The organism is Marinilactibacillus kalidii, assembly GCF_017599325.1.
Lineage (GTDB): Bacteria > Bacillota > Bacilli > Lactobacillales > Carnobacteriaceae_A > Marinilactibacillus > Marinilactibacillus kalidii.
On sequence record NZ_JAGFVM010000013.1, the window covers coordinates 1 to 48,172 of the forward strand.

General features: G+C 37.3%; 41 protein-coding genes, 20 tRNA genes, 1 rRNA gene and 1 riboswitch. Of the genes, 5 read left to right on the forward strand and 57 right to left on the reverse strand.

Annotation, left to right across the window (positions count from 1 at the left end; translation table 11 throughout):
- Positions 1-135 precede the first annotated feature (135 nt).
- The 4 genes from murC to pepA all read right to left on the reverse strand — a co-directional run bounded on the left by murC (position 136) and on the right by pepA (position 3,997).
- Positions 136-1,464 (reverse strand): UDP-N-acetylmuramate--L-alanine ligase, encoded by a 1,329-nt coding sequence (gene murC / locus J5J05_RS02435; protein WP_208559102.1) that lies wholly within the window; start codon positions 1,462-1,464, stop codon positions 136-138.
- A gap of 139 nt (positions 1,465-1,603) precedes the next feature.
- Positions 1,604-2,242, reverse strand: a complete 639-nt coding sequence (locus tag J5J05_RS02440; RefSeq protein WP_208559103.1) for a hypothetical protein — start codon at positions 2,240-2,242, stop codon at positions 1,604-1,606.
- Positions 2,243-2,284: 42 nt separating this feature from the next.
- The gene (gene ytpR / locus J5J05_RS02445) at positions 2,285-2,896 is read right to left on the reverse strand and encodes a YtpR family tRNA-binding protein (protein WP_208559104.1); all 612 of its coding nucleotides are present in this window, start codon (positions 2,894-2,896) and stop codon (positions 2,285-2,287) included.
- A 30-nt stretch (positions 2,897-2,926) separates the two neighbouring features.
- Complete coding sequence (gene pepA, locus J5J05_RS02450; RefSeq protein ID WP_208559105.1) at positions 2,927-3,997, reverse strand: glutamyl aminopeptidase; 1,071 nt, start codon at positions 3,995-3,997, stop codon at positions 2,927-2,929.
- A gap of 276 nt (positions 3,998-4,273) precedes the next feature.
- On the opposite strand from pepA, the gene J5J05_RS02455 reads away from it, so the two are divergent.
- On the forward strand, positions 4,274-4,612 hold the full coding sequence (locus J5J05_RS02455) for a hypothetical protein (RefSeq protein ID WP_208559106.1): 339 nt from the start codon (positions 4,274-4,276) through the stop codon (positions 4,610-4,612).
- A gap of 56 nt (positions 4,613-4,668) precedes the next feature.
- Here J5J05_RS02455 and trmB read toward each other — a convergent pair whose 3' ends face one another.
- From trmB to J5J05_RS02480, 5 genes are all read right to left on the reverse strand, one after another.
- Positions 4,669-5,316, reverse strand: a complete 648-nt coding sequence (trmB, locus tag J5J05_RS02460; protein ID WP_208559107.1) for a tRNA (guanosine(46)-N7)-methyltransferase TrmB — start codon at positions 5,314-5,316, stop codon at positions 4,669-4,671.
- 107 nt (positions 5,317-5,423) lie between these two features.
- Positions 5,424-6,200, reverse strand: a complete 777-nt coding sequence (locus J5J05_RS02465) for a phosphotransferase family protein (RefSeq protein WP_208559108.1) — start codon at positions 6,198-6,200, stop codon at positions 5,424-5,426.
- A gap of 213 nt (positions 6,201-6,413) precedes the next feature.
- Entirely contained in the window at positions 6,414-7,268 is an 855-nt protein-coding gene (dat, locus tag J5J05_RS02470) for a D-amino-acid transaminase (RefSeq protein ID WP_208559109.1), read from the reverse strand.
- A 21-nt stretch (positions 7,269-7,289) separates the two neighbouring features.
- Positions 7,290-8,516 (reverse strand): ABC transporter permease, encoded by a 1,227-nt coding sequence (locus J5J05_RS02475; protein ID WP_208559110.1) that lies wholly within the window; start codon positions 8,514-8,516, stop codon positions 7,290-7,292.
- Entirely contained in the window at positions 8,513-9,253 is a 741-nt protein-coding gene (locus J5J05_RS02480) for an ABC transporter ATP-binding protein (protein ID WP_208559111.1), read from the reverse strand. Before J5J05_RS02480 ends, J5J05_RS02475 begins: the two co-directional genes overlap by 4 nt.
- Positions 9,254-9,412: 159 nt before the next feature.
- Here J5J05_RS02480 and J5J05_RS02485 point away from each other — a divergent pair, with 159 nt between their 5' ends.
- Positions 9,413-9,850, forward strand: a complete 438-nt coding sequence (locus J5J05_RS02485) for an HIT family protein (protein ID WP_208559112.1) — start codon at positions 9,413-9,415, stop codon at positions 9,848-9,850.
- Complete coding sequence (locus tag J5J05_RS02490; RefSeq protein ID WP_208559113.1) at positions 9,847-10,206, forward strand: YtxH domain-containing protein; 360 nt, start codon at positions 9,847-9,849, stop codon at positions 10,204-10,206. Before J5J05_RS02485 ends, J5J05_RS02490 begins: the two co-directional genes overlap by 4 nt.
- A gap of 59 nt (positions 10,207-10,265) precedes the next feature.
- Here J5J05_RS02490 and J5J05_RS02495 read toward each other — a convergent pair whose 3' ends face one another.
- The 27 genes from J5J05_RS02495 to metK all read right to left on the reverse strand — a co-directional run bounded on the left by J5J05_RS02495 (position 10,266) and on the right by metK (position 44,492).
- Positions 10,266-11,309 (reverse strand): peptidylprolyl isomerase, encoded by a 1,044-nt coding sequence (locus tag J5J05_RS02495; protein WP_208559114.1) that lies wholly within the window; start codon positions 11,307-11,309, stop codon positions 10,266-10,268.
- A gap of 235 nt (positions 11,310-11,544) precedes the next feature.
- On the reverse strand, positions 11,545-12,501 hold the full coding sequence (locus J5J05_RS02500; RefSeq protein ID WP_208559115.1) for a 3'-5' exoribonuclease YhaM family protein: 957 nt from the start codon (positions 12,499-12,501) through the stop codon (positions 11,545-11,547).
- A gap of 37 nt (positions 12,502-12,538) precedes the next feature.
- The gene (locus J5J05_RS02505) at positions 12,539-15,340 is read right to left on the reverse strand and encodes an ATP-binding protein (RefSeq protein ID WP_208559116.1); all 2,802 of its coding nucleotides are present in this window, start codon (positions 15,338-15,340) and stop codon (positions 12,539-12,541) included.
- The gene (locus tag J5J05_RS02510) at positions 15,330-16,577 is read right to left on the reverse strand and encodes a metallophosphoesterase family protein (protein ID WP_208559117.1); all 1,248 of its coding nucleotides are present in this window, start codon (positions 16,575-16,577) and stop codon (positions 15,330-15,332) included. The genes J5J05_RS02505 and J5J05_RS02510 overlap by 11 nt, the downstream gene beginning before the upstream one ends.
- Positions 16,578-16,690: 113 nt before the next feature.
- Positions 16,691-17,032, reverse strand: a complete 342-nt coding sequence (locus J5J05_RS02515; RefSeq protein ID WP_208559118.1) for a YlbF/YmcA family competence regulator — start codon at positions 17,030-17,032, stop codon at positions 16,691-16,693.
- Positions 17,033-17,157: 125 nt separating this feature from the next.
- A complete protein-coding gene (locus J5J05_RS02520) occupies positions 17,158-19,272 on the reverse strand; it encodes a PBP1A family penicillin-binding protein (protein ID WP_208559119.1) in 2,115 nt (704 codons plus the stop codon).
- Between the two features lie 137 nt (positions 19,273-19,409).
- The gene (locus J5J05_RS02525; protein WP_208559120.1) at positions 19,410-20,402 is read right to left on the reverse strand and encodes a DHH family phosphoesterase; all 993 of its coding nucleotides are present in this window, start codon (positions 20,400-20,402) and stop codon (positions 19,410-19,412) included.
- 27 nt (positions 20,403-20,429) lie between these two features.
- Positions 20,430-21,734 carry a DRTGG domain-containing protein gene (locus J5J05_RS02530; RefSeq protein WP_208559121.1) on the reverse strand — a complete coding sequence of 435 codons (1,305 nt, stop codon included), beginning with the start codon at positions 21,732-21,734 and terminating at the stop codon, positions 20,430-20,432.
- On the reverse strand, positions 21,724-22,884 hold the full coding sequence (dinB, locus tag J5J05_RS02535) for a DNA polymerase IV (protein WP_208559122.1): 1,161 nt from the start codon (positions 22,882-22,884) through the stop codon (positions 21,724-21,726). Before dinB ends, J5J05_RS02530 begins: the two co-directional genes overlap by 11 nt.
- A gap of 218 nt (positions 22,885-23,102) precedes the next feature.
- A complete protein-coding gene (locus J5J05_RS02540; protein ID WP_244244583.1) occupies positions 23,103-23,387 on the reverse strand; it encodes a post-transcriptional regulator in 285 nt (94 codons plus the stop codon).
- Between the two features lie 31 nt (positions 23,388-23,418).
- Complete coding sequence (gene yajC, locus J5J05_RS02545) at positions 23,419-23,769, reverse strand: preprotein translocase subunit YajC (protein WP_208559123.1); 351 nt, start codon at positions 23,767-23,769, stop codon at positions 23,419-23,421.
- Between the two features lie 157 nt (positions 23,770-23,926).
- Entirely contained in the window at positions 23,927-25,072 is a 1,146-nt protein-coding gene (gene tgt, locus J5J05_RS02550) for a tRNA guanosine(34) transglycosylase Tgt (protein WP_208559124.1), read from the reverse strand.
- Between the two features lie 28 nt (positions 25,073-25,100).
- Positions 25,101-26,138 (reverse strand): tRNA preQ1(34) S-adenosylmethionine ribosyltransferase-isomerase QueA, encoded by a 1,038-nt coding sequence (gene queA, locus J5J05_RS02555; RefSeq protein ID WP_208559125.1) that lies wholly within the window; start codon positions 26,136-26,138, stop codon positions 25,101-25,103.
- Positions 26,139-26,165: 27 nt separating this feature from the next.
- On the reverse strand, positions 26,166-27,176 hold the full coding sequence (gene ruvB, locus J5J05_RS02560; RefSeq protein ID WP_208559126.1) for a Holliday junction branch migration DNA helicase RuvB: 1,011 nt from the start codon (positions 27,174-27,176) through the stop codon (positions 26,166-26,168).
- 30 nt (positions 27,177-27,206) lie between these two features.
- Positions 27,207-27,818 (reverse strand): Holliday junction branch migration protein RuvA, encoded by a 612-nt coding sequence (ruvA, locus tag J5J05_RS02565; RefSeq protein ID WP_208559127.1) that lies wholly within the window; start codon positions 27,816-27,818, stop codon positions 27,207-27,209.
- Between the two features lie 90 nt (positions 27,819-27,908).
- On the reverse strand, positions 27,909-28,352 hold the full coding sequence (gene msrB, locus J5J05_RS02570) for a peptide-methionine (R)-S-oxide reductase MsrB (protein WP_208559128.1): 444 nt from the start codon (positions 28,350-28,352) through the stop codon (positions 27,909-27,911).
- A gap of 75 nt (positions 28,353-28,427) precedes the next feature.
- On the reverse strand, positions 28,428-30,362 hold the full coding sequence (gene mutL, locus J5J05_RS02575; protein WP_208559129.1) for a DNA mismatch repair endonuclease MutL: 1,935 nt from the start codon (positions 30,360-30,362) through the stop codon (positions 28,428-28,430).
- Between the two features lie 34 nt (positions 30,363-30,396).
- Positions 30,397-33,033: a DNA mismatch repair protein MutS gene (gene mutS, locus J5J05_RS02580; RefSeq protein WP_208559130.1), complete on the reverse strand. Its 2,637-nt coding sequence runs from the start codon at positions 33,031-33,033 to the stop codon at positions 30,397-30,399.
- A gap of 45 nt (positions 33,034-33,078) precedes the next feature.
- On the reverse strand, positions 33,079-33,882 hold the full coding sequence (locus J5J05_RS02585) for a TIGR00282 family metallophosphoesterase (protein WP_208559131.1): 804 nt from the start codon (positions 33,880-33,882) through the stop codon (positions 33,079-33,081).
- Between the two features lie 181 nt (positions 33,883-34,063).
- Positions 34,064-35,629, reverse strand: coding sequence for a ribonuclease Y (gene rny / locus J5J05_RS02590; protein WP_208559132.1), 1,566 nt, complete (start codon positions 35,627-35,629; stop codon positions 34,064-34,066).
- A 345-nt stretch (positions 35,630-35,974) separates the two neighbouring features.
- Complete coding sequence (gene recA / locus J5J05_RS02595; protein WP_208559133.1) at positions 35,975-37,117, reverse strand: recombinase RecA; 1,143 nt, start codon at positions 37,115-37,117, stop codon at positions 35,975-35,977.
- 250 nt (positions 37,118-37,367) lie between these two features.
- Positions 37,368-38,639: a competence/damage-inducible protein A gene (locus J5J05_RS02600; RefSeq protein WP_208559134.1), complete on the reverse strand. Its 1,272-nt coding sequence runs from the start codon at positions 38,637-38,639 to the stop codon at positions 37,368-37,370.
- 156 nt (positions 38,640-38,795) lie between these two features.
- Positions 38,796-39,383 (reverse strand): CDP-diacylglycerol--glycerol-3-phosphate 3-phosphatidyltransferase, encoded by a 588-nt coding sequence (gene pgsA / locus J5J05_RS02605; protein WP_208559135.1) that lies wholly within the window; start codon positions 39,381-39,383, stop codon positions 38,796-38,798.
- Between the two features lie 77 nt (positions 39,384-39,460).
- Complete coding sequence (locus J5J05_RS02610; RefSeq protein ID WP_341868494.1) at positions 39,461-40,363, reverse strand: RodZ domain-containing protein; 903 nt, start codon at positions 40,361-40,363, stop codon at positions 39,461-39,463.
- 289 nt (positions 40,364-40,652) lie between these two features.
- The gene (yfmH, locus tag J5J05_RS02615; RefSeq protein WP_208559137.1) at positions 40,653-41,960 is read right to left on the reverse strand and encodes an EF-P 5-aminopentanol modification-associated protein YfmH; all 1,308 of its coding nucleotides are present in this window, start codon (positions 41,958-41,960) and stop codon (positions 40,653-40,655) included.
- Between the two features lies 1 nt (position 41,961).
- Positions 41,962-43,221 (reverse strand): EF-P 5-aminopentanol modification-associated protein YfmF, encoded by a 1,260-nt coding sequence (gene yfmF, locus J5J05_RS02620; protein ID WP_208559138.1) that lies wholly within the window; start codon positions 43,219-43,221, stop codon positions 41,962-41,964.
- An 80-nt stretch (positions 43,222-43,301) separates the two neighbouring features.
- Entirely contained in the window at positions 43,302-44,492 is a 1,191-nt protein-coding gene (metK, locus tag J5J05_RS02625; RefSeq protein ID WP_208559141.1) for a methionine adenosyltransferase, read from the reverse strand.
- Positions 44,487-44,574: riboswitch (SMK box riboswitch) on the reverse strand. (Overlaps the previous gene by 6 nt.)
- A 123-nt stretch (positions 44,575-44,697) precedes the next feature.
- On the opposite strand from metK, the gene J5J05_RS02630 reads away from it, so the two are divergent.
- Positions 44,698-45,417, forward strand: coding sequence for a hypothetical protein (locus J5J05_RS02630; protein WP_208559139.1), 720 nt, complete (start codon positions 44,698-44,700; stop codon positions 45,415-45,417).
- A 50-nt stretch (positions 45,418-45,467) separates the two neighbouring features.
- The gene (aac(6'), locus tag J5J05_RS02635; RefSeq protein ID WP_244244586.1) at positions 45,468-45,899 is read left to right on the forward strand and encodes an aminoglycoside 6'-N-acetyltransferase; all 432 of its coding nucleotides are present in this window, start codon (positions 45,468-45,470) and stop codon (positions 45,897-45,899) included.
- Between the two features lie 264 nt (positions 45,900-46,163).
- On the opposite strand, the gene J5J05_RS02640 is transcribed toward aac(6'), so the two are convergent.
- The 21 genes from J5J05_RS02640 to rrf all read right to left on the reverse strand — a co-directional run.
- Positions 46,164-46,234, reverse strand: a tRNA-Gly gene (locus J5J05_RS02640).
- Positions 46,235-46,248: 14 nt separating this feature from the next.
- Positions 46,249-46,321 (reverse strand) — tRNA-Phe (locus J5J05_RS02645).
- A gap of 8 nt (positions 46,322-46,329) precedes the next feature.
- Positions 46,330-46,402, reverse strand: a tRNA-Asp gene (locus J5J05_RS02650).
- 18 nt (positions 46,403-46,420) lie between these two features.
- Positions 46,421-46,510, reverse strand: a tRNA-Ser gene (locus tag J5J05_RS02655).
- A gap of 29 nt (positions 46,511-46,539) precedes the next feature.
- A tRNA-Glu gene (locus J5J05_RS02660) sits at positions 46,540-46,611 on the reverse strand.
- Positions 46,612-46,630: 19 nt separating this feature from the next.
- A tRNA-Ser gene (locus tag J5J05_RS02665) sits at positions 46,631-46,718 on the reverse strand.
- 20 nt (positions 46,719-46,738) lie between these two features.
- Positions 46,739-46,812, reverse strand: a tRNA-Ile gene (locus J5J05_RS02670).
- A gap of 9 nt (positions 46,813-46,821) precedes the next feature.
- Positions 46,822-46,892 (reverse strand) — tRNA-Gly (locus J5J05_RS02675).
- 11 nt (positions 46,893-46,903) lie between these two features.
- Positions 46,904-46,976 (reverse strand) — tRNA-Asp (locus J5J05_RS02680).
- 16 nt (positions 46,977-46,992) lie between these two features.
- A tRNA-Met gene (locus J5J05_RS02685) sits at positions 46,993-47,065 on the reverse strand.
- 17 nt (positions 47,066-47,082) lie between these two features.
- Positions 47,083-47,156, reverse strand: a tRNA-Ile gene (locus J5J05_RS02690).
- An 18-nt stretch (positions 47,157-47,174) separates the two neighbouring features.
- Positions 47,175-47,248 (reverse strand) — tRNA-Met (locus J5J05_RS02695).
- 45 nt (positions 47,249-47,293) lie between these two features.
- Positions 47,294-47,367 (reverse strand) — tRNA-Pro (locus J5J05_RS02700).
- 11 nt (positions 47,368-47,378) lie between these two features.
- Positions 47,379-47,452: transfer RNA gene (locus J5J05_RS02705), tRNA-Arg, on the reverse strand.
- Between the two features lie 13 nt (positions 47,453-47,465).
- A tRNA-Leu gene (locus J5J05_RS02710) sits at positions 47,466-47,551 on the reverse strand.
- A gap of 76 nt (positions 47,552-47,627) precedes the next feature.
- A tRNA-Gly gene (locus J5J05_RS02715) sits at positions 47,628-47,699 on the reverse strand.
- Positions 47,700-47,704: 5 nt separating this feature from the next.
- Positions 47,705-47,777 (reverse strand) — tRNA-Thr (locus J5J05_RS02720).
- A gap of 17 nt (positions 47,778-47,794) precedes the next feature.
- Positions 47,795-47,876, reverse strand: a tRNA-Leu gene (locus J5J05_RS02725).
- Between the two features lie 34 nt (positions 47,877-47,910).
- Positions 47,911-47,983 (reverse strand) — tRNA-Lys (locus tag J5J05_RS02730).
- Between the two features lie 7 nt (positions 47,984-47,990).
- Positions 47,991-48,063: transfer RNA gene (locus J5J05_RS02735), tRNA-Val, on the reverse strand.
- A 23-nt stretch (positions 48,064-48,086) separates the two neighbouring features.
- A 5S ribosomal RNA gene (gene rrf, locus J5J05_RS13005) occupies positions 48,087-48,172 on the reverse strand; the annotation flags it as partial.

The window sequence follows — 48,172 nt, forward strand, 5'->3', positions numbered from 1 at the left end:
CTCACGGCGGACACCCTTGTCATTCGCTAACAGTTCCTACTGCCAAGTCTGTAGTGGACTTTCACCACCAAGTTGTCGCCCATGTCGGGCGCACATAAAAAAAACTATCTCCACGGAGATAGTTTTCTTTAAACCTTAGTATTGCGCTTTAGATTGGCTTAGTAGTGACTCAAAAGCATGTTCAAATTTCTCAACATCCCCTGCGCCCATGAAGACAAATACCGATCCTCTGTGTTTTAAGAGCGGCGACATATCTTCTTCACTTACAACAGCTAATCCTTTTTCAATTTTATTCAAGAGATCATCGATTGTAATATCTCCTGACTGTTCACGTGCAGAAGTAAAAATTTCACATAAATAAACAAAATCTGCAAGATCCAGTGACTCACCAAAATCGCTCAACAATGCAACGGTTCTAGTAAAAGTATGCGGTTGAAATACTGCTACAATTTCCTTGTCAGGATATTTTTGACGAGCAGCATCTAATGTCGCTTTGATTTCTGCGGGGTGATGCGCGTAATCATCAATAATAACCGTGTCCATTACTTGTTTTTCGGTGAATCTTCTTTTGACACCGTTAAACGTTTTTAATCGTTCAGTAACTTTTTCTTGATTAACGCCTTCATAATGGCAAAAAGCAATAACGCCTAATGCATTTTGAATATTGTGGTTTCCGTATGAAGGAATAGAGAATTGCCCGTAAAAGTCTCCTCTCACATAAACATCAAATGAAGAACCTTCTGTAGAACGCACAATATTCTTAGCCTGGAAATCATTATTATCTTCGAAACCATAGAAAACGACCGGTACAGAAACCTGCAAATTTTGCAAACGCTCATCATCACCACACGCAAAAACAGCTTTCTTGATCTGAGAAGCAAAGTTCGTGAAAGCATTCTCTACGTCTTCCACACTAGTATAATAATCAGGGTGGTCATAATCTATATTGGTAATTAACGCATAGTCTGTTTTGTAAGCTAAAAAATGTCTGCGATATTCACAAGCTTCTAATACAAAGTATTCCGCATCTTCTACACCACTACCAGTACCGTCTCCGATAAGATAACTCGTTTTTTCAATACCACTTAATACATGAGCTAACAAGCCTGTAGTACTTGTTTTACCATGTGAGCCTGTAATAGCTACACTTGTAAATTGGTTACTGAATTCACCAAGGAAGTCGTGGTATCTCTCCACCTTTAAACCCATTTCATTCGCACGAACAATTTCTTCGTGTGTGTCTGGGAAGGCATTTCCAGCAATTACTACCATATTTTCTTTAATATTATCTGCATCAAATACATAAATAGGAATTTGTGCAATTTCTAAATTTTCTTGAGTAAAAAAGTACTTATTGACATCTGATCCTTGAACTGTATATCCTTTGTCGTGAAGAATCAATGCTAATGCACTCATACCTGATCCTTTGATACCGACAAAATGATAAATCATCGTTTGATCCATTAAAAGTCCTCCAAAATTCTACTTCACCATTGATTATCGCGCCTTTTACCGCTTTTGAAAAAACATCACGTAACGATTTTATACTATAATGCAAATCATGATAAAAATCTAGTATCAAACGCTCTAATCTAATGAGACTTCATTCATTTTCATCTGAAAAAAAGCCAGGTATATTTCTTTTTGATGCATTAGCACCTAGTTGTTCTTCTTGAATAATATTCATAAGCGAACGATGCAGTCGCATTCGTTTCTTTTCATCTTGTTTATTTTCAGTCTTAAAAGTCTGTGTGAATTCTTTCTTATCAGGAGATCCTGTTTCTTTCGAATGGTGCTCTTGTTTGTCCCAAAAAGAGGTTATTTCTTCTGTTACATATTCTTCAAAAAGAATAAAATCAAACGGTTCTTTCTTCAATGCTTCTGTTAATGCCGTATAGTCCCAAGTCTCCACAGATTTTTTCACTGGCTTTTTAAATCCATATATAGGAGAAGGAACTCTGCTCACTTCAAAAGGAGGCTCAATGTAGTGTTTCGTACGATTTGGTGTATCAGTTATCTTTTTATCGTGAAGATATTCCTGAAATCCTTTTTCGACTTCAGCTCTACTTCGAATTTGATTCGGAAGCGAGTGTGTACGATCTTCATTGAAGATTTGCTGTTCATCATTCTCACTCTTATGCTCATTCTTATTTTCAAGATTTGACTTCAATCGGTTCGTTGATGTATGCGAAGAGTGATGTTTAGCATGTTTCATAAAACTTGGTCCATTATATTCTCCCACTACGCTTCCTCCTCTCTAATTTGACATCGATCAATCAAATGATTAACGGTTTAACTCAAATCTGCTACCAGTCTCTTCTGTTTCATCAAGTACCAAAATACCGATTGATACTTGGTCTAAGTTTAATTCTTTGGCAGAGCAGATCATTCCACTACTTTTTGTTCCTCTTAGTTCCCCAGGCCAAATAACAAGACCGTCCGGCATAATTGCTCCTGGCTTAGCGACAACGACTTTTTGATTCTCTGCAATATTAGCAGCACCACAAACGATTTGGACAACTTCCCCGTTGTCTATTTCAGTTTGTGTGATATTCAAATGGTCCGAGTCTGCCATCGGCTTACATTCTTTGACATGTCCCACCACAAATTTCGGTGATGGATCAGCAACAAGCTCGTCTGACCAACCATTTTGTTTGATTTGTTGATTTAATGTGTCGACTTCTTGCTCACTCAACGTAACAGGTCCATTATTTTTCAAGTCTAGTAATTCTGAAACTTCAAAAAAATTGAAACCTACAGTATCTCCATTATCTTTAGAAACGATTTTCGTGATATTTCCTTTTCTTTCAGTAATTTGATTATCGATTGAGCATTTTGCCAGTTGAATCATTAATATATCATTGAGTCCTTTGTTATTGTAACTTGTGATTAGCATATTGTTCTCCTTCTACGGTGGTTGTCTTTTTTATTTTATTTTCAAAGTATCTAATGTCGACTGATCAAGTGTACGAATAATTTGCGTCACCATTTCTTTTGCTGCTTCAAAATCTTCAATATTAAACAAGGTTTGATGTGTATGAATATATCTCGCACATACCCCAATAACGGCACTTGGAATACCGTGATTCATTTGATGAGCAGCTCCAGCGTCAGTTCCACCTTTTGAGATGAAGTATTGGTATGGAATATTGTTGGTTTCCGCAGTATCTAACAAGAAATCACGCATCTCTTTAGAAAGGATCATACCTGGGTCTTGTATACGCATCAAGAAACCTTCTCCAAGTTTACCAAAAGCATCTGGTCCTCCAGTAACATCGTTTGCTGGAGAACAGTCGACGGCAATAAATACATCTGGATCAAATTTTGTTACGGCTCCTTTTGTCCCTCTTAAGCCAACTTCTTCTTGAACATTTGCACCAGCAATCAAGGTATTTGGGAGTGACTCATTTTCTACTTCTTTGAGCGCATCTAATACAACGGCTACACCATAACGATTATCCCAAGCTTTTCCTAAAATGGTTTTACCGTTAGCCATTTTTACTGTTTCTACTTGGGGAACTATTGCATCTCCTGGCCTAACACCATAAGATAATGCTTCTTCTTTAGAATCAAAACCAGCGTCAAAGTGAATGTCTTCTACACTAAGTGAACTAGCGCCTTTCCCTTTCAGCAAGTGCGGTGGAACGGATGAAGAGACAACAGGGTAATCTCCTATACTCGTTTGTAACGTAAATCGCTGCGCAGAAACGACGTAAGGATTCCAGCCTCCTAAAGGAACAACTTTAAACAGACCTTTCTCAGTAATTGTAGCAACCATAAAGCCGACTTCATCCATGTGTGCTGCAACCATCAATTTAGGTGCTTCTTTCTTTTGGGATTCTTTAATACCAAAAATACCACCAAGTCCGTCTACTTCAACACGATCAACTAAAGGGGTCATTTCTTCTCTCATATACTGTCTTACAGCATGTTCAAATCCACTTGTACCTTGTAATTCTGTAACTTTTTTTATTCGTTCGAATGTTTGATTATCCATTTTTATTTAGCCAGTGACCTATCTAGCTCCTCCTTCTCGATTCATTAAATATTTACATGTAAACCAGTGAAAACAATCCAGATAGGTACAAGATTGCAACGTTCATTTGGCGATTCTAGCTCATCAGTATTTTACCAAGAGCGATCTTTTCAATTATACACAAAAAGCTGCTTCTTTTTAAGTCTCTTTCTTATATATTCTTATTACACTCCTATACTATATATGTTAAAATGACTTAAGACTTTATTCAAGCAACTATAATCTGGAGGCTAGACAATGGAGAACAAATTAAACCAAAAGCAAGCAACCTACTTATTAGGCGCATTAGGATTCATGGTTACTTTTTTATTAGGATTTTTCTTATACCCTAAAGTTTCAAAGAAACAAGCTATTCATGCAGATACAATTCTAGAAGCAATCAAGGATCAGTTTCGAGAAGAAGGACCGATCGATGGTTCTTGGATCGAATTGACAAAAGTCCCTTGGAAAAAATTTGCTTATTCTACTGACGTTTATTATGGTGGTATCTCACGTTTAGAAGAAAACATTTTGGTCCAATATGAATTCATTGCAGATGCCTATACTGGTAGCTTAATTGATTTATACAGAGTTTAAAACTTTATAAAAGCGTAACGAAAGCAGTTTGCTACATTCGTTACGCTTTTTTATTTTTATTCGTTGTTGGGAAAATAGGCTACTGTTTTATAGATGCGATTTCCTTTTTTCGAAAACTTTTCTTCGTACTCCGTCATAATATTCCCTTCAACATCACTGTTGTGAAGATCGAGATAGAGTTCTTTTAAAATCATTCCTTTTTCGGAAAAGCTAACTAAAGAATATTCGAAGAGACCTTGATTATCGGTTTTGAAGTGCAATTCTCCTTTTTCATCAAGAACCGTTTCGTAGCTTTCCAAAAAGCTTCTATAAGTTAATCTTCTTTTTTCGTGTCTGTTTTTTGGCCAAGGATCAGAAAACGTCAGATATATCCGATCTACTTCTCCTTTTTCAAAGTATGCTTTCAAATCTTGTGCATTCACTTGTAAAAGTTGTACGTTCGGTAACGCTTCTTCTATCTGCTTTTCTAAAGCAGATACAATCACACTCGTTTGCAATTCAATCCCTAAATAGTTGATGTCAGGGTTTTGCTTAGCCATTTCAATTAAAAATCTTCCTTTACCCATACCGATTTCCATATGCAACGGTTGTTTTTTCTCAAATCGCTCTTGCCATTTCCCTTTCCATTTATCTGGTTGGGCTACTACAAACTGTTGGTATTCTAATAATTTCTCTTCTGCTCCTGGTTTATTTCTTAAACGCATAAACTCTCTCCTTAACGTAAAAACAGGGACAGATCCATTCAAGATTGTCTGACCCTCTCATTCCACTTATAATATAGTCCAATAATAATTGCTAAATCATTCATACCTCAAATTAATTGATCGATTTTGATAATTGAATTGTTCATTTTGATATACTGCCCTTTACGATGGGCATCTTTTACATCTATGAGTAAAGTCATAATGACATACCATTGTATACGCGTCATAAAAGAGGTTGTAATTTCATGTTCGTAGTCAACTAACCAGTTATCCCACTGCTCTTTGTCGATATATCGACTAAACAATTGGCCTATATCATAAGCCAAATCAGCAAGGACAGCTGAATCCCAATCCACTAAATAGAGCTCATCTTCTTCAGAAAGTAGCCAGTTTTTCCTCGAGACGTCGCCATGGCATACCGTCACTTCAGAATCTTTGATAATATCTAGTTTCGTAACATTCACCCACTCTAGTGCTTTTTTAAGCTGTGGATGTTCTACTAGATCACCTGATAAATTCTCTTGATACTCGGCTAGCAAGTCTTGCGGTGTAATTGATTTTCCACCCATTCGTTGAAGCATTCTTTTCAAACTTTGAGAACGATGAACTTTTTTAAGTATATTGGCTACTCTTGGAGAAAGCATTTCATCTTTAAATAAATTCCGACCATTGCACCACTCTTGTGCTGTTAAAACGTCGCCGTTTCCGATTCTTTTGGTCCATATCAATCTAGGAGAAATCCCTTCTAACGAAAGTGCCGCTAAAAAAGGCGATGAATTTCGTTTAAGAAATAGTTTTTCCTCATTTTTTGTCCCCATATAAGCTTGACCAGTGTCCCCACCGATAGGATGAAGTTTCCACCCCGTTTCTCTCTCTAACTCCATATCCACTCAATCCTTTTACACATATTCGTCCGTCCATCTTCCCGATACCATTGTCTATTCTATTGTAGGAAGAAATAGCCTACTCGTCAAGCGGATAGATGTTCTTTTTGCACAATAATCCTTTCTTTCATTAGAAAAAGGATTCATCCACTCCATGAATAGGCTTTTCTTATCAGTAAGTTGAAGAAAGGATTAGACAGTCTAATCCTTTCTTCAGATTTCCCCACATGTTTCTTCAATTTTAATTTTAAAAGCGTCTGCTAGTTTAGCCGTTATTTTTCCACGCTTCCCGCCATTGACAGTCTCTCCATCTATCGTATGGATAGGCATAACTTCAATTGTCGTACTAGAACAGAAAACTTCATCCGCGTCTTTTAATTGCGCTAATGTGAATGGTTCTTCTTTAACTTCTATTCCTAATTCTTTTGCACAGGCTAGCCAAACGATTTTTGTAACACCTGGTAAGATTAAATGACCATCAGGATGTGTATAAATGACATCATCTTTAACAATCGCTACGTTAGAGGCTGAACATTCTGTCACGATACCATCACGATGCAAAATGGCTTCCTCAGCATTATTTTTATGTGCTTCGTGCTTAGCCATAATATTTCCGAGCAAACTAATCGATTTAATATCACATTTCAACCATCTAATATCTGGTTCTGTGATCGTTGTAATACCCGTTTCAATCTTATGGGCATCTCTAGGGACAGTGGTGACTGTTCCTGTAATAGTAGGGAGTACGCTCATATCAGGATACACGTGATTTCTTGGAGAAGCAATCCCTCTTGTTGCTTGCAGATATAAATTACCTGTTTGAATATCGCTTTCATTCAATAATCGAGTCATCAATGTTTTCATTTCTTCTTTAGTTTGAGGAATCTTCATTTCGATTTTGTCCGCACTTGAATATAGACGGTCGACATGCTCATCTAAACCAAAAAAATAACCATTGTAGGCTCTCACAACTTCGTAAATCCCATCGCCAAACTGGTAGCCTCTATCTTCAGGATCTATTCTCACTTCTTCTCGATCAACAATTTGGTTATTCCAGATTACTTTCATGTCTTTTCCTCACTTCTTAAATTAATATTGTTCCATGCGATACAGTCGTTTTGGAAGGTACAGCCTTGTGAATAAGCCTATAAATAACGAACCACCAATAAGAATCAGTCCACTACTAAACAAACTTTTGAAAAGACTTACTCCTATAAAAAGTAGTAGCACTGCTGCTAAAACTTCCGTTATTAATCGCTGGATGGATTTTATTTTACCAGTCTCTTCAATCGGGTACAATTGAAAATAAAAATTTTGTTTAAATTGCTGATAAATCGGTATCAGTTGAAAGCCAATAAGGTACAGAAACAGTAGTCCTATCACCAAATCTAATCCCGGTGCTGTATCAAATGAAAAAAACAACATACCAATTAAGGTAAGTCTTATAACTAGCCCACTAAAAGATGGGTTTCTGTAGAAAGTTCTCACTATATAGTAATAGTGGATTTCTTTGTTGCGACTTGACTGTAACGCAATGAGCTTGTCTAACACCTTAAGCCTTTTAGGGTGAGACTCAATAAAAGAGACTTCAGTAAAGAGATTGATAAAGCGATAAATCGCTTGTTGTCTATTCTCTTCTCGACTAATTACATAGTCCCATTGAAGACTTTTGTGCTGTTGCTTGTTTAATCTAATAAGCAATAAGCTTAGTAATGCAACTAAGATTGAAAAAACGAATCCTATCAGCAAATTAATAAACAGACTACTCGCCAGACCTATGATCATGATGCATTTAGCTAGATACTGGAAGGTGGTTCTTTTGGTTGAATCATTCACAAAATAGGTCATAAATTCGATGTTCAAATCCATTATTTTTAGCATAATCGTTGTGGCAACAAAAATTGGCCACATGTCTAACTGAACGGTAGCCATCGTACTGGCGAGCAGTGGCATAGCGGCAATCGAAACGAACGCTAGCGGTAATGCCAGAATCATCATACTTTTCCAAACGGCTTTCTTTAAAATAGGATAAAGTTCTGATTCCAAGGGAAGTAAAAATGCCCTATCTGCTTGCTGCAACAATGTTGATATATTGCCAATCGATATTGCACCGGTCATAAGAATAAGCAATACTAGTCTAGGAATAAACTCACCGGTTTGAACTGTTTGTATATAATTAGAGTAACCAAATCCAGCAGCACCTAGCAATAGTAATAGGGCTAAAACAAAGTGATCATTTAAGACGTATTTCATATAACGCGATAATTGTTTCATGTAAATTGTCGAACGCTGCTTGAAAAGTGATTGAACGGTCATAAAGCAAACCCTTCTTCATCAGCAAGTTGTCCGTATATTTCATCTAAGCTTGCTCCAGGCATTTCAAATTGTTTCTGTAGATCAGAAAGATTTCCTTTTGCGAAGATTTTACCATCATGAAGAATCACAAAAGAATCACAAATCTTTTCAGCATTCGTCAATACATGGGTAGACATTAGTATGGATGCCCCTTGCTTTTTGCGTTCTTGCATCAATTTTAATAGATCTCTAATGGCCAGAGGATCTAACCCTAGAAATGGTTCATCGATCACATACAGACTCGGTTCAATGAGGAAGGCACAAACAATCATGACTTTCTGTTTCATCCCTTTTGAAAAGTCAGAAGGAAACCATTCCAGTCTATCTGTCAATCTAAATATGGAAAGCAGCGGCTCAGCCCTCTTGTGCGCAATGGCTATATCAATACCATAAGCCATTGCTGTAATTTCAATATGTTCTTTCAAAGTCATTTCATCGTATAATACGGGTGTCTCGGGTACAAAGCCAATATTCTTTCTATACGTTATACTATTTTCTCTAATAGTTTGCCCGTTCAGCAATATATTTCCTTCAAACGGCTCCAGCAATCCCATAATATGCTTAATGGTCGTACTCTTACCAGCACCGTTCAATCCAATCAGTCCAACTAACTCACCATCTAGCACATCAAAAGAAAGATCTTTTAAAACAGGTCTTCTTGTATAACCACCTGTGACATTTTGTATTTGTAAACTCATTCTACACTTTCCTCCTATTTCTACTCTATCTATTTTACCACAAGTCTAAAAAGACAATCGTAAGATTCATGCTTCTTTTTATCAAAAATAATATTTGTATGATAAACTATTTAGTATAAGCATAATTTTAGTTATTGATAGATGAAATGAGGAATGAAGATGACGGAAAGTATTTTCACAAAAATTGTTAATGGCGATATTCCTGCTCGTAAGATATTCGAAAATGACCACGTTATCGCTATTATGGACTTATCTCAAGTGACGAAGGGACACACATTAATCATTACAAAAAAACCAGTTCGTAATATCTTCGAATACGATGAAACATTAGCTTCTAACGTATTTGCCAGTGTACCCACAGTCGCAAAAGCGATTAAAGCACATAATCCTGACGTTAAGGGAATGAATATATTGATGAACAATGAAGCGGTAGCTTCTCAGACCGTCTTTCATAGTCATATCCATCTCATACCCCGTTACGGTGAAGACGATGATTTCGGTTTGAAATGGGCGGATAATTCACAACAATATTCAGATGAAGCATTAGATAAAATAAAATCAGATTTAATCACTGCATTGGAGGCGATGGCAAAATGAAACATTTTCTATTAGGTAGTTTAAGTGGCATTATTTTAGGTGGTACGTACGGATTGTTAACAACACCAAGATCTGGTAAAGAAAATCAAGAAAAATTAAAGAACTATGTTGATGACACAACTGATCATGTTAAAGACGTGAACGATAAGGTGGGTGACCTGAAAGTTGCCTTACAAAATTTGACCGATGAAGGCGTCAAACTCCAAATAGAGTTCATCACGGACATTCAGGCTTTATCAAACGAGTACATGTATGAAGCACAACCAAGAATCGAAAGAATTCAACGTAAAACAGATAAAATCAGTAAAGATATTGAAGCAGCTACGGTAAGTATTAAAAGTACAACTATAAAATGATTTTCCATAAAAAAGAAGACTTGCCAGTTGGCAAGTCTTCTTTTTTATTAACAGGTGAATTACTCTGAATCTTCGGTACTATCTTCAGTATTTTCATCTGGATTTTCATCTGAGTTTTGATCCTGATCCGCACTATCTTCCGTGTCTTCTTCAGCATCAGTTTCTGGTTCTGTCGTTGTATCTTCAGCTGGTGTTTCTCCTGCAGCAGGCTCTTCAACAGCAGGTTGCGTATAAGCACTCATTGCATTCTTAAGATCATCGTCTGCGATTTGAACGTTAGCATCTGCTACCAGTCCAGAGATCACTTCTTGAACATATGCTTGATCAGCTAATTTTTCAGCTATCATGTTATCCATGATTGTATCTTTCTCTTCCTCAAGCGTTCCTTTTTCTCCAACACTTACCAATTTAATAATATGGTAACCAAATTCTGTTTTAACAGGCTCTTGTGTAATATCTCCTTCATTTTCCAAAGCTTTAGCTGCTTCTTCGAATTCTGGTACAGTCTGCCCTTCAACTAGTTCCATTTCGCCATTGTTAGCTACAGAAGCAGTATCAGTAGAATATTCTTTTACAAGTTCTGCAAAGTCAGCACCATCATTTAGTTGTTGAATGATATCTTTAGCAGTTTCTTCATCTTCTACTAAAATATGTGCAACAGTGTTATTAACTGAATAATTATCATAAGCTTCTTGAATGTCTTCGTCAGAGAAATCAGCATGTGCTTTGATTGCTTCTTCTACTAATAAAGATGTGCGCATAGTTTCTTTCAAGTCATCTTCTGATAATCCTTGATTTTTGATCAACTCTCTAAATTGATCGACGCCACCATACTGTTCAGCTTCTGATTCAAACTCAGCTTCGACATCATCCTCAGTAACCTGATCGCCATAAGCGTTGTCTAAAATATCTTCAAGAAGCATTTGTTGAAGCATTTGTTCTCCGTAAGTTGTCCCTGATTGTGTGACTTCGCTCTTCATGCGTTCATACAATTCATCTTGTCTGATTCTTCCATTTTCAGTAGAGGCAACTTCTGGACTATTTGAACAACTTGCAAGTAACAAACCTGAACAAGCCATTGTCGCGATTAACCATTTTTTCATATTATACTTTACACATCCTACTTCTAAAGTTTTAGCGTTAAACGGCCATTTAGCGAAAACTGTCTTAACAGTTATCGTTACCGGCTGCTTTTTTGCTCTTCTATACTTTGATTAATATACCACAGCATTGATATTTTTTAAACCTATGTCACGATAAATTACAGTTTTTCGTTAAAATACTCAGAATCGTAACACATTATTCAAAGTATTGAATTAACTTTGAAGGTTCATTAAATTAATTATTATCGGTTAAGTTTGTTTGATAAAATGAACGATTTTCCATTGCCCACATGCGCTCGGTGAAGGATCCCTTTTCTGTCTTTTTAAGGGCTGACTGTAACATGTTCATCCTTGCATCAATTTGGTCGATATAATGTAACGCCTCAGCTTCAGCTAATTGTGGTCTCACAGGCGATCCATATTCTAATTGTCCATGGTGAGAAAGAACCATATGCTTCAACATAACGACATCTTCGCTTGTTTCATCAATTTTCAAATGTTGACATGCTTTTGAGATTTCTTCATTCACAATCACAATATGTCCAATCAATTTTCCTTCAAGAGTATATTCGGTAGCCGTCGGTCCTGACAGTTCTACTACTTTCCCCACATCATGCAAAATTAATCCTGCAAATAGCAGAGATTGGTTTAAAAAGTCATACTGTTCAACAAGTGAGCGCGCGATATTGAGCATGGAGATCGTGTGAAAGGCAAGCCCGCCTAAAAAGGCATGATGATTTGTTTTAGCTGCCGGACTTTGAAAAAAGTCTTTTTGGTATTTATTCATAATATGTCTAACGATACGATTCATGTTTGCATTTGTGATATCAAAAATCGCCTTATTAAACTGCTCAATCATTTTCTCTTTCTTGATAGGCGCTCTCTCAACATAAAGTTCAGGATTTGAAGGCTCACCATCTGCCGCTAGTTTAATTGCATTGATTCTCAGCTGTGGGCTACCTTTATATTCCTCTCTTTTTCCATTAACTTTAACCACTGTTCCAGAACGAAAAGTTTCGATATCTTCTTCTGAAGCATCCCAGTAATTTGCTGACATTTCACCACTAGTGTCTTGAAATGTAAACGCTAGATACGGTTTACCATTGCGTGTCGTTTTTTCTTCTGCAGATTTGATCAATAAGAACAAGTTGACCTGCTCATCCATATGATGTTCATATAACTTTTTATCCATACTATTCATCCTTTCTTTCTCTTTATTAGTCCCATTATTACTTGCCTAAAATCGTTTGCTGACTTTTCTTAGCGCCTTCTAGTGACTGCTCATCGAAAGAGAAATAGAGCACTTGTGTTGTCTGACTAATTTCTTTTAATAATTCATACATTCTACTTCTGCGCGTCCAATCCAGATTAACAAATCCATCATCAATCAACAAAGGTAGTTTGATCGTATCTTGAATATTTTTTATAAATGCAAGTCTCAATGAAACATATAATGGTTCGGCAGTTCCTCTAGACAATTCACTTGCTTCGAAATATTGTCCCTCTCTGTCTAATACCTGAATAGCCTCGTCATCTACTACTATTTTACTATACTTTCCTTGCGTTAAATACTCAAAATATTTTTCTGCATCAATAATTGTTTGTGGAAGGCGATCTTTTCTAGCATACTTTAAGGTTTGTTCAATCATATGTGCTGCCAGCTTTTTTGTGACCCATTGATTGACAAGTTCTTGTAAGGCACTTTTTTTATTTTCAAATGATTGTAATAAGGCTGTGTACTCCCCACCTTCTTCCAATCGCTTTACTTGTACTTCGAGCTCTATTTTTTTCTGTGTTAACTGTTTAGTTTCTTTGATTGAATCAGAAATTTCTTGCTCTACTTGTTGTTGCTGGGCATTAAGATCTTCTTTTGAACTCGTTTTAAAGATTTCGTGATTTTCAGGCAATTGTTCTTTTAGTACGTTTAATCTTTCTACTTTCTCGTTTTTTTGTTTCAATAACCCATGCAAATGTCTGAATACTTCTTCCGAATCTGCACCAGCATTTTTTAAAAGCCTTTGTTTTTTCATCAAGGTTGTTTTTTCATTTTCAATCAGTCGATTTAGATCTTGCCGAACTTCCCGACTTTCAATCATGTATTGTTGAAGTTGATTTTTTTCTTCTTTAACTTCTTTATAAAATCGTTTAAAAAGTTGAATCTTTTGAATAGCATCATCATCTTCTTCAAATAATTCACTCAAACTATCGAATTGAGCTGTTTTCAGATCAATCTTTGTCTCATATTCTTCTAACTGAGCTTCAGCCTTTTCTAGTTGTTTACCTACTTCGATTAGTTCCGAAACTTCTCTTTCAAAAGTGAATGCCTGATTTAGCGCAATAGATTGTTTAACCAACTTTTCTTGCTTGAATGTCTCCCATTCCGTTTGATTCACTTCAAGGTCATCTTCAACCTGATTGATGGCTAAGGTAATTGTCTGCTTTTCATCTTCTAACTTATCACTATTAAATAGATATTGACGCCATTGTCTTCTCATTTCTTTTTGTTGGATATAGGTTTCATAAGTAGCATGTTCATTAGAGCTAGCTTGCTGTGCTCGTATTTTAGCCCATAAGTGCCAGCAGCTCCCCATAGCAACCAGTAGCGCGACCAAACTCAAGGGCAAGGCAAAAGGAACATCAAAAGTAGCAAGGCTCACTAATAATACTATCGAAAAACCTAAAAATATCATTTCTATTAAAAAGTTATTTGGTTTATTTTGATTTTTAAATCTAGCTTCGTGATACTCTTCTTCTTTTCTAAATGTTTCGTTCGACCATAAGTCTGCTTCTAATATATCGATAGATTCATCAAGTGAGCTTCTCTTAAAGTCAATTGTAGAAAGCTTTTCATTTAATTGATGGTAAGTTTGTTCTTTTTGTTCTTGTAGCTGTTGTAATGCTTGAATATTTTCTTTATCCGCTTTTGTCCAAGCTTTAGGAATGCTATCTGCTCTTTCTAAATTCAAGCGATCTCTTTTTTCGTTTCTCTCAGCTTCTAAGCGTTCAACTTCTTTTTTACTATAGTGTTGTTCTCTGATCAAATCATCCATTGTTCCCATTTGAACAGCTAGTGCATCAATGGCTTGTTCGTTCTCTTGATACATAATCAATTTCTGTGATGGTTCGTATTGCTGTTCAACGATTTTTAATCTTTCTTGATTATCTCTGATTGTTATTCTGATGTCTTCTATTTGTTTGTTCAAAGAAGCCAACTCATACAATCCGTTTTCAGAAAGATTCGAGGTGTTTAATTGTTCTATTTCCATTTCAAGCACGGTAATTTCTTCAATCATGTCATAATTTTGATCTAGTTGTTTTAGATTTTGTGAGTGTTTATTTAATGCTACCGTTGTTTTTTCTAATTCGGCCAAGCTTTGTTCTAAGAGATTAATTTGTTGCAATAAATCAAGATATTCCTTATTCTTTTGCTTTGTATTATCCATTGATCGCTGTTTTTCTTCTAATTGTTTAATCGCTTGATTGATTTCGGGTACTCGACCTGTTGGCTTATAGAGCTTATTGGCTTGTTGCTTATACATATCTGCTCTTTGCAAGAATTGCTCTGTACCTAAAGCACCTGCACTCAGAAAATATCGATTTAATTGTTCCTTCGTCATATCTTCCACTTTTTCAATCCCTTTTAAATGGAAAGAAAAGACAGACTGATATAAACTACGGTCTACACCATAAACGATCGTATTGAGTAACGTTTCGCCTCCAGTAGCGCCGTCTTCTAGCAGAACAGTCACATCTCCTGTTGATTTCCCCTGTACTCTCTCTATACTGACCAGACCAAATCTTTCATCTTCAACCAGTATTTTACCTCCATAACGGCTACTATCTTTAGGTTCGTACCTAAGTAATGCACTGTGTCTTGTAGGAAACCCGAAAAGAATACTATGAATAAAAGACATCATAGTCGATTTACCAGCTTCATTTTTTCCAAAAACAACATGGAAATCAGTTGAAAAGTCAAATGTCTGGTCGACCCACTTTCCATAGCCATATATCGTTAACGTTTTAATCTTCATGCTGGTTGGCTCCTTTTATGCTAGCGTGCTGCTGTAATTCGGACAAAGCCATTTCGATCATTTCATCCCGGTATGCCAAAGAGCGGTCCGTCATTAATCGAGCAAATTTAGATTGATCAAAAAAATCATTCGTCAATTCATTGAATTGTGTTTCCTCTACCAACTCATTTAAGACCATTTGAAAAGCTTCTGGAAACAATGATGCCAAATCGAATGTCTCTTCATCTTCTAGCATCCGAGTGATTCTGTGATTAGTGATCCAGATAAAGCGATCTTGAGCAGTTTGTTGATGCGCTTCAATGAACTGACTTTGGCTAAGTTTTTTGATTAGTTGATCCGATAGTCCTTCTCCAACGTCTATTTCAAGCGTGATCAAGTAATTTATTTTGCTAGCCTTCAAATCTGGCAAAGCTGTCTGAACATGGTTAAAGATTTGATTCATATCTTGAGCTTCTTTAGCATCCACATGAATCTTCCGCCAGACGATAGGAGAAGTTGAGTGAAAATCAACCGTTTCTCCTCCATTTTTTACCAGTTCAACAAGTAAATAACCCTTTTCTCCTGTCTCTTTCTTGTTTCTTCCTTGAATGTTTCCTGGATAATATGCTGGGGGATGTGCAGCTACTTGACTTCTAGTGTGTATATGACCGAGTGCCCAATAATCATATTGTTTTTCTCTTAGTTCGTTGATCGTAAAAGGCGCATAGTGCGCATGCTCACTAGCCAGTCCTTCTTGAAATCCATGAAGCATTCCGATATGAAAGTCTACAGCCTTCATTCTCTTAGGATAGTGCGTAATCATACGTTCATTGACCCATCTCTTACCATAACTGAAACCAGAGATTGCTACCGACTCCCCACCTTTTGTTTGTAGCGTAACGGTTTCGACTGTCGTGCGAAATACCGTTACATTATTAGGCAGCGCAAGGTGCAGAGATTCATCACCAATAAAGTCATGATTACCGTGAATGATATAGACAGGTATATTGGTTTGTTCCAATCTCTCCATCTCTTTTTTAAACTGTACTTGAGCTTTTACACTACGGTCTTCTAAATCATAAATATCTCCAGAAAACAGTACAAAGTCTACTTGATTATGTATAGCAGCTTGCACGATGGTAGCTAGTGATTGAAAAGTAGATGTCTTGATGGCTTCAATAATATTATTCGGTATGTCTTTCAGCCCCGAAAATGGACTATCCAAATGTAAATCTGCCGCATGTATAAATGTAATCATATGCTCCTCCTATCTCCAGTTACTAACTGGGTACGTATGTTCTTTTTCTTACAAACGAAAAGAGCTCACCTTAATAGTAAGCTCTCTTGTTTTAGAATCGAATCGATTCTTTTTTATTGATATAGCTCACGAACTGGTTTTAAGACCACTTGATTGATATCATCGATCATTTGACCAACTTGTTTTTCAGCTTCAAGTAAACCAGAAATTGTTTCATTTTCACCGATTTTACCAGAAATTTCCTGAGCTTGTTGCGCTTCTTCTTCAGTGATTTCTTGCCCAGTCATTTGTTTTTGTTGTAGGTTTTGTTGAACTGTTCTGAATTCATTGAAGATTTCACTTGCTACTTCATCGTTTTGAACGGCTTTGAAAGCTTCTTGTAATGTTACAAATTGTTCAGTCTCTCTAATTTCTTTTTCTAATTGGTTAGCAGTGTCGTAAATATTGACAGCCATACTCTCATCCCTTCATTTATAACTAGCACATTTGCTAGTTATTTTCTACGTTTAGTTTATCATGAATCCGATTGCCATTCTAGTATTAATCATCTTTCTCAAAAACTCCTCAGATTCAAGCAAATTTAGCGAACAGCATTTTTGAAAAAATCAAAAACTTTTCCTGCCCCATCTTTAATATAGGAAGAACCTTTACGGATCACTTCTTTTGTTTCTTCGATTCCTTTATTCACCTGTTCCATTAGTTCTTGATTCGTTTCAGCGTCTACTACTTCTTGATTTGCATCTTCTATAGCATAAGCTGTTTGGCTCGTATAAGGCAAGATATGCTCAAGTTCAGATTTCATTACCATTCCAACCCCTTGAGAACTTCCCTCTTTGAGATAATGATTTTCAGTAGTTTGATCGAATCCCATCCAACTGGTTACCACGATGTCTGGTGTCATTCCTACGATCCACTGATCGGTTGCACCTGTTCCACTAGTTGTCTGTGTGGTTCCGGTCTTACCAGCCACAGTATAGCCTGAAGGTTGATTATTACGCGCTGTACCAGATGAGTAAACACTTAATAGCATACGGTTCATTTGTTCAGCGACTTTTTCAGACATCACGCGTTTTTCCTTAGGCTTCGTGTTATCAACAATTACTGCCCCAGTTGCATCGACAATCTTCGTAATGAAATAAGGATCAATTCGCTTCCCTTCATTTACAAATGATGCATATGCACTACCAATTTGCATGGGTGATACTCCTTGGTCCATCCCACCGAGCGCTACAGCCCCCAAATGCTTATCCTTCTCACTGACCGGTAAGCCAAAGTCTTTCAGCTTATTTATTCCTTTTGTTAATCCTACTTCGTTCAATAACCATACTGCAGGCGCGTTCAAACTATTCGCCAGTGCATCGTACATGGGTACCTCACCTGCGTAAGTACCCGACAGGTTCGTTGGTTGATAATTTGTTTCCCCATAAGAGGTTAGTTCATCTTGAAGCATGGAATCGATCTCAAAGCCGTTTTCCAATGCAGGAACATATACACCAAGTGGTTTTATCACTGATCCAGGTTGTCTTTTCATCTGTGTTGCTCTGTTCAACCCTCTAAAGGTATATTCGCCTCTTCCACCGACAACAGCATTTACGCCACCCGTTTTCGGATCGATTGCAATTGAAGCACTTTGCACAACCGTTCCGTCAGCTGCATCATTAAAGAGTGCACTATTCTCATAAGTTTTATCCATCTGTTGTTGATAGGTCTGATTTAAAGAAGTATAAATCGTATAGCCATTGTTCAAAAGATCTTCTTCTTCAATACCATACTTATATACAGCTTCATTTGTGACAGCATCAAAATAATAAGGATAGCGATAACCGTCTTCATCATCAAAGCCATCAACTAATGTTAAGTCTGTTTGACTGATTGCTTGTGCTTCTTCGGTTGAAAGTTTTTCATTATCAACCATTAAACTGAGAACAACATTTCGTCTTTCGATTGCGCGATCATAATGATCAATCGGATTATAATTAGAAGGCGCTTTTAACATAGCGGCGAGCGTAGCAGATTCTGCTACATTTAACTGTGCAGCTGTCTTATTGAAATACTTATGGGCAGCATCTTCGACTCCCCAAACGCCGTTTCCAAAGTAAGCATTATTTAAATACATCTCTAAAATATTTTCTTTACTGTAATGTTTTTCAATTTCAATCGCGAGGAAGAGTTCCCTTAATTTTCTAATTAGGGTCTGATCAGCTGAGAGATAAGCATTTTTCGCTAATTGTTGTGTGATCGTACTTCCCCCACCGGAAATTCTACCGCTGGTTAAGAATTTCACTCCAGCACGACCAATACCGCGAATATCGTATCCACGGTGTTCGTAAAAGCGTTGATCTTCAGTGGACGTGACCGCATCTTGAATATTCGTAGAAATAAGATCCAATTCAACGAAAGTCCCTTTTTGATCGTATAGGGTACCCGCTTCTTCCCCTTGATTATCAATGATCGTTGTGGTCTGTTCAAGACCTGCTCTTAAAGCATTAACGTTAGCGGTTTTCGCTAAGTAGGCGAGATAGATACTAAATACTAACGCAATGGTCAATGCAAAGAGTATCAAACTTTTGGTTAAATGATACTTTTTCCAAGTACGGCGTAGCCGAACCATTAATTTGGCTAGTACTGGTTTAAGCCAAATCCAAAAGGAGCGCAAAGTATTTTTTATTCGTTCTTTAAATTGTTGGTTTTTCATGATTTTTACCTCAATATCTTTATTGGACGTCATGATGTGTAAAGATTTCAGCACATCTTCTACCAAACTTTATAGAGACTTTTCCAATTACATCATACCGATTACCCCTCTTACATACATCCGCCTCTAGTAGGAGTTTAATTCTCTTCTTCTGGAACCCAGTTTCTTGCAGCATCTGTTATTTCAGCTAAAATCACTTCAACTTCTTCTTGATTCATCGCATTCGCACCACTGGCAAGCGGATGACCACCGCCATCATGATTTTTAGCGATTTCATTGATTACAGGTCCTTTTGAGCGTAATCGACAGCGATAGTGTCCTTCCACTTGTTCGACAAATATTCCCCAAGATAGTACCCCTTCAATTGAACCAGGAAGTGAAACGATACCATTCGTGTCTTTATCTTCAATCCCCATTTTAGACAATGTTTCTTGTGTCAAAATGATATGACCCACACCATGGTCATTGATTGAGAATTTATCTAAAACATACCCCATCAACTTCGCTACTGGTGGCTTGATAACATTCATGCGGTTATTTAAAGCCGTATGTGAAAAGGAGAAGGTCATTAACGCTGCACTAATTTGCATCGTGTAACTTGAAGTCGCTTGATATAAAAAGCGATTAGTATCGCCGACGATTCCTGCATATAGTAAACGCGCAGCTTCATCTGACATTGTTAACTCATCTTTAAATGTTATCCATAAATCTGCGATCATTTCACTACAACTACTGGCTGCTGTGTTTACCCATTCAATATCTCCGTATGAATCGTCTTTAGGATGATGATCGATTTTGATCCATTCTTTAGCAAGCTCAAAATGTTCACCATCGATTCGCTTCACATTGGCGGTATCCGTCACAATCACTAAGGCTTTTTCGTATACTTCCTTCTCTGGCTGCTTCATTTTTTGTAAAAATGCTAAACTATCATTGTCGGATCCAGCTGTATACACTTGCTTGTCTGGAAAACTAGCTTTGATGATCTCGGCTAGACCACATTGGGATCCAATAGCATCTGGATCAGGTCTTTGGTGACGATGAATGATAATCGTATCCCATTTTTTAATCGTATCCAGTATATCTCGTTTTAAGGTATTGTCTTTTGTATTCACTGTCTGCAAAGTCATTTTATTTCCCTTCCGGTAATTAGATTATTATTTTTTTTGTAGCAATTGACAAACAACGATCGCTTTAGCGGCTAATCCGTTCTCCGAATACACTTCTATATCCAGTCTAGCAGACCGTCTACTTCTATCAAAAACGGTCGGTTTTATCGTTAATGTATTGCCAAGTTGGATTAAGTTCAGGTAATGTAATTGAACTTGCTCTACTACTAAATTACGTTTATTTTGTTTGGAAAGCTTTAAGTAAGCTGATTCAGTAACAATTTCACTTAACACACCAAATGAAATCGTTCCTAATCCATTCGTCATTTGTGGACTAACATTGAATAAATATTCTTCTGTATTTTTTTCTTTGATCGACTGATTGATTTGATCGGCTATTGTTTCACCTGTTTGTGGCTGGCGTTGTTGAGATTGCATTGCTTTCATGATATCTTGTCTAGAAACGACGCCTAAAAGCTTCATTTCATCTGACACGACTGGCATAACTTCTAATCCATCCCAAATCATTGTATGCGCCACGCTAGCTACACTCATGTGATTTGTAGTAAATGCTGGATCTTTGGTCATCACCTTTTTGATAAGAACGCTATCCTCTTCTCCAATAATATCTTTCGCTGTAACAATCCCCACTAATCGGTCGTTATACCCAACAACTGGGTAGCGTGTATGTTGACTTTCCTGGTTGGCTATTCGATAATCATAGACTGTATCATCAGTTTTCAGAAATTGTGTGTGCTCAAGTCTAGTATAGACTGACTCAATCATCATGATTTCTTTTTTTATCAATTGATCTGTCATTGCACGATTAATCATCGAACCAACGGTAAAGGTATCATAAGAAGTCGTCATGACTGGAAGAGATAATTCATTTGATAGATCAATAATCTCCTGATCCGCTCTGAAACCTCCTGTTATCAATACTGCAGCACCATTTTCAAGCGATAACCTCTGAGCAGATTCTCTATTTCCAATGATCATGAGCGATTCATCTGTGATGTAGCGCAACATAGCTTCTTCTGTCATCGCACCGATGATAAATTTATTGAGCGTCTTCGTTAAGCCGTTTTTCCCACCCAACAATTCGCCATCGATTATTTTTAAAATTTCTTCGAAAGTTAGATTTTCAATATTTTGTTCGCTCTTTGCCTCAATTCTTATTGTCCCTACTCTTTGAATCGTCGTGACTAACCCGGTATTTTCTGCTTCTTTGATTGCTCGGTAAGCTGTTCCTTCACTAACGTTAAGTGACTTGGCAATGAGCCTGACCGATAGTTTATCACCAATGGGAATCGATTCAATAAAATTAAGAATTTGCTCGTGTTTAGTCGCCATTCTCAGCTTCCTTTGCTTGATTATCTTGTTGTTTCGTCCAGAGCTGTAAAGGAATATTTTCAAATAAAACAGGATCTAAGCTTGTTACTGTGATCCCAAGTAATCTGATACCTTTAGCCAGTGATCCTTCTTCTTCAAATATTCGTAAAGCAGAAACAAATAATTCCTCTGCATCTACAATATAATTTGGAAATGTTTTTCTTCGAGTCAAAGTGCTAAAGTCATTGTACCTTATCTTTAAAACAACCGTCTTTCCATGTTTCTGATGCTTCTTTAAAGAAGCAAATGTCTGGTTAGCCAGTTGACGCAATGATTGCGTTACTTCTTCTTCTGAATTCAAATCATCTAAGAATGTCCTTTCTTTTCCAACAGATTTACGCGTGCGATCTGCTACGACAGGACTATCATCAATACCTCTAACTTTCCGGTAAAGAGAATGACCCATTTTACCAAAGTGAGTGACTAGATCCATTTCAGAACGTTCATAAAGATCTTGACCTTTATAAATTTCAAGTGCATGCATTTTTTCAACTGACTTTTTTCCAACACCATAATATTTTTCAATGGGTAAACTTGTAAGAAAGTCATGCGCATCGTCAGGTGGTATAACCGTAATTCCAGAAGGCTTTTTAAAATCGGATGCTAGTTTTGCAAGAAATTTATTATAAGAAACACCCGCCGAACAGGTCAACGCCAGCTCACGATAGATATCTTTTTGAATTTTCCTTGCAATCAACGTAGCACTGTTCAAATTGATCTTATTTTCTGTGATATCAAGATAGGCTTCATCAAGTGAGAGTGGTTGAATCAAATCTGTGTATCGTTTAAAAATCGCTCTGATTTCTTCTGAAATAGATCGGTATAATTCAAAATTGCCCGACACGAATATGCCTTCTGGACATAATTCATATGCTTTTTGCGCACTCATTGCAGAATGGATACCAAATTTTCTCGCTTCATAACTAGCAGTAGCAACGACGCCTCTTCCCCCATTTTCTTTAGGGTGTCTAGCGATAATTACCGGTTTACCTCTCAATGAAGGATTTTCTCTCACTTCAACCGAAGCATAAAATGCATCCATATCGATATGAATAATTTTCCTTGAAGTATTTCTTTCAGGTTCATCAAATGTCAAAATACCGTATTTCATAGACTCACCTCATTTACATGACCCATTTGACGCACGTCTGATACTACGTGTTTTTATCCATACTGAACTAATCTACCAAAAAATGTATAAGAATCTTCTAACTCATTATACTAGAAATTTGAATACAGTTGGCAGAGGATTTGTACAATTATGTTACGACTCCGCTCATTTCAGACAAAAAAGGCAGAGAATGAATTAACATTCTCTGCCTTTAGCTATTACGACCCTAATATATCATTAAAATCCATATCTTCTAATGAAGTTACATTATAAACTTGTGCTTCTAATGAAGCATAATTGAAATAATCATTTAATTCAATATCCATGATCGCTTTAACTTCTTCATGGTACCTTTCTGGACGAAAGTTTTTCCACAAAAAGGTGAGACAATATTTCCAAAGATCTTCGATCGTGACTTGATCATAACCATTCTTTGAAAATTGCTCTTGCTTCATTTTCAGCCAAACCTCGTAGTTCATAAAGGTCTGTGTTTGAGCTTCCAAAAGGCACCTCCTTCGCTACTAGCCAATCACTTTATAGTACTTCTTCGTCAGTAGAATCTGGTGTGTTTGTTCCTAATTCTTCCGGTGTAGTTGTTTGTGTACTATCTACTTTCGTCACGATACGAGCAATTGCGCGACGTTCAAATGTTAAATAAATTCCTTCGCAATCAAGGACAACTGTTTTACCTTCATTATTCACTTCGTCAATTACCCCATGAAGGCCACCAATCGTTACTACAGAATCCCCTTTTTGCAATGAATTCAGCATATTTTGAGCTTCTTTTGCTCTTTTTTGTTGCGGTCTTACCATTAAGAAATACGCAACCCCGATAATTAAAATAAACGGTAAAATCGATCCAACTAATCCAGTTATTGCTTCCATATTGTTTCCTCCATTATTCATTTCTGTGTCAAAGGCTTTTGCTTAACTGCAAAATACTCTTCATCTGATTTTCAATCTTTTTAAAAAATTTAAGATTTTAAGACACCTATTACCTTATCAGATTTTGTAAGCGAATGCTACCTAAGTTTGGATGCATTTAAAAGTTTTTAGCATCTGGCTTATTATATCCGTACTCTTCGAAAAAGCTCTCTTTAAATTCCAGAAGGTTATCTTCTCTAATCGCCTGACGTACTTTCTTCATTAAATCGAGTAGGAAATAAAGATTATGATAGCTAGTCAAACGCAAACCGAAAGTTTCATCTGATTTAATCAAATGACGGATATATGCTCTTGAATAGTTTCGACAAGTATAACAATCACATTTATCATCTAAAGGACCAAAGTCTCTAGCATATTGCGCATTTTTGATCACTACACGACCTTTACTCGTCATCGTCGTTCCATTACGAGCAATACGGGTAGGCAATACACAATCAAACATATCGACCCCTCTCATAACCCCTTCGATTAAAGCATCCGGTGTACCCACACCCATTAAGTAACGTGGTTTATTTTCCGGAAGAAGTGGTGTAGTAAAGTCCAAGACGCGGTACATTTCTTTTTTAGGTTCTCCAACTGAAAGCCCGCCAATGGAATACCCCGAGAAGTCCATACTGACAAGATCTTTAGCGGATTGCTTTCTTAGATCTTCAAATCCAGCACCTTGCACGATACCAAATAATCCCTGGCGATCGTAATTTTGGTGAGCCTGCAAGCCTCTTTCCGCCCATCTAGATGTTCTTTCTACTGACTTTTTAACATAGTCATAGCTTTCATCGAAAGGTGGACACTCGTCAAAACTCATCATAATATCTGAACCAAGACTATTTTGGATTTGAATTGCTTTTTCAGGTGAAAGGAACAACTTAGACCCGTCTAAATGGCTCCTAAAATGAACACCTTCTTCTTTAATATCTCTCATATCAGATAGGGAAAATACTTGAAAGCCTCCAGAATCTGTCAAAATTCCTTTATCCCATTGCATGAATTCATGTAATCCGCCAGCTTCTTCTACAATATCTTCTCCTGGACGCAACCAAAGATGATAAGTATTACTCAAAATAATACCCGCACCCATTTCTTCTAGTTCTTCCGGTGCAATCGTCTTTACACTCGCTAGTGTTCCAACAGGCATAAACATGGGCGTTTCAAATGTTCCATGGGGTGTTTCAATTTTCCCTAGTCTTGCACCAGTATGTTTCTCTTTTTTTTCTAAATGATACTTTATTGGATGATCTATCATTGTAACCCTCAATTTCTTTTAATTTTATTTATTTTTTCAAGAACATTGCGTCTCCGAAACTAAAGAAACGGTACCGCTCCTCTACTGCATGATTGTATGCTTTAAGTACAAATTCCCTACCAGCAAATGCACTAACTAACATGATCAAGGTAGATTTTGGTAAGTGGAAATTGGTTAAGAAGGCATCGACTACTTTAAACTCGTAGCCAGGTGAGATGAATATATCCGTCCATCCACTGTCAGCTTCTAATCTTCCATCAAATTTTGTTCCGATCGTTTCCAAGGTTCTGATTGAAGTCGTACCTACAGCTACGATCTTTCCACCCTTGTCATGGATCTCATTTAACGTTTCAGCCGATTCAGCTGACAACTGATAAAATTCTTCATGCATTTTGTGCTCTTCTAAATTATCGACATTTACTGGACGGAATGTTCCTAATCCAACATGTAAAGTCAAAAAGACGATCTTAACACCTTTTGCTTCTACTTTTTCCAAAATTTCTTCCGTAAAATGCAATCCTGCAGTCGGTGCAGCAGCAGACCCATTTTCTTTGGCGTAAACGGTTTGATATCTGTCGGGGTCTTCTAGACGTTCTTTAATGTAAGGTGGTAGCGGCATTTCGCCTAAAGACTCTAACGTTTCTAAAAATATGCCTTCGTAAGAAAATTCCACGATTCTTCCACCATGTTCTAACACTTCTTTAACGGTTGCGATTAAACGACCGTCTCCAAAAATGATTTTGGTCCCTACTTTTGCTTTTTTCGCTGGCTTAGCTAGTGTTTCCCATTGATCGCCTTCGGTATTTTTTAATAAAAGCAATTCAATATGTCCACCCGTTTCTTCCTTTTCCCCATAGAGTCTGGCGGGTAGGACTCTTGTATTATTCATGACTAATGCGTCGCCCGCATTCAATTCATCAAGAATCTGCTCAAAATTTTGATTTTTCATTGTTTGATCTGATACTGAAAGTACCATCATTTTCGATGAAGATCGATTCTCCAATGGTGTTTGCGCAATCAGTTCTTCTGGTAGTTCGAAATCAAAATCTTCTGTAACTAGTACCACGGTTTTCTCTCCTTTTGTTGCTTTTTATTATGAATGATTCATGGGTATATCAAAATGTTCATACGCTTTTGCTGTAGCAATCCTTCCACGGGGCGTTCGTTGTATAAAGCCTTCCTTTAGCAAGTATGGTTCGACCATATCTTCAATCGTTTCCATTTCCTCACCAATATTAGCGGATAAGGTATTCAGTCCAACAGGACCGCCATTATATAGCGTGATCATCGTTTTCATCAATTTCTGATCTACAGTATCAAGTCCGTTACTGTCAACTCTAAGCAAATCTAGCGCTTTAGAGGCGATTTGTTCTGTAACCACACCTTCACCTACAACTTCTGCATAATCTCTTACTCTTTTAAGTAATCGATTGGCAATTCTCGGGGTTCCTCTGGATCTTCTAGCTAATTCAATAGCGCCCGTTTCATCGGTTTGTGTATTTAACACATCTGCTGTCCGTTCTACGATTTCCTTTAAATCCTTCTCTTCATAGTATTCCATGTGAGATAAGATTCCAAATCGATCTCGTAGTGGTGCGGATAAGGTGCCTGCACGAGTCGTTGCACCAATCAAAGTAAATGGTGGCAGTGGAAAATGTACTGGATGGGCAGTCTCACCTTGTCCAATGATGATATCAATATAATAATCTTCCATTGCAGAGTATAACATTTCTTCTACGACTCTTGGAAGACGATGTATTTCATCGATAAATAAAATACCACCTGGCTCCAAGTCATTTAATAATGCTACGAGGTCTCCTGGCTTTTCAATTGCCGGTCCACTCGTTGTCCGAATAGTCGCACTCATTTCATTCGCAATCACCATCGCCATCGTCGTTTTCCCTAAACCTGGAGGGCCGTACAAAAGTACATGATCTAATGCTTCTTCCCTATTTTTTGCTGCTTCAATATAAATCATTAACTCTTGCTTGATTTTGTCTTGGCCAATATACTGGTTGAAATATTGAGGACGTAATGATTTTTCTAGCGAGTGTTCTGAAGCACTCAATAGTTCGTCGGACATCAATCGGTCTTCACCTTCCATTGTTCCACCTCCTCTTCTCTTCTATCCATTTTATTTCATCATTAATTTTAAACCTTCTCGAATATACGTATCTGTTGATGTCTTATCAAGCTTTTCTAAAGCTTTCTTAACTTTCAAAACATCCCTTTTTGCGTAACCTAGTGCCATCAAAGCTTCAGTAGCTTCTTGTAAGGATAAATTACCTTGGTCTTCTTCGAATGTCAATTCTTCAGATAATTGACCTGTAAATTGATCGATACTTAGCTCGGATAATTTACCTTTCAAGTCCAAAACGATTTGAGAGGCTGTTTTTTTACCGACACCAGGAAACTTCTGTAAAAATTTTACGTCTTCCTGCTCAATTGCTTGTATCAAACCTCTATGGTTTTCATTAGCCAAAATAGCCAGTGCGCTTTTTGGCCCGATGCCCGATACATTGATCAATTTCAAAAACAATCCTTTTTCTTCATGTGTTTTAAATCCAAATAAATTAATATCATCTTGCGAAACATTCTGATATAAATAAATTTGAACTTCATGATTATGATAATCCGTATATCTAAACGGATTAGCCATCAACACATGGTAACCAATACCATTGGTTTCAATAACCAAATAACTTGGATAAATATGAGTGATTTTCCCTTTTATGTATTCGTACACATCAGTTCCCCTTTTCAGCTGAATTCTCTACCATTGTAGCATAGAAATACCCAGCCCATAAAGTTTCCTAAGGGCTGGGAATCTTTTCTCTTATGCGTTAAATTCAGGTAGATACGCTTCGTATCCTTCTTCTTTTAGTTTTGTTACAGGGATAAATTTCATCGCTGCTGAGTTAATACAATAACGCAGTCCACCTTGTTCGGGTATACCATCTGTAAATACATGTCCAAGATGAGAATCCGCTTCACTACTTCTTACTTCTGTTCGTTCCATACCATGGGTAGCATCTCTTAGTTCTTTTACACCACGTTTTTGGATTGGTTTTGAAAATGAAGGCCAACCGCAACCAGCATCATATTTGTCGTTGGAAGAAAATAAGGGTTCACCGCTAACAACATCTACAAAGATACCATCTTCATAAAAATCATCGTATTCACCGGTAAAGGCTCTTTCAGTGGCACTGTTTTGCGTCACTTCATATTGTTCTCTCGTCAAACGCTGTTTTAGTTCTTCATCTGAATATTGTTTTGCCATCTTGCTATCCCCTCCTGTTACCCTATATTGTACCAATATATTGGGTAAAATTAAAGATAATCAGCTTATTCTTTGTTAGTGAGGATCTTGAATTCTTTTAAACATTTTTTCCATATCTTGATTAGTCATTTTTACTAGTACTGGTCTTCCATGAGGACAATTATAGGGATTTTCTGTTTCTTTTAAGTCTTCAATCAACACTCTTGCTTCATTGGCATTTAGGTAGTGATTGGCTTTTATGGAACGTTTGCAGCTCATCATAATAGCGGTAGCTTCTCGAAATTTAGCAGTGGATAGTTCATTTTTATCTAACAGGAAATCAATCATTTCTTTAACGATTGATTCCTCTTGACCAGCTTTGAACCATGACGGATGACGTCGGACAAGAAACGTATTTTGACCAAACTCTTCTAATTCAATACCAGCTTTTAAAAGCTTATCAGCATGCTCTTGTATCGTTATCGCATCACTTGAAGGGTATTCCAAAACGATAGGCACTAAAAGTTCTTGCTGTACGGTCCCATCACTTTCGATTTCTTTCCTATAATACTCATACTTGATACGTTCTTGGGCAGCATGCTGGTCAATAATATAAAGCCCCTCTTCATTTTGAGCAAATAAGTAGGTTCCATGCATTTGCCCCACATACTCTAATTGAGGGAAGGTTCTATTTGATCGCTCTTCTTTCAATACGCGGTTAGCTGTTTTGAGAGGCGATTCTTTTAAATGATTGCCCTCTGAAAACATTGGTTGAGCTGTCTCATGAATGGTCTCCGATAATTGATCATCAAGATTTTCCTCTTGGACAGCTTCCTTTTCATGCATACTCGTTTTCTCAGTTTCCTCATAACGATGAGACACCGTTGATTGCGGTAAGGGTTCAGCTCCCCAGTTAATTTCTTCATTTTGAACTTGCTCATTATTTGTTGTCCGCGATTGCCAATCAAAAGCAGTTTGCTCTATTTTTTCAGTTGACTGTCTTTTTTTACTGGCGTAAATATTGCCCATAGCATTTGGAATTCTTTGCTGGGATTCCATTAGTTCACTAACTGCTTGTTTAATCAGTTGACTTAACTCTTTTTCATTACTGATTCTGACTTGTTGCTTAGTTGGGTGAACATTTACATCTAGTAAGAGCGGATCCATATTGATGTTGATAACAGCTATAGGAAATCTACCGACCATTAACTTAGAAGAATACCCATCAACAATTGCTTGTGCCAATGCATAGTTTTTAATATGCCGACCATTGACGATCAATGTCATATAAGATTTACTAGCTCTTGTTAACTCGGGTAAAGAGATGTAACCCGCTACTTCGTAATCAAAGTTTTTCGCATGAATAGGTTTCATTTTTTTTGCAGCTTCAACACCGTAAACGCCAGCAATAGCCTGTCTAACATCACCATTTCCAACAGTTTTCACGAGAAGATTTTGATCGCTGAACAGTCTAAAGCTAATTTCGGGATGCGAGAGTGCAATTCGATTGATCGTATCACTGATATGCGCGAGCTCAGTTTTTAATGTTTTGACATATTTCAATCTAGCTGGTGTATTAAAAAAGAGTTGTTCGACTTTTATCATCGTACCTCTTCTAGAAGCTGAAGCACTTTCTTCAATCAATTCTCCAGCTCTTAAAAGCATTCGTTTTCCAGCACTATTTTGTTGGGATGTTTCAATGGTTATTTCTGAAACAGAAGCGATACTAGGCAAAGCTTCTCCCCTAAACCCAAGTGTTCGAATTCGAAATAAATCTTCATTGGATATAAGTTTGCTCGTAGCGTGCCGCTCAAAAGCTTTAAGCACTTCTTCTGAGCGAATCCCTTCTCCATCATCCGTGACTTGAATTGATTTTAACCCAGCCTCTTCGACATAAATATCGATTTTAGTACTTTTGGCATCAATGGCGTTCTCTACAAGTTCTTTTACTACTGAAGCTGGACGCTCAATGACCTCACCAGCTGCTATTTGATTCGCCAATGTAGAAGACATTATCTGAATATGACTCACTTTATTCATTCCTCTCTTTACAAAAGCCCACATTTTATTTTAGTTTTTCTTGTAACTCATTCAATAAAGTCATTGCCTGAAGAGGCGTCAAATTCATGATGTTCGTCTCTTTTAATGCGCCGATAACGTTACTTTCCTTTTCAGAAGTTTCAGATACAAACAAAGAAAGTTGCTCATCTACTTTTTCAGATGCTGTCGTTGTATTTGCTAATGATGGTTGTGCTATTGGTTTTTCTTGTCTCTGAGCAGTTAGTCTATCTGAAGCTTCAAATAGCCCTTCTTGTTTTTGCTCTAGCTCTGACAGTATACCAGATGCTCTGTCGATCAATATTTCCGGTAAGCCGGCTAATTTCGCTACTTGTACACCGTAACTTTTATCAGCTGGTCCTTGGAGCATTTTATGAAGGAAAACGAGATTCCCATCTTCTTCTACCGCACCTACATGAATATTTTTCAATTTATCTAATCGATCTTCTAATACCGTCAATTCGTGATAGTGCGTAGAAAATAATGTCTTTGCACCAATCTCATCATGAACATGCTCAATGATGGCTTCAGCTAAAGCCATCCCATCATAGGTTGCGGTTCCTCGACCGATTTCATCGAATAAAAGCAAACTTTTACTTGTTGCATATGTCATCGCATGATTGGTTTCCATCATTTCTACCATGAATGTACTTTGTCCACCAATCAAGTCATCCATTGCCCCAATTCTCGTAAAGATTCTATCAAAAATCGGCAATTTCGCATACTCTCCCGGTACATAACAACCCATTTGAGCCATAATGACTGTTAATGCTAATTGACGCATGTAGGTACTCTTACCAGACATATTCGGTCCAGTAATCAAGAGTATATCCGTGTCACCTTCAAGAGAAATATCATTCGGCACATAAACTTGTTCTTTCATGACTTTCTCAACAACTGGATGTCTACCTTCTTTGATTAAAATGTCTTGAGAATCGGTATTAAATTCTGGTCTCACGTAACCATACGTTTCACTAACATAGGCAAATGATTGCAAACAGTCAATCTGAGCAACGATTTTGGCAAGCTTTTGAAGTCTTTTGATTTCAGCTTTCACTTGTTCGCGAATATCAGAGAACAACTCGTATTCGAGTGCTTTCGATTTTTCTTCTGCTTCTAATATTAGCGCTTCTTTTTCTTTTAATTCTGGAGTGCTATAGCGTTCAGCGTTCGTTAGCGTTTGCTTTCTCTGATATCTTTGTTCATCAATTTTATCTACATTAGAACGTGTCACTTCGATGTAATAACCGAACACTTTATTGAACCCGATTTTTAAATTCTTGATACCTGTATGTGCGCGTTCTTCAGCTTCCATATTGGCAATCCATTTTTTACCATTAATCATCGCATCTTTATATTCATCCAATTGTGCTTGATAGCCTAATTTGATGATCTCACCATCTGTGATAGATAATGGTGGTTCATCTTCTATAGCTGTCTCGATCAAATTAGCTATTTCTTCAACTGGATCTAATTGATCAAGTAATTGGGTCCATTCATTTCCAGCATTCATTGTCTGAATAATTTGGACAAGCTTAGGTATCTGTATCAAAGAATTTTTTAACTGAACCAGATCTCTCGCATTGACAGTCCCAAAAGCTACCCTTCCAGCTAACCGTTCAAGATCATAAACATTCGTTAATGTATCGGTTAAATCTGTTCGTTCAAAGAAGTGGTCCATTAATACTTGAACAATATTCAAGCGATTTTCAATAGCGGATTTCGTGATCAGTGGCTTTTCAAGCCAGTTCCTGAGCAAACGTCCACCCATTGCTGTTTTCGTTTCATCTAGTAACCACAATAACGTTCCTTTTTTTGTACCATCTCTTAAAGAAGTAGAGAGCTCCAGATTACGACGAGCTTCCTGACCATAAATCATATAATGAGATGTTTCGTATTGTTGAGCCGGTTGCAAGTGATCGAGACTTCTCATTTGCGTTTGTGCTAAATACGTAAGCAATAAATCTAATACTTGGTGAACGTCAGTATCCTCACATTGGGATTTCAAATCAGTTAATGCGCCTGCTACTTGAATTTCTTTAGAGATTTTAGAAACAACGATTTCAAGGTCTGATTCTAGTCGTTCTATCAAAGAAGGCTCTTCCTCTTTCTCAAACAGCACTTCTTTGATTTTCAATGACTGTAATTCAGTCTTCACTTCTTCAGGAGAACCAAGTTTGGTTACTTTTAACTCACCTGTCGTAAGATCTGCATAAGCTAACGTATGAAACTGTTCCATTTTCAATACAGCTGCAATATAATTATTTTCTTTAGCATCCACTGAAGCAGCGTTCATTACTGTTCCCGGTGTGATGACCTGTACAACTTCTCGCTTGACCATTCCTTTTGCCAGCTTAGCATCTTCTACTTGCTCACATATCGCTACTTTATGCCCTCTTTCAATGAGTGCATCAATGTATCTTTGCGCTGAATGATGCGGTACACCGCACATCGGGATTTTGTCTTCAGCGTTTTTATTTCTACTCGTCAATGTTAACTCTAGCATTTGAGCTACTTCTACGGCATCATCAAAGAACAATTCGTAGAAATCACCCAAACGATAAAATAAATAGACGTCTGGGTATTGCTTTTTTATGTTTAAGTATTGCTCCATCATCGGTGTATGTTTTGTCTTTTGAGGCATTTACCTCACCTCTCTATTATTTCTATAAGCATATTTGCTTACCTATTAGTTGAAAAATGGTGTATCTTCGTCAATTCTAATCGGCTTGATTGATTTTGTCTTACCAGTTGTATCATCTAATTCGATGAAACAGCCATTTAATTTCTTACGACCAGTTTCGGGCACTTCAAATCGATTAGGCATTTGCGTCAGAAATTTTTCAATAATCGCTTCTCTTTTCATTCCTAAAACACCATCGTAGAATCCCGTCATCCCAGCGTCAGACATGTATCCAGTCCCAGAGGGTAATATACGGTTATCATTTGTCTGAACATGTGTATGTGTCCCTACTACTGCCGATGCTTTACCATCCATATACCAGCCCATTGCTTCTTTTTCACTTGTTACTTCAGCATGAAAATCTATAAAAATATGTGGCGTTCTTTTTCTGGCCTCTTCTACTAGTTCCATACCGATCTTAAATGGATCTTCCAAATCTCCCATGAATACTCTGCCGTGTAAATTAATAACCGCTAATTCTTGTTGGTTGATTTTTATATAAACGATTCCTTTTCCCGGCACACGCGAGAGATTCGGATAATTTGCAGGGCGAATCAATTTCTTAGCATCGTCAATGAAGTCAACGATTTCTTGTTTATCCCAAGTATGATTTCCCATCGTTACAGCATCTACACCACATTGCAAAAATTCTTTATAAATTTTCTCTGTAATGCCTCTTCCACCTGCTGCGTTCTCTCCGTTCAAAATCGTCGCTTGAGGTTTGTATTTCGCTTTTAACTTCGGTAAGTATTCTTGGACCATTTCTCGTCCCATCGAACCGACAACATCACCAATAAATAATATTTTCATTTAACTTCCTCTTCTCCATTCGGTACCTCTTATTTTACCAGTTTTCATTGGTCAAAATCAAAGTGAAATCTACTTCATTACTTTTATGTTATTTTGAAGTCAACGTTATTATTTTTCAATAGCAATCAAAAAAAAGAACAGCTTTCGCTGTCCTTTTAAAGATTATCTATTCAATGGTTCATTATTTAGCATATTCAACGGCTCTCGTTTCGCGAATGACCGTTACTTTAATGTGTCCAGGATAGTCCATATCTTCTTCGATTTGCTTCCGTACACTTCGTGCCAATTTTGCAGACATACTATCATCTAGTTGATCCGGTCTAACGATAATACGAACTTCTCTACCAGCTTGAATAGCATAGCTTTCTTTAACTCCTTCAAATCCGTTAGAAATTCTTTCGAGATTTTCTAAACGTTGAAGATAATTTTCAAGAGACTCGCTTCTTGCACCGGGTCTTGCTGCAGAAATTGAATCTGCTGCTTCTACCAATACTGCAATAATCGAGCTTGCTTCAACATCGCCATGATGGGAAGCGATCGCATTAATAACCGTTTCACTTTCTTGATATTTCATTGCTAATTGTGCACCAATCTCAACGTGAGATCCTTCTACTTCGCTATCTAATGCTTTACCAATATCGTGCAATAATCCAGCACGTTTAGCTAACTGAACATCTTCTCCAAGTTCTGCTGCCATAACACCAGCAATTTTGGCCACTTCGATTGAATGATTCAAAACATTTTGACCATAGCTTGTTCTAAAGTGCAGGCGCCCGATAATTTTTATAAAATCTGGATGTATAGAGTGAATACCTAAATCGAAAATAGCTTCTTCTCCGATTTCTCTGATTCGCTCATCCATTTCTTTTCGAGATTTTTCAACTGCTTCCTCGATTCGACCTGGATGGATGCGTCCGTCTGAAATCAATTTTTCAAGAGCCATTTTTGCTGTTTCTCGACGTATAGGGTCAAATCCACTTAATACAACTGCTTCCGGCGTATCATCGATGATAAGATCCATACCTGTCAGACTTTCCAACGTGCGAATATTTCTTCCTTCTCTACCAATAATACGACCTTTCATGTCGTCATTTGGTAAGTGGATCACACTCACTGTTGTCTCGGTAACTTTATCTGCTGCAGAACGCTGTATGGCTTGAGTAATTAAGTTTTTAGCTCTTCGATCAGCTTCTGATTTAGCTTTGTCTTCATATTGTTTGACCATTACTGCTAACTCACGAGACAAGTCTTTTTCGGTTTGAGATAATACAATTGATTTTGCTTCTTCTTGAGACAATGCCGCGATCGATTGAAGTTTTTCTTGCTGTTCAGCAATCAAGTCTTCGGCAGATTGCTCTAGCTCTTCTAGTGCTTTTTGACGGCTAGTTAAGCGATCTTCTCTGCTTTGTAAAGAACTTTCTCTTTTGTCAATTGTGTTCCCTTTTCGTTCAAGATTATCTTCTCTCTGATCCAAACGATTTTCTTGACGTGCTACTTCAGAACGTCTTTCTTTTAGCTCCCATTCTACTTCTGTTCGATAAGAATGGATTTCCTCTTTGGCCTCTAACAACGCTTCTTTTTTCAAGGTTTCAGCTTCTTTATTAGCATCTTCTACTATATTTTCCGCTGTTTTTCTTGAATCAGCAAGTCTTTTTTCAAAGCTTCTTTTATTTAAATAAGCTCCTATGAAGATTCCGATGATTAAAGTAACGATAGCGAAGGCTACTGAGATAAAAAGAGTAGTCATTTGGTCACCTCCGTATCATTATTTAGTTTACATTTAATTCATGTATAAAAAAGTCAGGTACTGCTTATGTTAAGCGACTCCTATTGATGATTAAAATAGTTGTCGTTTGTCATAAAATCTTTCATTAACATAATAGTGTAACAGACAATCTAATTTTAAAGGTCTTAACGCATTGTGTCAATACAGTTTAGAGAAAGAGAAGGATTTTACTGTTTTTATCAGTGATTTTCTTTAGTTTCTATTTTTTTATGGATTATAAATGCTTGATCACAAATCGAAATATAACTAAATAACACCACCCAAAGTTATATTCTTTGAGTGGTGTTATTTAGACTTTCGAATAAATTAAACGTCTAGTGTTTCAGATCCTGTCTCTTCTTCGTTACCGGTCTCATTCTCGTTTCCAGTCTCTTCTGATCCAATCACATCTGGACTTTCTTCAAGTACGATCGTACCATCTTCTCCGTTAAGCTCGTTAACAAATTCGATATCTGATTCACTACCGATATCATAAGCGACTCTGACTCTCTTCTCGATTTCAGCAAGCATTTCAGGATGATCTACGAGATACTGTTTAGAATTCTCGCGACCTTGACCAATTCGCTCTTCACCATAAGAATACCAAGCGCCTGCCTTATCAATAATTTCAGCATCAGATCCCATATCTACGAGCTCACCTACTTGAGAAATTCCTTCTCCGTACATGATATCTACTAACGCAACTTTAAAAGGTGGCGCAACCTTGTTTTTAACCACTTTTATTTTTGTTTTGTTCCCTGTCATGTCTTTACCTGATTTGATAGATTCACCACGACGTACTTCTAATCTGACAGTTGCATAGAATTTCAATGCACGACCACCAGGCGTCGTTTCAGGATTACCAAACATTACACCAACTTTTTCACGAATCTGGTTGATAAACAAGGCAATCGTTTTTGTTTTATTGATTGATCCTGAGAGTTTACGAAGTGCTTGAGACATCAAACGCGCTTGTAAACCAACATGTGACGCACCCATTTCTCCATCAATTTCTGCTCGCGGCACTAATGCTGCAACAGAGTCAATAACGACCATATCAACAGCTCCACTTGAAACTAATGCGTCGGCAATCTCTAAAGCTTGTTCCCCTGTATCTGGTTGAGAAAGTAACAACTCATCAATATCAACACCTAACGCACGGGCATATTTTGGATCAAGTGCATGCTCTGCATCGATAAATGCGGCTATTCCGCCATTTTCTTGTACAGAAGCAATCGCGTGAAGCGCTACAGTCGTTTTACCAGAACTTTCTGGTCCGTACACTTCAATGATACGACCTCGTGGATATCCACCTATCCCTAAGGCAACATCCAGCGCAAGCGATCCACTAGGAATCGTTTTGATTTGTGTGTCGACTTTTTCGCCCATTTTCATGATTGAGCCTTTACCAAAATTTTTCTCTATTTTACTTAATGCTGCATCTAGTGCTTTTTTACGATCATCTGTCATTAATTCATTCTCCTCCTATTAATTCAGGAATTTATATGGTTTTGCTTCTTATTTAATGCACATTTTATCATCTACATTTTAAAGTCGAAAGGTATTTCATGTTTGAATTCTTTTATGAATATTCCTTTATTGCAAACATGCATTCTCTCTATTACTTTCTTATTTTACTGTTTTTTTTTATAAAAAGCAAGCTTTAATCGAACATTTATTCGCAATAAATCAATCTCACTTTTTAACAACACATTTCATCTCAATCATTGATGTAGGATTTGTTTTCAATCGAAAGATCCAATAAAACTCGACGAGTGAGGTTTAAAGCATTTTTAACTGCTCGTTCTCTATTTGTATTGCGATCATATTTGAATCGATATTCTTTAGCAAATGCTGTTTTTCCTCTTTGTGCAATGCCTATCCAGACTTCTCCAGGTTCATGGTCTTCTAGTCTTCCCGGTCCTGCAACGCCTGTCAGCGAGACAGCTATATCTGAACCGAATCTTTCCATTACTTTTTCGGCCATTTCGATCGCGCATTCACCGCTGACTACCCCATATGCCGCTATAGTATCTTTCGAAACACCTAATTCATTGATCTTTTGCTCAGTACTATAAACAACCATACCACCTTCTAGCACATTACTAGCGCCTTCTTCGCTAGTGATACTTCCCAAAAAGGTGCCTCCAGTTAAGCTTTCTGCAGCAGTGATTTTTTTGTTTTGTTCAATCAATAATTCATTGACCGCACTAGCCAATCCTCTATCTGTATACCCATATATATAATCGCCTACTTCTTCGGCTATTTCACGTTCAACTATATCTATCATTTTCTCACATTCACTCTTTGTAGAACCCTTAGCTGTAATCCTCACTTTCAGTTCTCCACCGGATGCATATATAGCTACAGTAGGATTTGACTGATTTTTGATAATATTCTCGATTTTATCCGCTAATTGAGCTTCCGTTAATCCGAAAATTCTAAGCATTTTTGATAATAATTCTTGATGTTGCTCATCTTGTTCTATTAATTTTTCTTTTAAATAGTTTTCTACCATTGGTTTTAACTCATTTGGCGGTCCTGGAAGTAATACATACTGATGATTACCTTGTTGATGAAAAACACCTACTGCCATTCCAGGATCATTTATCAATGGCTGTGAACCTTTTAGGATCAACGCTTGAAGTAAATTATTCTTCGGCATTTTAAAATCAAGATCTTTATGCCTTTCAATAATTTTAGCTTCTGACGGTTTATGAGTCACTAAATCCACACCTAAGTAGTTTGCCAAAACGCTTTTTGTGATATCATCTTCTGTAGGACCAAGCCCTCCAGTTAAAATGATAGTATCTACTCTTTTTTCCGCTGTCTTTATTGCTTCAGCAATTCTATCTGGGTTGTCTCCAACTGTTACTTGATGGTATAACTCTATCCCAAGTAAGGATAGTTCTTTTGAGAGATAGGCAGCATTTGTGTTGACGATTTGCCCCATTAGTATTTCTGTTCCTACCGTTATTACTTCAGCTCTCATCATTTTCCTCCTACTTACTATATACTGGTTGAATCTTTCGATGCTCACGAAAATACAACTTACCTCACTATTTTATCACAAGTTCGCTCTATTGCTTCATTCTAAGAACCAAAAAAACGTGTTAGATCCAATGAGATCTAGCACGTTTTTTCATAATCAACTACTGAACGTTCCTTTGAAAAAGTGTCGAGCGTTGTAAAAATAGTCATATCCTGAATACAATGTGAAAACCAAACACACGTATAGTAGGATTGTTGCGACTGGAATACCCGTCCAATTAAATGGGAAATTATTCATTAATAAAAAGATAATGGCAAGCATTTGAGTATTGGTTTTTACTTTACCTGGCCATGAAGCAGCTAGCACTGTGCCGCCTTGTTCAACTAATAATAATCTTAAACCTGTGACTGCCAATTCTCTACAAACAATGACCGCTACTACCCATGCAGGTGCAAGGTTCAATTGAACCAATAAAATAAGTGCAGTCATAACAAGCATCTTATCAGCTAGTGGATCAGCAAATTTACCAAAATTAGAAACAATATTCATCTTTCTAGCAAGATAACCGTCTAGCCAATCTGTAAAACTAGCTACAGCAAAAATGATTGTCGCAATCAACAATTTAATTTCAATAACCGAATCCAGTAATTCAATTGTCCCCATATCGATGGGCATCACAACCAAGATAATAAATATAGGAATCATAAATATCCTAAGCATCGTCAATTTATTGGGTAAATTCATTTTATCCTCCTATGCATTCAAATAAAAGATCGAAGAATCTATTTACCTCTCCGATCCTTTATTTGATCACTAACTCACTATTTCTTAAATTCAAAGATCATATCTTGTCTTACTGCATTAGCAGATTCTTCTGCATATTCAACGGTTTGACCATTAAATTCAACCTTTGTGGCAGCAGCGTTCCCAATTACAGCCTTAATGGTCTCTGTGTCTTCTGTTAATTCTGCTGAAGCAGAATTACCCGATGTCAATAATTGCTGCTCAACTGTATTCCCATCGACCGTTATACTAACCCACGATTCTCCATCTTCGGCAGTTAACACTAGACTTTGTCCAGCTTCAGCACCTGTAACAGCATAAGTGGTTGTTCTGCCATCACTTGATTCTTGTGTGATAGATAAGGCTGGTTCTTCTTCAACAACGTCATCTTCTGAGTCAGCTTCTTCTTCATTCTCGGTGTCCGCTGCAGGTTCTTCACTTTGGTTATCATCACTCGGTTCAGCATCTTCACTGCTGTCTACTTCGACTTTACTTGCTGGGTCATCTTGAACAGAAGGAGATTCATTACTACCAGAAGTCCCACGAACAGCAAAATAGAATGCTAGCGCAATGGCTACCACAAAAACAATAATCAATATTGTTGGTAAGCTATCTTGAATCGTACTGATCATACCATTTTCTTTCGGCTTCGTTCTGGTTTGAGTCGTTCTCACTTGTTCTGTAATTTCTTCGCTTTTAGGAGCAGCAATATCAGCATGGTCTTTTAACAATTGTTCTCCGTCCAACCCTACTGTATCTGCATATTGTTTGATAAAAGCTCGAGCATAGAAATTACCTGGCAAGACTTCCAGATTTCCTTCTTCGACAGCGATTAAATATCTTTTTTGTATTTTAGTCATTTGTTGTAAATCTTCTAATGTATACCCTTTGGCTTTTCTAGCTTCTTTAAGCTTTTCGCCTACTTCGTTCAATCTTGTCACCTACCCTAATATCATTCTTATAGCCTATATAAAAAACAATCTTCCTCATCTACAAATCTAACTAAATCAGTTAGAAAAGGATATTGATTCTCTTTATATAGAGTTAGGTCTATCTTAATCTTTCGTTTCTATCATTTTAGTTTAAATAACGTTACAAAAACAAACATGAAACGACGACATTTCCGCCATTTCTAAAAGTATACCATACGAAAAACGTTGAGTATAGGGTGATTATTCTTATGTGATATCTTCGTTTTTTTCATTCACATATAATATGAAAATTTTACTATTATTTTGACTTTTCCGCATCTAAATCAGGCAAGATATGGAAGACAGATAGCCGCTGTTCCAACAGATATTGGGAGGCTAATTGAACAATCTCTTGTAGTTCAATTTGTTCAATTAAATAGATGATATCAAATACAGTTTCCTTGGTTCCAGTTAAATCAGCAAATTGATTAGCGATATAATCTAATGAGTTTAAAGACTGCAACTCTTGACCGATGATTCTCTTCTTAACCAATTCAAAATGAGCTTCATTGAAATCAGGATTATGGACAGCTGTTAACAACAATTGTTTAAATATTTCTGTAAATTCTACTGGATCAGTTGTGTCTCCACTAATACTCAAATAATCAACTTGTCTTTCAATCGTATGTTCATAGTTAAAACTATCATCAATGATCTGTTGATTGTATAGATCCAAATAAGTTCTAGAGGTTTCTCCAAACAGCATTTTTAATATAAATTCCATTTTCAGAGAATACACTAAAGCCTCTTGACCACGTAGAGTATGTCTACTCCCCTTAATCCCCATATACACTTTAGATTTGACCACATCCATTTTAAATGATTTGAAAGGGACGATTATTTGCTCACTATCCGTGGGAAAAATCCTTTGAATTTTATTGATAGCTTCAAAAGATTTTGCTGCTTGATTCGCTTCTATCCATTTAATCGTCCGATATACGTCAATATTACCTGCAACGACTAATTGCATATTACTAGGATGATAAAAAGCGTGATGGTTCTTATACAAGTCATCAGCTGTTATATTCTTAATACTATCTACTGTCCCAGCAATATCAGTTTGAATCGGATGATTGGGATATAAATTATTTAATAACCCCATCATGCCTATCCATTCAGGTTGATCTTCATACATTTGAATCTCTTGACCGATAATTTCTTTTTCTCTATCAACCGATTCCTCAGTAAAATAAGGTGTTTGAACAAAGTTTAATAAGATATCCAAGTTCTCTCGAACATTTTCGGTACATGAAAAAAGATAAGCTGTCTTTGTTATTCCAGTAAAAGCATTAGCTGAGGCACCAAATCGAGAAAAGTCATCGAATACATCGCCATTTTCTGTTTCAAATAGCTTGTGTTCTAAAAAATGTGCTACTCCTGGAGGAAATTGACTACTATTTTTTTCACCTTCTTGAATAAACAGTTGATCAATGGATCCATAATCAGTACTAAACAATGCATAAGTTGTTCGATACTCTTTTTTAGGAAGTAATATCACCGTTAAACCATTTTTGAGTTCTTTACGATAAACAGTTTCTTTTAATTCTTTATAAACAAATTTATCCATACTAGCGAAGCCCTCCAGATAATAAAAATACAGCTTTTAGTTTGATCGTTTTTGCTATTTCGATAATCTCACTCTTTGTAACAGCATTTATTTTATCTTTCCATTCTTCAAGACTTAGTAGAGGCTGATCAATTAATTCAAAGCTTATTTGTCTTTCAATAATACTGTCAGCATAATCTTCTGATTGAAATAAGGCACTTTTTAATAATGATTTTGACTGTTCTATTATTTCCTTTGAAAAGTCACCTTCTTGAATACGTTTGAGCTGTTTCAAAATCATTTTTTCTACCGTTTCATATTGAGTATGATCAATACCAGACTGAACATATAAGATACCATTATAACTGTCTATTCCACTAACGATGTCATAAGCCAATCCATGTTCTTCTCTTACCACAGTAAACAGTTTTGAGTGAGAGAATCCTCCAAATAATCCATTAAATACTTGACCTGCATAGTACAAATCTTCATGATAATAAATAGACGCGTCAAATACTAAGTTTAATTTAGACTGGGCTATTTCTTGATACTCAGTTTTACGCTTCACACCATTAAATATTTTATCTTTGTAGAAAATCTGATTTCCAATTAGCGAACGATCTTTGAAATCAAACGACTTGAGTACTTCTGTGACACGATTTTCATCAATATCTCCAAGTATTGTAATGGTTATCTGGTCACTTGATAACATTTGTTCATAAACCTTATATAATGATTTTGGAGTAATCTTTTCTAAATCTTCTGATCTTCCCCAAGCAGGTATCTTTTGTTCTAATGTATCAAAATATAATTTGCTTGCCTCAACACCAGCATATTCCTGTTTGTCCTCGTAAAGTGAGGCATACTCATCTTTAAGATTAACAACTTCTCTTTCAAATGTTTCTCCGTGAAAAGTACAATCTGATGCATTTGGATAGAATAAAACATTTTTTAAAAATAGCATAGCTTTTTCAAAAATATTTTTTTCAACTAAAAATTGATCATCGACTATATCCATTTCTAATGTGAGAAGATGGACATTCCCTGCTTTTTCTACATCAACTGAAAATTGAGCACCGTACAATGAAGAAAGTGCCCCTCTAAAATCTGTTTGAGTAGGATAATGCTGACTATTTGTACTTAACATATTAGCCAACAATGCTTTGCTAGTTATCTGATCTGACTCAATCTTTGACTTGAATTGTATTCTGATCGAAATCGTTTTAAATTTCTTAATCGTCGAGATGTTCAAATGAACCCCCTCTGCAAGCTCTTTTCGCATAATACCTCCTGAATAATTTTTTGAAATAACAAAAAGACTAGAACACCGTAGCTCTAGTCTTGAAGTCTTTTGATTCATACTTATTTTAAAAGTTCTTTTAACTCATCTACTTTGTCAACATTCTCCCAAGGAAGATCAATATCCGTACGTCCAAAGTGTCCATAAGCAGCAGTTTGCTTATAAATAGGACGTTGGAGATCCAACATTTTAATAATACCTGCTGGTCTTAAATCGAATACTCGACGAATCGCTTCAATCACTTTTGAGTCTTCTACTTTACCTGTACCGAAAGTGTCTACAGCTATTGAAACAGGTTGGGCAACCCCAATAGCATAGGCTAATTGAACTTCTACCTTATCTGCTATTTTAGCAGCAACTAAGTTTTTAGCAATATATCTCGCAGCATAGCTAGCTGATCTATCTACTTTAGTCGCATCCTTACCAGAAAAAGCACCGCCACCATGTCTTGCGTATCCACCGTAAGTGTCAACAATAATTTTTCTTCCTGTCAAACCAGCATCCCCTTGAGGACCACCGACAACAAAACGTCCAGTAGGATTGATGTAATATTTAGTATCTTCATCTAACCATTTTGCTGGAATAACTTCTTTAATCACTTGTTCAATAATATCTTTTTTAAGTGTCTCGTACTCAATCTCTGGCGCATGTTGTGTACTTACAACAATTGCATCAACACGTTTCGGTTGATCATTTTCATCGTACTCAACCGTTACTTGTGCTTTTGCATCAGGTCTGAGGTAGAGTAGTGTCTTATTTTTTCTCACTTGAGCAATTCTTCTTGTTAAACGATGACTTAACGAAATTGGTAAAGGCATTAGCTCAGGTGTTTCATTTGAAGCAAAGCCAAACATCAACCCTTGATCTCCAGCACCTATCTTGTTAAGAAGATCTTCATCTCCAGAAGCTTTGGACTCAACAGAATCATCTACACCAATCGAAATATCAGGAGACTGATCATCTATTGAAACTAACACAGCACATGTATCGGCATCAAAACCGTATTTAGCACGTGTATAGCCAATTTCTCGAATCGTATCTCTAGCAACTTTTTGCATATCGACATAAGTACTCGTTCTAATTTCACCTGCGATAAGAACCAATCCTGTTGTTACCATCGTTTCACAAGCAACTCGAGCATCTGGATCTTTTTCCAAAATGGCATCTAAAACAGCATCACTGATTTGGTCAGCAATTTTATCAGGATGTCCCTCTGAAACAGATTCTGAAGTAAATAATTTTTTTTCCATTATAGTATTCCCCCTGTTCTATTATCGGTTACAAGGCTTCCGACCTGGTCTGTGGTCGTCCTATCGGGAATTCATTGTAAACCTACATTATTTTACCATATTAAGATGAAACAATCATTCAGATTTTAAATTAATTTCATAGATTATCACTAAATTGTGATATGATAAAAACAAATAGATAAAAGTTAAAGGATGAAATCATTTGAACTTGAAAATATTGAAATTACCTCCTCAACAACTTTTTTGGTTTGCTACGTTACCAATACTTTACTTAACAACGGGTATCGTTCTTTCACTACCCTACTCAACTATTCACTTTCTTTCCACTGCTTTACTTTATCTTTTTGCTTTGTCAAATCTACTAATAGAAATGGCGTTGGGCGATGCGTTCATTAACAATATGCCTCTACGAAAAAAGCAAATACTGTTTCAAGAATTCGTTATACTAGTCTGTCTTCTATATTTTATACTTCAGTATGCTTTCTATACGCCAATTTTATTGATTTGTTATAGTCTGATGGTCCAAGGAAAATATATTTTTAAGTTTTATGACTTGGACAGTTTTGCTTTAGCATTAACAGTACTATTTAAAGCAATCCTATTAAATGCAGTTGGATTTTATCTTCAAGCTAATTTTATTTCTATAAATAGTTTCCAACACTTTCTCCCACTATTATTTCCCTTATTAATAGTAGAAATCTATACTTGGAATAGAACTTTAAGAAAAGTTATAGAAGCAGTATGTTGGAGTTTAGGATACCTTTTAGCCATTTTATTGCAATGGCCTATCACCAACTGGTTCAGCCTATTGATGCTTCTCTCTGCACCGCTAGTGTTATTACCAAATGAAAGACTTTCACCCATTAAAAAAGCTATAATATTTAATCTTAATTATTTAATTATACTTGTAGTAGCCTACTTCATGTAAATTTTTTTAGTAATGGCGCAATTAGATATAAGAATTGAGGGTATACTAAAATGATTATCACTGTAACCGAAGAACATATCTCAGATTTAATGATTCTCATTAAGTCATTATGGCCAACAGCAAAAGAGACTGTGTACACAAAAAAAATTAACTTATCAAATGAGCAGTTATTTTTATATTATTCAAAAGGACAAGCCATGGGATTTGCACAAGTTTCACTCCGGAATGACTATGTTGAAGGAACAGCTTCTTCACCTGTCGGCTATCTTGAGGGCATTTACGTTTTACCTAATATGAGACGAAAAAACATTGCATTTGAACTTTTACAAGCTTGCGAGCATTGGGCAATCGGAAACGGTTGTAGTGAATTTGCAAGTGATTGTACATTAGATAACCAGTTAAGTGAAAATTTCCATTTAGCTTCTGGATTTGAAGAAGTCGGACAAATTCGGCACTTCAAAAAGAGTCTTACGCAATCATAATATAATCAGTTTCTATATATCAGATAAGTGTTGGTGTATATTCGCCAACACTTTTTTTATGCAATAAAGCAAAATCCCTCTAAAAATTGACTATCTTCTTGAATACCTATTAAGCTGATATATAGCACAAAACAGCCGAACCGACAAAGTTTATTAGAAGAACTTTTGATTACAATAACTTGTTACTCAGCTTATATAAACATGCATGAAAATACAAAAAAAGACATATCTTTCTTTACTGAAAGATATGTCTTTTAAATATGAAGCGGGTGACGAGAATCGAACTCGCGACGACAGCTTGGAAGGCTGTGGTTTTACCACTAAACTACACCCGCAACGCAAAAAAAAATGGCGCAGGACAGAGTCGAACTGCCGACACACGGAGCTTCAATCCGTTGCTCTACCAACTGAGCTACTGCGCCAATACAAACGGTCCCGACGGGATTCGAACCCGCGATCTCCTGCGTGACAGGCAGGCGTGATAACCGCTACACTACGGGACCAAATCGTTACATTGGATAAGGAGGATGTGGGATTCGAACCCACGCGCGTTTTTACACACCTGACGGTTTTCAAGACCGTTCCCTTAAGCCGGACTTGGGTAATCCTCCAAAAATATATGATAGTAGATTTCTACTAATGACCCCTACGGGATTCGAACCCGTGTTACCGCCGTGAAAGGGCGGTGTCTTAACCGCTTGACCAAGGGGCCTTGCAATAAAAATAAAAAACGGAGAAGGAGGGATTTGAACCCTCGCGCCGCGTAAACGACCTACACCCTTAGCAGGGGCGCCTCTTCAGCCACTTGAGTACTTCCCCATATCAATAAATGATACGAATGGGCCTAAGTGGACTCGAACCACCGACCTCACGCTTATCAGGCGTGCGCTCTAACCAGCTGAGCTATAGGCCCCAAACAAAAAGCGGGTGACGAGAATCGAACTCGCGACGACAGCTTGGAAGGCTGTGGTTTTACCACTAAACTACACCCGCATTATGTTAAACGGTCCCGACGGGATTCGAACCCGCGATCTCCTGCGTGACAGGCAGGCGTGATAACCGCTACACTACGGGACCAAGTTACATATTGCAATTGCGGGGACAGGACTCGAACCTGTGACCTCCGGGTTATGAGCCCGACGAGCTGCCAACTGCTCTACCCCGCGATAATATTAAAAACGAATGGACCTTGCAGGACTCGAACCTGCGACCGGACGGTTATGAGCCGTCTGCTCTAACCAACTGAGCTAAAGGTCCGCGTACTATAAGTAGATATAGCGGCGGAGGGAGTCGAACCCACGACCTCACGGGTATGAACCGTACGCTCTAGCCAGCTGAGCTACACCGCCATCGTCCTATGTAAGAAAGCATTACGGTGTTTTCTACATAAGAAATCGGGAAGACAGGATTCGAACCTGCGACCCCTTGGTCCCAAACCAAGTGCTCTACCAAGCTGAGCTACTTCCCGTATGCTTTAAATGCACCCTAGAGGAGTCGAACCTCTAACCGCCTGATTCGTAGTCAGGTACTCTATCCAATTGAGCTAAGGGTGCTTATTAAGTTAAGTGCCGAGGGCCGGAATCGAACCGGCACGGTGAAAACTCACCGCAGGATTTTAAGTCCTGTGCGTCTACCAGTTCCGCCACCCCGGCTAATAATAAGGGTATAAAGCTCTGTAGAATATAAAGCTATATTCAATTATTGACCTCTTATAATCTTGATCAATTAAGCGAAAGACGGGATTCGAACCCGCGACCCCCACCTTGGCAAGGTGATGTTCTACCACTGAACTACTTTCGCAAACATGCCGGCTAAAGGATTTGAACCCTCGACCTACTGATTACAAATCAGTTGCTCTACCAACTGAGCTAAGCCGGCATAATATAAAAACAACATGCGGATGGAGGGACTTGAACCCCCACGCCGTGAAGCGCTAGATCCTAAATCTAGTGCGTCTGCCAATTCCGCCACATCCGCGTTAAGTCATTTATAAATTGCACAGAAAGTGCAATGAGCCATGCTGGGCTCGAACCAGCGACCCTCTGATTAAAAGTCAGATGCTCTACCAACTGAGCTAATGGCTCAAAAAAATGGAGGTTAACGGGCTCGAACCGCTGACCCTCTGCTTGTAAGGCAGATGCTCTCCCAACTGAGCTAAACCTCCATAAAATAAAAGTTAAAGAGCTTGCACGGCAACGTCCTGCTTTCACAAGGGGAAACCCCTCACTATCCTCGGCGCTGGGAAGCTTAACGGCTGTGTTCGGAATGGGAAC

Coding starts and splice junctions, on each gene's coding strand:
- J5J05_RS02510 (WP_208559117.1), bottom strand. CDS start 16,577: ATGATTACATTTATACATGCGGCAGATTTACATTTGGATAGTCCATTT.
- J5J05_RS02500 (WP_208559115.1), bottom strand. CDS start 12,501: ATGGATAAAAAGTTATATGAACATCATATGGATGAGCAGGTCAACTTG.
- J5J05_RS02455 (WP_208559106.1), top strand. CDS start 4,274: ATGGAGAACAAATTAAACCAAAAGCAAGCAACCTACTTATTAGGCGCA.
- ruvB (WP_208559126.1), bottom strand. CDS start 27,176: ATGGAAGGTGAAGACCGATTGATGTCCGACGAACTATTGAGTGCTTCA.
- J5J05_RS02465 (WP_208559108.1), bottom strand. CDS start 6,200: ATGGAGTTAGAGAGAGAAACGGGGTGGAAACTTCATCCTATCGGTGGG.
- J5J05_RS02480 (WP_208559111.1), bottom strand. CDS start 9,253: ATGAGTTTACAAATACAAAATGTCACAGGTGGTTATACAAGAAGACCT.
- recA (WP_208559133.1), bottom strand. CDS start 37,117: ATGACAGATGATCGTAAAAAAGCACTAGATGCAGCATTAAGTAAAATA.
- rny (WP_208559132.1), bottom strand. CDS start 35,629: ATGACTACTCTTTTTATCTCAGTAGCCTTCGCTATCGTTACTTTAATC.
- mutS (WP_208559130.1), bottom strand. CDS start 33,033: ATGCCTCAAAAGACAAAACATACACCGATGATGGAGCAATACTTAAAC.
- tgt (WP_208559124.1), bottom strand. CDS start 25,072: ATGATAGATCATCCAATAAAGTATCATTTAGAAAAAAAAGAGAAACAT.
- yfmH (WP_208559137.1), bottom strand. CDS start 41,960: ATGGATAAATTTGTTTATAAAGAATTAAAAGAAACTGTTTATCGTAAA.
- J5J05_RS02530 (WP_208559121.1), bottom strand. CDS start 21,734: ATGGCGACTAAACACGAGCAAATTCTTAATTTTATTGAATCGATTCCC.
- pgsA (WP_208559135.1), bottom strand. CDS start 39,383: ATGAATTTACCCAATAAATTGACGATGCTTAGGATATTTATGATTCCT.
- J5J05_RS02490 (WP_208559113.1), top strand. CDS start 9,847: ATGAAACATTTTCTATTAGGTAGTTTAAGTGGCATTATTTTAGGTGGT.
- dat (WP_208559109.1), bottom strand. CDS start 7,268: ATGAAAGTAATCTGGAATAACCAAATTGTTGATCGAGAAGAAGTGAGA.
- yajC (WP_208559123.1), bottom strand. CDS start 23,769: ATGGAAGCAATAACTGGATTAGTTGGATCGATTTTACCGTTTATTTTA.
- trmB (WP_208559107.1), bottom strand. CDS start 5,316: ATGCGTTTAAGAAATAAACCAGGAGCAGAAGAGAAATTATTAGAATAC.
- J5J05_RS02515 (WP_208559118.1), bottom strand. CDS start 17,032: ATGGCTGTCAATATTTACGACACTGCTAACCAATTAGAAAAAGAAATT.
- J5J05_RS02585 (WP_208559131.1), bottom strand. CDS start 33,882: ATGAAAATATTATTTATTGGTGATGTTGTCGGTTCGATGGGACGAGAA.
- J5J05_RS02600 (WP_208559134.1), bottom strand. CDS start 38,639: ATGAGAGCTGAAGTAATAACGGTAGGAACAGAAATACTAATGGGGCAA.
- yfmF (WP_208559138.1), bottom strand. CDS start 43,221: ATGCGAAAAGAGCTTGCAGAGGGGGTTCATTTGAACATCTCGACGATT.
- msrB (WP_208559128.1), bottom strand. CDS start 28,352: ATGGCAAAACAATATTCAGATGAAGAACTAAAACAGCGTTTGACGAGA.
- J5J05_RS02475 (WP_208559110.1), bottom strand. CDS start 8,516: ATGACCGTTCAATCACTTTTCAAGCAGCGTTCGACAATTTACATGAAA.
- J5J05_RS02495 (WP_208559114.1), bottom strand. CDS start 11,309: ATGAAAAAATGGTTAATCGCGACAATGGCTTGTTCAGGTTTGTTACTT.
- dinB (WP_208559122.1), bottom strand. CDS start 22,884: ATGAAATACGGTATTTTGACATTTGATGAACCTGAAAGAAATACTTCA.
- pepA (WP_208559105.1), bottom strand. CDS start 3,997: ATGGATAATCAAACATTCGAACGAATAAAAAAAGTTACAGAATTACAA.
- ytpR (WP_208559104.1), bottom strand. CDS start 2,896: ATGCTAATCACAAGTTACAATAACAAAGGACTCAATGATATATTAATG.
- J5J05_RS02505 (WP_208559116.1), bottom strand. CDS start 15,340: ATGAAGATTAAAACGTTAACGATATATGGCTATGGAAAGTGGGTCGAC.
- J5J05_RS02525 (WP_208559120.1), bottom strand. CDS start 20,402: ATGACTTTGCAGACAGTGAATACAAAAGACAATACCTTAAAACGAGAT.
- murC (WP_208559102.1), bottom strand. CDS start 1,464: ATGGATCAAACGATGATTTATCATTTTGTCGGTATCAAAGGATCAGGT.
- J5J05_RS02520 (WP_208559119.1), bottom strand. CDS start 19,272: ATGAAAAACCAACAATTTAAAGAACGAATAAAAAATACTTTGCGCTCC.
- J5J05_RS02485 (WP_208559112.1), top strand. CDS start 9,413: ATGACGGAAAGTATTTTCACAAAAATTGTTAATGGCGATATTCCTGCT.